Origin of the sequence: Microbacterium sp. BH-3-3-3, assembly GCF_001792815.1 — a bacterium.
In the GTDB taxonomy this organism is placed as follows: domain Bacteria; phylum Actinomycetota; class Actinomycetes; order Actinomycetales; family Microbacteriaceae; genus Microbacterium.
In genome coordinates this window covers 3,131,160-3,187,233 of the sequence record NZ_CP017674.1, presented here as the reverse complement: position 1 = coordinate 3,187,233, position 56,074 = coordinate 3,131,160, and the positions used below count along the sequence as shown (strand labels likewise).

Here is a 56,074-nt window from a genome sequence, read left to right as displayed (position 1 = left end):
TCGATCACGGCGCGCGTGCCGATGCCGGCGAAGTCCTGCCGCACCGTCGTCAACGGCGGCCACAGGTGCGCCGATTCGGGAACGTCGTCGAAACCGACCACCGAGATGTCCTCGGGCACCGAGCGACCTATGGCGCGAACGGCATGCATGAACCCCAGGGCCATATGGTCGTTGCCGGCGAAGACCGCGGTGGCATCCTCGGTGCGCAACAGCTCGAGCCCCGCCTCGAAGCCGAACTGCGCGCTCCAGTCCCCCAGCACCGGCGGCCGGGGGGAGAGATCGTGGGCGTCCATCTCGGCGAGGTACCCGCGCATCCGATGGTCGGCCTCGACCCAGTCGCGGGGCCCGGCGATGTGCAGGATGCGGGTGTGCCCCAACTCGATGAGATGACGCACCGCCGCCCGCGCGCCGGCGGTCTGGTGGTTGTGCGACGAGGTCGTGCCCGTCGACGACACGATCTGCACGGGCACCGGGAGCTGCAGCTCGTCGAGGATCGGCAGCACCCGCGTCTGGGGGGCGACGGCGATGAGCCCCTCCACCGACTGCTGCATGAGGTGGTCGATCGAGGCGCGCACGTCGTCGGGCGCGCTGGTGGCGAGGTTGGTCACCGTCAGGCGGTATCCGGCCGCGCGCGCGGCCGACTCCACGGCCTGGATCATGGTCGCGACACCGAACGTCGTGGTGCGCGGACCGAGGACGCCGATCAACCGGGAGCGACTGGTGGCGAGGGCCCGGGCCGCCTGGTTCGGCACGAACTTCAGCTCGGCGATCGCGGAGCGCACCTTCGCGGCCGTCTCGGGTCGCAGCTGCGGGCTGTTGTTGATGACACGCGAGACCGTCTGATAGGACACCCCCGCCAGACGGGCGACGTCGCGGATGCTCGGGGCGCGGCCCGGTGCTTCCGGGATGTCGGTATCGCTCATGGTCCGCCTCGTCGCGGGTCGCGCGCTGTTGCGTGACCGGTCACACGAGACTAACCGACGCGCCCGCCTCCCCCGTCGGCCGAGGTTTCCCCCCGTCCACGGGGCGTCAGGACTCCAGCAGAGCGCGGTAGAACCGGATGCCGCGGAGCCACACGTCCACGCGGATGCGCTCGTTCGGAGCGTGCAGCGCGTCACGCTCCGCGCGGGTGAGGTGGAACGGCGCGAAGCGGTACACGGCGTCGGTAAGACCGGTGTAGAAGCGGCTGTCGCTGGCGCCGAGCTGCAGATAGGGCAGCGCGACCACGTCGTGGCCGAGGGTCGCCGACACCGTCGCCGACAGTCGCCGCCAGGCCTCGCCCCGCCACGGCGACACCGGCGAGGGTTCCCCGCCGTGGCGCAGCTCGATGTCGACGAGCGGGTCGGCAACCGCGCGGCGGAGATGGATCGCCACATCGGCGAGGGTGTCGCCGGTGAGCAGGCGGACGTTGACCCCGGCGCGGGCGACCGTGGCCAGCACGTTGTCGCCCGCCGCTCCCTCGAGACGGGTGACGACGGCGGTGGTGCGCACGAGCGCGTTCGTCTCGGGGCCGACCCGCGCCAGCGCCCTCGTCAGCAGGGGCGCCGTGACACGGCCGTGCCGGAACACCGTGCCCAGCGGGGGCGCGGCGTGGGCCGCCGCCGTCGCGAGCATGGCCCGCACGGGTGGGGCGAGGCGCAGCGGGAACGGGCGGCGACGCAGGCGATCGACGGCCCGGGCGAGACGGGCCGTCGCGGGCATGGCGGGCGGCGTCGAGGCGTGTCCGCCGGCCTCGCGCGTCACGAGGTCGAACGTCGCGACTCCGCGTTCGGCGACGCCGATCATGGCGGTGGGCGCGGCGACGCCGGGGACGGCTCCCTCCACCACCGCTCCCCCCTCGTCGAGCACCAGGGCCGGGCGCACGCCCCGCTCGGCGAGCAGCGTGGCCATGGCCTGGGCCCCCGTGCCGCGGGTCTCTTCGTCGTGACCGAGGGCGAGCCAGATGTCGGTGCGCGGGACGACCCCGTCGGCCAGGGCCTGCTCGACCGCCTCGAAGATGGCGACGAGGGCGCCCTTGTCGTCGATCGCCCCTCGGGCGTGAATCGTCCGGTCAGCGCCCTCGCCCACGATCTCGGCCGAGAACGGTGGATGCCGCCACTGCTGCCCCTCGACGGGGACGACGTCCTGGTGCGCGAGGAGCACCAGGGGCGCGGCGTCGGTCTTTCCCGCCCAGCGGTAGAGCAGCGACCGCCCCGCGACGACCTCGCGCTCGAGTCGGCTGTGGACGAGCGGATAGAGGCGTTCGAGCGCGGCGTGGAACGCGGCGAAGGGCTGGTCGTCGACGTCGACGGGGTCGAACCGCGACACCGTCGCGATGGCCAGGAGCTCGCGGAAGCGCTCGACGGGCGTCATGCGACGAGCCTAGACGGCCGCTCCTGTCGCCGTGCGGCCCGGCGGGCCCCCGGAGGGTTGCGCGCCGATACGGTGGGGTTATGACCGGACTGCACTGGGGCATCCTCGCCACGGGCGGCATTGCGCACGCCTTCACCTCCGACCTGCGTACCGCGGGTCTCCACGTCGCCGCCGTCGGCTCACGCCGCATCGAGAGCGCTCGAGAGTTCGCCGAGACCTACGGCATCCCGAACGCGCACGGCTCGTACGACGACCTCGTCGCCGACCCCACGGTCGACATCGTGTACATCGCCACCCCGCACCCCGGCCACGTCGACACGGCGCTGCTCGCCCTCGACCACGGCAAGCACGTGCTGGTCGAGAAGCCGTTCACGCTCAACGAGGTCGAAGCCGCCGCCATCCGCGACAAGGCCGCCGAGAAGGGTCTGCTCGCCATGGAGGCGATGTGGACGCGCTACCTGCCGCACATGGTGCGCATCCGCGAGATCCTCGCCGCGGGAACGCTCGGCGAGATCCGCGTGGTGTCGGCCGATCACACGCAGAAGATCTCCACCGACCCCGCGCACCGCCTCAACGCGCTCGAGCTCGGCGGCGGTGCGCTGCTCGACCTCGGCATCTACCCGATCTCGTTCGCCGTCGACGTGCTCGGCCTTCCCGAGCGCATCACCGCGCTGGCGCGCCTGTCGGATGCCGGGAGCGACGCCGAGGTCGCCACGGTGTTCGCCCACGCCGGCGGCGCGGTGTCGACCACCGTGTCATCGTCACGGGGCGCCGGCACCAACTCGGCGCAGATCGTCGGCACCGAGGCCCGCATCGAGATCGATCGGGTCTGGTACACCCCGACGTCGTTCCGCGTCATCACACCCGACAACGCGGTGGCCGAGCAGTTCACGAGCGAGGTCGAGGGACGCGGCATGCAGTATCAGGCCCTCGCGGCCGAGCGTCTGATCGCCGCGGGCGCCACGTCGAGCGACGTGCAGCCGATCGATGAGACCGTGGCGATCATGGGCGTGCTCGACGAGGTGCGCCGGCAGATCGGCGTCGTTTACCCCGGGGAGCGCTGAGCACGCCTCACGGTCCCGGCACGCGCGGGGCGGCACACGCGGGCGGCACGCCGGCAGGGGTGTCGACTACCCATGGACCGCGGGGACGGGTCAGACTGGACGGTATGCCCGATACGCAGACCGCCCGCGTCGCCGTCTACCTCGACTTCGACAACATCGTGATGTCCTGGTACGACAGAGTGCACGGGCGCAACGCCTACTCCCGTGATCGGCAGAAGATCGCCGAGAACCCCATGGATCCCGAGATCGCCGAGCGTCTCACCAAGGCGACGATAGACGTTGGCGCGGTCATCGACTACGCGGCCTCGTTCGGCACCCTCGTGCTCACGCGCGCCTACGCCGACTGGTCGGCGCCCGTGAACGCCGAGTACCGCTCGCAGCTGGTCGCGCGCGCGGTCGACCTCGTGCAGCTGTTCCCCGCCGCGGCGTACGCCAAGAACGGCGCCGACATCCGTCTCGCGGTGGATGCCGTGGAGGACATGTTCCGCCTGCCCGACCTGACCCACGTCGTCATCGTCGCCGGTGACAGCGACTACGTTCCCCTCGCCCAGCGCTGCAAGCGGCTCGGACGCTACGTCGTCGGCGTCGGCGTGGCGGGGTCGACCGCGAAGTCGCTCGCGGCCGCCTGCGATCGCTTCGACGCCTACGACTCGCTGCCCGGCATTCCGAAGCTGGCCGAGACGAAGAAGGACAAGGATGCCGCTCCCTCGCGGCCGCGCACCCGGAGTCGTTCGAAGGATCCCGCGGTCGACCTGCTCGAGCGCGCCATGCAGCTCGAAGCCGAGCGCGCGGACGGCGAGTGGCTGCACGCGTCGGCGGTGAAGGACCTCATGAAGCGTCTCGACCCCTCGTTCAGCGAGAAGGCCCTCGGGTTCCGCAGCTTCTCGGACTTCTTGAAGGCGCAGACCGCCCACGTCGAGGTCGACGAGGAGTCGAACGTCGTGCAGGTGAAGGCCGTCACGCGGAGCTGACCCGGGCGACGGGGGATCCCGTCGGCCGAGGTTCCGGAGGCGGGGATTCCCGCGACCGGGACCCCGTCGACGGGAAGCCCGGCGACGGGGATCGCGGCGACGGCGCGCCCGATGCGCCGACGCCGGGCTCCGCGCGCGGGGGCCTCAGCGCCTCTCGGCGCCCGGGGCGACGTGGGCGAGCACGCGGTCCCAGACCGACGTCAGCGTCACGTGGCCGTTGACCGATCCGATCTCGTCGTCGGGCACGATCTGCATCTCGGCCGACCGCATCCGCTCGACGTACCACTCGGCATCGCCGGTCGCCGCGGGACCGTCGCCGCCGACGATCACGAGCGCCTCCGCGTCGAGATGGTCGAGCAGGGGCGTGCGCAGATCGCGGCTGAGCGGGTCGGACGGGCTCTCGACCCCCACGATCGCCAGGCGATCGACGACGGGACCCATCGCCGCGGCCAGGTAGATCGCGATCGCTCCCGCCGACCGCTCCCCCACCAGGCCGACGGGGACTCCCGGGGCCTCGCGCTCGACAAGCTCACGCAGGGCGTCGACGGTGAGCGCGGCGGGGGTCTGCCCGCCGAACACCGGCGGGTCTTCCAATTCGGGGGCGTCGAGACCGACCGCGATGATGCGCACGTCGTAGCCCGAGGTCACCCGAGAGTCGGGGTCGGTCGTGGACACATCGCCGGTGCGCAGCACGAACACCGCGCGCGGAGCTCCGGGAGTGCCGAAGCTGCGGTAGCCGAGCTCACCGTCGAGCCAGGGGGCCAGACTCATCGAGGGGTCCTTTCGTCGTGCTGTCGTGTCGTCCCCGGCGGGGAGAAATCATCGGGGCGGTCGGCTCGTCCGTCAGCCGGCCGTTGGTCGAGCGTCGTCGGTCGAGCCGTCACTCGGCGGTCGCGTCACCGTCACTGCTGCCCGAGCCCACGCCGTCACTACCGCCCGCGCCCGCGGGGAGCATCGCCCGCAGGGTGTCGATCGTGTCGGCGTCGACCGCCGTCTTGTCGGGACGGTATGCCTTCACCCGGGCGAAGCGCAGCGCCACGCCGCCCGGATACCGCACCGATCGCTGCACCCCGTCGATCGCGATCTCGACGACCGTATCGGCGACGACCCGGATGCCGCCCGGCACCGCTCCCGTCTCGCGCTCGGCGAAGTGCGCGGTCTGCCACCGCAGGGTCTCGTCGGTCAGGCCCTTGAAGGTCTTGCCGACCATGACGAAACCGCCGGGTTCGCCGAAACGACCCTCGGGATCGCGCGCCCCCAGGTGCAGGTTCGAGAACCACTCCGCGCGACGCCCCGAACCGCGTTCGACGCCCAGCACGACCAGGTCGAACGTGTGCACGGGTTTGACCTTGAGCCAGCTCTTGCCGCGTCGACCCGCGGAATAGCTCGCGTCGAGGCCTTTCACCATCACGCCCTCGTGCCCCGCGTCGAGAGCGGCGCGGGCGAAGGCGTCTGCTGCGTCGGCGTCGTCGGTCAGCAGGGCGGGGATACGGTAGGCGCCGGCCACGCGCTCCAGCTCGTCGAGGCGGGCCTCGAGGGGGTCGTCGATCAAGTCGCGCCCGTCGACGTGCAGGATGTCGAAGAACCAGGGGCGCAGGGCGATCTCCCGTGCCGTCTCGGCCCCGAAACGCGCCATCGTGTCTTGGAACGGACGCGGGGCACCGTCGTCGTCGAGCGACAGCGTCTCGCCGTCGAGGATCACGTCGTCGACCGGCAGCGCGCGCGCGACCTCGACGATCTCGGGCACGCGGTGCGTGACGTCGGCGAGCGTGCGCGTGTAGACCGTGACCTCGTCGCCGTGTCGGTGCACCTGCACCCGCGCACCGTCGAGCTTGTACTCCACCGAGGCGCGACCGGCCGTCTGCAGCGCCTCGGCCACGGTCGCCGCGGTCGAGGCGAGCATGGGCTGCACGCCGCGACCGACGACGAGGCCCACGGCGCTGAGATCGTCGACCGACCCGGTGAGCGCGACGCGAGCCGTCTCGCCGAGATCGCCCGACAGCATGGCCGCCCGACGCACGAGCGCGCCGTCGCGGTCACCGGCCCGGGCGATGGCATCCACGAGCACGCCCTCGAGCGCGCCGGTGCGCAGCTCGCCCGTCATGATGCGGATGAGCAGGTGCCACTCGTTCGCGGTGGCCCGCGAGGCGAGATCGTCGAGCAGCCCCGTGCGGACCGCCGCCGACCCCGCTCCCCCGACCTCGACCAGGCGCGAGAAGGCGTCGTCGACGTCGCCGACGGTGAGCGTCGAGGTGTCGGCGTGCTCGCCGCCGCGTGCCGAGAGCGTGCGCCACCCGACGCCCAGGCGACCCTGGCGCGGAGACGCGGTCAGCAGCCCCACGGCGGGCTCGATCTCGTCGGGGGCGAGCGCGCGCAGCACCGCGGCGAGCGCGTCGACCTTGGCCAGGCGGGATCGGGTACCCGTGACCGTCGTGAGGGCCGTGTCGATATCGCCGAGGAGCATGTCGGCATCCTGGCATCCCCCTCCGACATCGCCCGTCGGCTTGCGCGGGCGGGGCGGTCGTGGCATCGGGGGTGACCGGGGCGCCAGGTCGCACGGCTGCGTCGTGAGCCCGGCCGATCGTGCCGCCCCCCGCACGCCCGCCCTGGTGAGCGAGCCCCGCGACACCGCTCATCACACGTCGCCTCGGCTCGCAACCCCCGACTCGATGTCGGAGGTTCGGGGTGTGCTGGACGCCTCCCCCAGGAATGAGGCCCCGTGAACGCTCCCGCCACCCTCGAACAGTCCGCCCGCACCGCCCGCGACGTCTTCGGCTGGGACGACCTGCTGCCGGGCCAGGCCGAGGCGATCGACGCGGTCGTGAGCGGCCGCGACACCCTGGTGGTCTTCCCCACCGGTGCCGGCAAGTCGGCCGTGTACCAGATCGCCGGGTGCGAGCTCGGCGGGGTCACGGTCGTCATCTCGCCCCTGCTGGCCCTCCAGCGCGACCAGATCGACTCCATCGACGCGGCTCCCGACGCCCCCGCCGCCGTCGCCCTGAACTCCCGGGCCGGTGCCGCCGCGCGCGCCACGGCGTGGGCGGCCATCGAGGGCGACGAGGCGGTCTACGCCTTCCTGGCCCCCGAGCAGCTCGCGAACCCCGAGGTGTTCGACCGCCTCGCGAACGCCGACGTGCGGCTCATCGTCGTCGACGAAGCGCACTGCGTCTCGGCATGGGGGCACGACTTCCGCCCCGACTACGCGCGGATCGGCGACGTCGTCGACGCACTCGGCCACCCTCCCGTGCTGGCGTTGACGGCCACGGCATCCGCCCCCGTCCGTGACGACATCGTCGCCAGCCTGCGCATGCGCGAGCCGCACCTCGAGGTGCGGGGCATGGACCGCCCCGAGATCCACATGGCCGTGCGGCGACACGAGCACGACGCCGACAAGCGTCGCGCCGTCCTCGCCGACGTGCAGGATGCCGGCGGCCCTGCGCTGCTGTACGTGGCGACCCGCAAGGGAACCGAGACCTACGCCGACGAGCTGGGCGCACTGGGTCTGCGGGCGGCGGCCTACCACGGGGCCATGGCGCAGAAGCGGCGCGACGAGGTGCACACGGCGTGGAGCGCGGGCGAGCTCGACGTGGTCGTGGCGACCTCGGCGTTCGGCATGGGCGTCGACAAGAGCGACGTGCGCCTGGTCGTGCACGCCGACGTCACCGAGTCGCTCGACTCCTACGCGCAAGAGATCGGCCGGGCGGCGCGCGACGGTCAGCCGGCGCGGGCGATCCTGCACTACCGCGCCGAGGACTTCTCGCTCCGGTCGTTCTTCGCGGGCGGCCACACCAAGCGCGCCGACATCGCGGGCGTCTGGGACGTGCTGCAGCGCGCCGACAGGCCGATGCGCGCGAAGGACATCGCCGACGAGGGCGGTCGTTCCGTGCGCGCCATCGGCCGGGTGCTGAACCACCTGGTCGCGTGCGATCTGGCCGTATCGGGGGCCGAGGGCGTCTCGATCCTGGCGAAGGTCTCGGCCGGTGACGCGGTGAGCGCCGTGCGTGAGCGCGACGAGGCCGAGGAGCGCATCCGCGCGTCGCGCATCGAGATCATGCGCGGCTACGCCGAGACGGTCCACTGCCGACGCCGGGCCCTGCTCGAGTACTTCGGCGTCGAGACCCCGAGCCACTGCGGATCGTGCGACCGCTGCGACACCGGAGCCGCCGCGCCGATCGACGAACCGGCCGCCGCGGCCGACACCGACGGCATCCGCATCGACTCCACGGTCGAACACGGCGAGTTCGGCGTGGGCACGGTCATGGCGATCGAAGACGACCGCCTGACGGTGTTCTTCGCCGATCACGGCTACAAGGTTCTCGCTCGCGCGGCGTTCGAGCGCGGCATCCTCGAACTCGGCGAGGCGGCGTAGTCGCGGCGGGTCCTTCTTCGCGGCCGGACCGCGCGCAGGATCGACCGCGTCGGTGACACCCGCCCTGGGTGCAGCGCAGGGGTCACCGCGGCGAGGACAGGCTCCGGGCGCGGCGCGGGGTCATCGAGCCCGCGTCGACCACCACGCCCACGCCACGAGCGGTACCTGCAGGAACAGCCGCGCGAAGCGGGCACGGTCGGTGTTCAGACCCGGCGCCGAGCGCCCGGTGCGCCACTGGTGCACGTTCCCCGGGAACACGGCGACGAAGAACGCGGCGATCGCGGCTCCGATGCGGCCGCGCTCGCGCGGCAGGGCGACCAGTGCGGTGCCGAGCAGCACTTCGACGGCGCCGGATGCCACGACGATGGCGTCCTTGTCGAGGTGCAGCAGGCGGGTGGCCCACCCCGGGACGACGATGCGATAGCCCCGGCGCCCCCACGTCACGTGGCTGACGCCGGCGCCGACGAGCAGCAGAGCCAGGCCGCCGCGGGCGACGGAGCGGATGGTGAGACCTCGACGTCGTGCCATCGGGTCAGTCTGCCATCCGTGCCGGGGCGCGGGGTCGCCGCGCGGATCGCGACTCAGCTCAGGTCGCGCAGGTCGGTCAGCGAGCGAGACGCGAAGGCGATCTCGTCGAACACCGCCGTCGCGCCGGGCCCCATCGGCGCCTGCGCGAGAAAGCCCACCGCGACCGCCGTCGACTCGGCACCCAGGCGGAAAACCCGCACGAAGTGCCACGACACCCCGTCGAGCGAGAAGTGGAAGACGAAGGCCGGGCCGGTGCGCGCGACACGCAGCCACACCGCGTCGGTCGTGAAGACCGGCCCGTTCGCATCGTCGGAGAACCCGTCGGTCACGACGCTGACGACCATGGCCTCCCCCTGCGGGGAGTACTCGTTGCAGAGCTTCGCCCACCGGTCGGGATCGGACCAGAGCGCGAGTGCTCCCGCGTCGAAGGTCGAACGCGCGCCGACCACGCGCACACGCGCCGAGAGGACGAAGTCGGTCTCCGGTGCGGCGAAGGCGAGCGCCGTCGCGCCGTGCTGGGCCGCACCGCCCGCCGAGTCGTTGGTCCAATCGACGCCACCGGCCGACCGCAGGGTCAGCGCGCGCGCGGTCTCGTCGTACTCGGCGTCGCCGTCGACGCCGGTCCAGTGCAGGGCGGGGAGGCCGGGGAGAGAGATGGTCACGACGGCACCCTATCGGTGCGGTCGCTCGGCGTCGCCGACGCGCCGCCGCGGCGGGGTCGCGTGCCGAGGTCGGCCGCCGCGCGCCACAACCACTCGACCGGACCGGCCGAGAACCGCCGAAGCCACAGGTGCGCCGCGGCCGCGACGACCGCGGTGATCACGAGGAAGGCCGCCACCGTCACCGGCACGCGCCAGGGCGCGAGGGTGGACGCGAGCCCGAAGCCCCAGCCGTAGAAGAGCGCCCCGCCGAGGAGGTTCTGCAGCAGGTAGGCGCTGAGCGCGACCCGGCCGATCTCGGTGGCGCGGCGGGCGAACCACCCGCCGGTGCCCCGACGCACGCAGAGCTCGACCACGAGCCCCAGGATGCCGAGAGCCACGACCGGGGCGACCACGTACCGCTCGAGCAGCAGCCCGGCGGAGGTCGCCGACAGCGCGAGGACGAGGTCGACGGGAGCCGCGCAGAGCCCGACGATCATGAGTCGGCGGCGCAGTCGAGCGCCCTCGGCCGCGAACACCCCCGCCCGCAGAAGTGCGGCGCCGGCGAGGAACATCGCCAGCGAGAGGAAGCCGATCAGCACGGGTTCGGCGCGGAAGACCGCCGCGTTGTCGAGGCGGAACGCGGCGAGACCCAGGAACGATGCGTCGGCGTAGGGGCTGGGCTCGGACGGCAGCGGGAGGTCGGCATCCGCCCCGGGAAGAACGGTCAGCACCAGGACGAGGAGCGACATGACCGCGAGGTGGATGCCGCCGAAGACGACGATGAGGGCTCGTTGGGCCCGCGGGCGCGTCAGGAGCAGGAACGACACGACCGCGGCGGTGACGGCGTACCCCATCAGCACGTCGAACTCGGCGATGAGGACGTAGTTCACGACGCCGTCGACGAAGAGCAGGGCGGCGCGCCACAGATAGCGCCCGGGCCACCGTCGCTGCTGCCGCACAGCCGAGCGGTGCTGGATCGCGAGTCCGACCCCGAAGGTCAGCGAGAGCAGGGCGAGGAACTTGCCCTGCGCCAACGCCATGAGGGCCAGCTGCGTCGTCGCCGCCGCGGAGGATTCGCTCGACAGCACCGGCGCACTGAGCATGCCGAGCAGGCCCCAGGGGTGCGAGAAGACCCAGACGTTGGTGGCGAGCGTGCCGACGATGGCGATTCCACGCACGACGTCGAGGGCGGCGAGACGGCCCCGATCCGGCAATACGTTCGTATTGTTCACGGCTTCACCGTAGCCTACGACGGTGGATGAATCAGCCCCCTCTTCTGCGCGCGGAGGAAAAGACGCCATCGCCGAGGCGGTGCTGCGCGTGCTCTCGACGGGCGGGGCCGACGACCTGAGCGTGCGCAAGGTCGCCGCCGAGGCGGGCGTCTCGGTCGGGGCGGTGCAGCACCACTTCCCCACGCGCGCCGCGCTGATCATCGGGGCGATGGATGCCGTGAACGCCCTGTTCCGCGCGCGTATCCGCTCCGCACTGGCCGAGGCGGCCACCGCGCGGGAACGCCTCTCCACCGTGTGCGAGGAGCTGGCCTGCCTCGGCGACGCCGGTCCGCGCGACGCCATCGTCTGGACGGCCTTCGCCTCGCGCGCCGGAACGGACCCCCGGGTGCGCGACATCCACGTGCAGGGCTGGCGAGCGGCCGAGGGTTTCGTCGAGACCCTGTTGACGGAGGCCTACCCCGACGCCGGCATCACGCCCGACGACGCCGCACTCCTGCTCGCCACCCTCGACGGCATCGCCGTCGCGAGGGGCGCGGAGGGCGATGCCCGCATGGCGCGCGACCGCGCGCGGCGGATCATCGCCGCCGTACTGGCCCCGTTCGCCGACCGGCGGTGACGGCCGCCCCTGTCGCCGAGACGCCCGTCGCCGTACGCCGCGCGCACCCGACGCCGCCGCTCCGGGCCGTTCAGCTCAGAGAGGAAGCCTCGGTACCGAGGCCAGCAGTCGGGCCGTGTAGGGATGCTGAGGGCGCGAGAGCACCCCGGCCGTCTCGCCCACCTCGACGATCCGGCCGCCCTCGAGCACGGCGATCCGCGCGCACAGGGCCGACACGATCGTGAGGTCGTGCGAGACGAGCAGCATGCCGATGCCGCGCTCGCGGGCGAGCGAGCGGAGCAGGTCGATCACCTGCATGCGCACGCTCGTGTCGAGGGCGCTGACGGGCTCGTCGGCCAGCAGCAACCGCGGCGACGGGGCGAGCGCGCGGGCGATGGCGATCCGCTGCCGCTGGCCGCCCGAGAACGCGTCGGGGTAGCGCTCGGCCGCGTCGGCGGGCAGGCCCACGTCGGCGAGCAGGCCCGCCACCCGGGCGCGCCGGTCGCCGTCGATGCCGAGCGATCGCAGCGGTTCGGCGATGGCGTCGCCGACCTTCATGCGCGGGTCGAGCGATGAGAACGGATCTTGGTAGATCGGTTGCACGGCCAGGCGGAAGGACCGCAGCGCCACGCGGCGAGCAGGCAGCGGCGCGCCCTCGAAGTGGACGGTGCCTCTCGTGGGCGCGCGGAGTCCGAGCGCGAGCTGCAGCAGCGACGATTTGCCGGCTCCCGACTCCCCCACCAGGCCGACGCTCTCGCCGGGGGCGATCGCCAGCGACACGTCTGTCAGCACGGGGCGGTCGGCCCGGTACGCGAAGTCGACGTGATCGAGCGACAGGATCGGGACCGTCATCGCGTCTCCTTCGGCAGCAGATCGTCGAGGGCGCGGGATGCGGCGACGAGCTCGCGCGTGTAGGGCTCGACCGGCGCCGAGACGAGCGTCGCGGTGTCGGCGACCTCGATCTGTCGCCCGCCCTTCATCACGAGCACCCGGTCGGTCATCCTGGTGACCACGGGGAGGTCGTGGCTGATGAACAACAGCGCCATGCCGCGTTCGGTGACCTCGCGCTGCAGCAGATCGAGGACGCCGGCCTGCACCGTCACGTCGAGGGCGGTCGTCGGCTCGTCGGCGATGAGCAGGTCGGGAGAGCCCGCCAGGGCGAGGGCGATCGCGACGCGCTGGCGCTGGCCGCCCGAGATCTCGTGGATGTACGACCGCGCGACGCGCTCGGGCTCGGCGAGCTTCACGTCGGCGAGCGCGTCGAGGACGGCGCGCTTCAGCTCATCGCCGCGCAGTCCCCGGTGCCGGCGCAGGGGCCAGGCGAGCTGTCCGCCCACGCGCATGAGCGGATCGAGCGAGGCCAACGGCTCCTGGAACACCGCGCCGAGGACCGTGCCCCGGACGCCGTCGAGCGTGCGCTGCGATGCCGCCACGGCATCCACGACGCCCTCCGACGAGCGGACGCGAACCGCTCCGCGGGCACGGAGCGGATGGGCGAGCAGGCCCAGCGCGGCGAGGGCGGTGAGCGACTTGCCCGACCCGGACTCGCCGATGATGCCGACCCGCTCGCCCGGGGCGACCGAGAGCGAGACGGATTCGACGAGGGCGCGGTCGTCGAGATCGACGCCGAGGTCATCGAACTCGAGCAGGGGCGCGGTCATCGGATGCTCCTCGAGGCGGGGTCGGCGACGTCGCGCACGCCGTCGGCGAGCAGGTTGATGCCGATGATCGTGGCGACGAGCAGGATGCCGGGGAGCAGCGCCGCCGTCGGAGCGATCGTCACGGTGCTCTGGGCCTCCTGCAGCATGCGGCCCCAGGACGCGTTCGGCGGCGGCGAGCCCAGGCCGAGGTACGACAGGGACGCCTCGGCGATCACGGCGCCGCCGAACTGGAGGGCCAGCGGCACGATCAGCGTCGGCCAGACGTTCGGAAGCACGTGCCGCCAGACGATGCCGAAGGTGCCGGTGCCGGACGTGCGGGCGGCCGTGACGAAATCCCGCCCGAGCACCCGAACGGCCGTGACGCGGGTCAGCCGCGCGATCACGGCGGATCCGGCGAGGCCGATCGCGAGGATCGCCGACTCCACCGACGCTCCGCGCCACGCGACGATGAGCATGGCCAGCAGCAGCGTGGGGAAGGCGATCGCGATGTCGAGAAGGCTCGAGATCGCGTCGTCGATCACGCGACCTGTCACCGCGGCGACGAGGCCGACGACGATACCGACGACCGCGGCGATCACGACGGACCCGACGCCCACGAGCATCGCCAGGCGCGCCCCGATCATCAGCTGAGAGAAGAGGTCGCGACCGAGCCGGTCGGTGCCCGCCCAGTGCTCCGCGCCCGGTGGGAGCAGACGGCCACCGCCGGTGTCTTCGGGGGCGAACGGCGTCCAGAACGACGAGACGATCGCGATGATCGCGATCGCGCCGAACAAGACCGCGCCGATGGTCAGGTTCAGCGAGCGGCGACGCCGGGGGGCGGGGCGCTGCGCCACGATGACGACGGGGGGAACGGCGCTCATGCGACGGCCTTCGCCCGGCGGTTGCCCGACAGCGTCCCCCGCAGGCGCGGGTCGATGAGACGTTGAGCGACGTCGGCGACGAAGCCGAGCAGCAGCACGAGGGCGGTCGAGAACAGGATCACTCCCTGCACGCTGGGGAAGTCCTGCTCGCGAATGGCGACGAGGAGCATGTCCCCGAGTCCGGGGAGGGCGAACACGCGCTCGATGATGACCGCGCCGACGAACGTCGTCGACAGTTGGATGGCGAGGATCGAGATCACCGGCACGACCCCGTTGCGGATGCCGTGTCGCCACAGCGCCGTCGAGAAGCTCTGCCCCGTGGCCCGGGCGGCGCGCAGGTACTGCTGGCCGAGCACGTCGAGCGTCGCGCTGCGCACGTAGCGGGCCAGGTCGCTGCCGGCGACGATGGCGATGGTCAGCACGGGGAGGGTCAGGGCGAACAGAGCGGCGCCCGGATCCTCCCAGTCGCGACGGGGGAAGCCACCGGCGGGGAACAACCGCCAGTTCAGCGAGAGCACGCCCACGAGCAGGATGCCGACCCAGAAGACCGGCACGGCTCCGCCCAGCTGCGACAACGCCGAGAACGTGGTGCCGTACCAGGTGCGCGACTTCCACGCCGCGAGGAACCCGACCGGCACCGCGATGATGACCGACAGCGCGAACGACAGCAGCGTCAACGGCAGGGTGACGTTCAGCCGGCGGAGGATCTCGTCTCCCACCGACAGTCGGTTGGTGAAGCTCTGCCCCAGATCGAGTGTCGCGAGCTGGCCGACGTAGTCGACGAACTGCACCCAGATCGGCCGGTCGACGCCCAACCGGGCTGCCGCCGCCTGGATCTCGGCATCCGTCGCCCCCACCGAGATGAGAGCGAAGACGGGATTGCCGAGCACGCGCAGCACGACGAACAGGATCACCACGGCCAGCGCGAACGCCAGCAGCAGCAATCCTGTCCGTCGAATCAGATATCGCCCGATGATCAGGCCTTCTGGATGCCGTAGACGTAGAACAGCGAGTTCAGGCCGTTCTCGGGCACGCCCGTCACGCCGGGCGCGGCCACGCGCAGCTGCGGGTTGAGGTACAGCCAGACGCTCGCGGCGTCGTCGGAGATCTGCTGGTTGACCTGACGGATGAGCGCGGTCTGCTCCTCGACGCTGCCGGCCGCCTCGGACTCCGCCAGCCACCGCTGCACATCGGCGTTGTCGTAGCCCCAGTAGAAGTCGGGGTTGCCGTAGAAGTTGATGTCGCGGTCGTTGACGTGGCCCTGGAGCGTCGCCTGGAAGTCCTTGTCGGTGTAGACCTGCTGGTACCACTGGTCGTCGGTGATGATCTCGATGTCGACCGTGATGCCGACCTTGGCCAGCTCCGACTTCAGGAACTCGGCGACCGTGGAGTGCACGCCCGAGTCGGGCGTCTTGATCGAGAACGTGAACCCGCCCGCGTACCCCGCCTCGGTGAGCAGCTGCGCGCTGAGGGCCGGGTCATAGGGGTTGTTGTCGGCGAGGTCGATGTACCACGGCTCCGACGGCGGGACCATCGAGCCGATGAGCTGGCCGCGGCCGTCCCAGATGGCATCCAGCAGCTTCTGCCGATCGATCGCCGAGTAGATCGCCTTGCGCACCTTCACGTCGTTGAACGGCTCGACGCGGTCGTTGAAGGCGAGCAGCTCCTTGGTGGTGGAGGTGCCCTCGATGATCTGGAAGCCCGCCGCCTCGAACTCGGCCAGACTGTCGGGGTTGGCCTGGCTCGTGACGAGGTCGACGGCGCCGGTGAGCAGCGCGTTGTTCAGCGCGGTGGGGTCGGCGTAGTACTGGTAGACGACGCCTCCGTTGGCGGGCGCGTCCGCCCAGTAGTCGGGGAACACGTCGAGGCTGATCGAGTCGCCCTTGCGGTAGTCGGCCAGCTCGTAGGGGCCGGTGCCGTCGGCAGTGGCGGTGAGGTCGCCCGCCTCGGAGTTGACGATCCAGACGTAGCCGAGGTTGTAGGTGAAGCTGATCGACGGCTGCTTCAGCGTCACCTCGACCGTCGAATCGTCCACCGCGGTCGCGGTGTCGATGACGCTCAGCTGACGCTTGCGCGCGGCGATGGAGTCGTCGCCGATGAAGCGCTCGAGGCTGTAGACCACGTCGGCGGCGGTGAGGGCCTTGCCCGAGTGGAAGGTGGCGTCGCGCAGCGTGAACGTGTAGGTCAGGCCGTCATCCGACACCGCGGTCTCGGCCGCGAGCAGGGGCTCGACCTCGGCGTCGTCGGTGATCTTGAACAGACCCTCGTAGACATTGCCGGTGAACACCTCGGTGACGCCCGACGACCCGCCGAAGATCTGGTCGAGGTTGGTGGGCTCGTTCTGCGAGCCGACGATGATCTCGGCCTGCGGGTCGGACGCACCGCCCGAGGCGGAGCCGTCGCCCGAGGCGGAACCGCCTCCGGCGGCGCATCCGGCGAGCACGAGCAGTCCGGCGGTGGCGACCGCGATGGCGGCGCCGAGGCGGGTGGAGCGGAAGCGTGAGGACACGTCGATTCCTTCTGGTGGTGAGGGGCGGGGACGCGCCGGGTGCTGTGGGCGCGGGTGGGGCGGGGTGAGGGATGCCAGGGGGCTGGCGGCATCCGGATCGGGTCAGGGGTGGAAGTCGCCCTCGAAGCGCACGCGCTTCTCGCCCGCGCGAACGGGGAACGGCAGACGGTTCTGCGCGGGCGGAAGCGGGCAGTTCATCTGGCTGGAGAAGCCGCACGGCGGGACGATGGCGCGGTTGAAGTCGACGTCGATCTCGACGCTCTCTCCCGCGGCCAGGGGGCGGTCGGATGCCGGGCGGTCGAGGAAGAGGAAACGCCCGGCGCCGTAGCTCTCCACCCCATTGGTCGTGTCGCCGAAGACCAGCTGCAGCTTGGCCGTGCCCGCGTAGGTCGTGTCGAAGGCGGCCAGGCGGAACTCGCGACCATCGACCTCGAAGACCAGATCGCCCGAGACGGGGAGGGCGCGCGTCGCACCGTCATCGCGAATGTGCTCGAACGGAACCACGCGCTCTTCGTCGACGAGCTCGAAACGTCCCCGCAGAACCCACGACGGGTCGTAGTCGTAGGTCTCGATCGCCTCGAACGCCTGGTTGGCGGGGGAATCGCGCCGCCAGATGCGGTACCCCTGCTGCGTCTCGCCCGAGTCGATGTCGGCGCGCTGCAGGCGGGTGAGCAGCGCGTCGTCGGGATGACCCTCGCGGGCGGCGGCGTCGTCGACGGCCGGGGCGCCGGCGGGCGACCAGTGGGTCAGGACGAGAGCGAGCGGCCCCTGCGGGGCGGTGACGGCGGCGTGGCGCGCGGCGATCCACTGGGCGTGGGCGGCCGGAGCCGTGTCGTTCGAGGCGGTGGGGGGCGAGGAGGACATCATCATCAGTCTCACAACGCCGCGCCCGTCGCGAGAAATTCCGTGACGGACTGTTTCCGTCCGAGAGCCCGGAAGGTGCCCCTCCCGCACGGTCCGGTGCGACAGCCGCACTGCGCACCGTGACGGCGGCGCCCGCCGGGAGTACGCGGTGGCACCTGCCCGCCCTTCGGCGCGCCGGATCGCTCAGCCGGGCGCGGGAGCCACGCGCCGGGCGAAGTCGACGTACGCCTCGACGGTGTCTTCCGGCACGATCGCGCGCAGCACGACCTCGTCGGCGGCCGCCGTGTACGCCTCGAGCGCGTCACCCAGCTCGGTGGCATCGCGGATCGTCGTGTCGACGGCATCCACCCCCATCCGTGCGAAGTTGGCCGCGTAGTTCGGGAACGAGGCGTAGCGGGCCGTCTCGGCGTCGAGACGCTCGCGCGCGGCCGAGTCGATCGCCGTGCGCACGTAGACCGCGACGTGCGCGGAGGGAGCGACCGTGTGCAGCGCCTCGGACTGCGCGTGCGCCTCGGTGGGCGGCACCCAGTTCAACAGCACGCCCTCGGCGTGCTCGGCGCCCGTGCGACGCATTCTCGGGCCCAGCGCCCCGACGAGCACCCGTGGCATACCCGCGGCGTGCAGCACCTCGATGGCCCCGCGCACCCGCGCGAGCGCGCCCTGCTTCGCCATTCCCGAGCCGATGCCGAGGGTCAGGCGGTCCAGCGGAAGACCGAGCGATGCCACCGCGGCGGCGATCTCGTCGGCGGGGCGCCGGTCGACGGGAACGACGCCCGTGGCCAGGCGCAGGCGTTCGGTCACGCGGGCCGCGGCCGCGAGGGCGGCGAGGGCATCGCCGTCGGGGGTGTCGTTGATCCAGAGCGTGTCGAAGCCGGCGCTCTCGACCGCAGGCGCGATCTCGGCGATGGCATCGGGGCCCAGCGATCCGGCGAGACCGAGAGAGACGGCACCCCGTGTCACGAGACGCCTCCGGCGTGGGGGACGGCCACCGCGACCTGGCCCACCGCCGAGAAGAACGCCGCCAGGTCGACGTCGTCGGTCGGCAGGAGCACGACGTCGTCGACGCCGGCCGCCTGGAAGCGCGCGACCCCCTCGGCGACCTCGGACACCGAGCCGGCGAGGACCCGGTCGGCGGCATCGACGCGATCGGCGAGCACCGCGGTGGCACGAGCGCGCGCGTCGGGGCCGAAGGCGGTGAGCACGTAGGCCACGACATCGGCCCGACCCTCGCGGCCGGCCTCGGCCCGCCCCTCCTGCACGGTCGCGACCGCGGAGGCGATCTCGGCGACGGTGTGCCTGCTGTCGAGCACCACCCCGTCGGCCACGGCACCCGCGAGCGCCAGCGTCTTAGGCCCCTCGGCCGCGGCGTACACGAGCGGCGCCTGAGCGGGCGGCCAGTCGAGAGCGACGTCGCGCAGCTTCACGTAGCGTCCCTCGGTGCTCACCGTCTCGCCCGCCAGCAGAGACCGCAGGGCCGGCAGGTGCTCCTGCATGAGCGTCAGGGGCGAGGCTGCCTTCGCCCCGACCTGTCGCATCCAGTCCTGCACCCCATGGCCGAAGCCGGGCAGCAGACGCCCGGGGAACATGCGCTCGATCGTGGCGACCTCCATCGCCGACGCGGCGACGTTGCGCAACGGGAGGGGGGCGATCCCGATGCCGATGCGCAGGTGATCGGTGACGGCGAGCGCCGCAGCGGCCGCCGCCCACGCCGACGAGCGGAAGCAGTCCTCCCAGAGCCACAACTCTTCGACCCCCGCGTCTTCGGCCGCGCGCGCGGCGTCACGCAGTCTCTCGGGCGGGTGCGGGTACGGGCTGAAGATCGTGCCGATACGACTCATGCGTCTACTCTGCCGGGCCCCTCCGACATCGGGCGAGGGGGTGGCGCGAGTCGTGCCGATCCGGCTGGGTCCTTCACGGGCCGGGCCATCCGAGGGACCACCATTGCGGCGCACGCACGGACGACGAACGCCCCGGGACCGAGGTCCCGGGGCGTTCGTCCTGTCTTACGCCGCGAGCGCCTGTGCGGCCGCCCCGACCACGAAGGCCGTGGGGGTGGCATCCACCGTCACCGCTCCGCCGTCGACCAGGTCTCCCGACACGAACAGGTCGGCGACGCGATCGTCGACCTCGCGCTGGATGACGCGGCGCAGGGGCCGGGCACCGTACTCGGGCTCGTAGCCCACCTCGGCCAGCCGGTCGACGGCCGCGTCGGTGACGTCGAGCGCGACGCCCCGTGCCGAGAGCCGCCGCGAGGTCGCGTCGAGCAGCAGGCGCACGATCCGGCGCAGCTGCGTCTTCTCGAGCTTGCGGAACAGCACGATGTCGTCGATGCGGTTGAGGAACTCGGGCCGCATGGCCTCGCGGAGCTTTCCCATCACGCGATCGCGCAGATCGTCGTCGGCGAACTCGCGGCCGGTCGTGGTGAAACCGATCGCCCCGGAACGGGATGCCAGCACCTCGGCGCCCAGGTTGGAGGTCATCACGATCACGGTGTTGCGGAAGTCGACCGTGCGCCCCTGGCCGTCGGTGAGACGACCGTCGTCGAGCACCTGCAGCAGCAGGGTGAAGACGTCGGGGTGGGCCTTCTCGATCTCGTCGAACAGCACCACCGAGTAGGGAGCGCGACGCACGCGCTCGGTGAGCTGGCCGGCCTCGTCGTAGCCGACGTATCCGGGAGGGGCACCGATCAGCCGCGACACCGTGTGACGTTCGCCGAACTCGCTCATGTCGAAGCGGATCACGGCGGCGTCGTCGTCGAAGAGCGAGCCCGCCAGCGCCTTCGCCAGTTCGGTCTTCCCGACGCCGGTGGGGCCGAGGAACAGGAACGATCCGACCGGACGGCTCTCATCCCCCATGCCCGTGCGGTTGCGGCGCACGGCCTTGGCGACGGCCGCGACGGCGTCGTCCTGCCCGATGACCCGGGCGTGCAGTTCGTCCTCCAATTGCGATAGGCGGCCGCGCTCGGTGGCCGTCAGGCGAGCGACCGGAATCCCGGTGGACCGGCTGATCACCGCGGCGATCTCGGGCTCGTCGACCACCGCAGCCGATCGCGGCCGGGTGGTGGCCGCGTCGAGCCGCGCCTGCACATCGGCCATCTCGTCTCGCAGACGGGAGGCTTCTTCGTAGTGCTCGGCCGACACGGCGGCGTTCTTGTCGGCCTCGAGGGTCGCGAGTCGGGCGAGCAGATCCGTGGTGTCGACGCGCACGCCCAGCTTCAGCCGCAGGCGGGCGCCCGCCTGGTCGATGAGGTCGATCGCCTTGTCGGGCAGCACGCGGTCGGGCAGGTACCGGTCGCTCAACTCGACGGCGGCCCGGAGGGCGTCGTCGGTGTAGGACACGGCGTGGTGCTGCTCGTAGGCCGCGCGGAGCCCGTGCAGGATCTCCACGGCATCCGGGATCGACGGCTCCCCCACGCGCACGGGCTGCAGGCGACGCTCGAGTGCGGGGTCCTTCTCGATCGTGCGGTACTCGCGCAGGGTGGTGGCGCCGATCAGGTGCACGTCGCCGCGGGCCAGGCGGGGCTTGAGGATGTTGCCGGCATTCATCGACCCGTCGCCGCTGCCGCCCGCACCGACGAGCGTGTGCACCTCGTCGATGAAGACCACGAGCTTGTCGGATGCCGCGATCTCGTCGAGCGTCTGGGTGAGGCGCTCTTCGAAGTCGCCGCGGTACCGCGCTCCGGCGAGCATGGCGGCGAGGTCGATCGAGACCACGCGCGTGTCGCGCAGCTGCTCGGGCACGTCACCGGCGACGATCGCCCGCGCGAGTCCCTCGACGACGGCGGTCTTCCCGACGCCGGCCTCGCCGATGAGCACGGGGTTGTTCTTCGTGCGACGGCTGAGGATCTCGAGGGTCTGCTCGATCTCGTCGGAGCGCCCGATCACGGGGTCGAGTGCGCCCGCGGCCGCGCGCGCCGTGAGATCGGTGCCGAAGCGGTCGAGGTTCGGGGTGACAGATGCCGACTCGGCGGGCGCGTCGACCTCGTCGCCGCCGACGACGGTCTCACGCACGCCCTGGGTCAGGGCTTCGGCGGTGACTCCGGCCTGGGCGAGGATCTGGCCGGCGGGGGCGTCTTGAGCGAGGACGAGGGCGAAGAAGAGGTGGTCGGGGTCGACGTAGGTCGATCCGGCCGCGCGGGCGACCTGGAAGGCGTGGAACAGCGCGCGCTGAACCGAACCCGCGACGACCGCACCGTCGACGTCGGCGGCAGGACCGGCCGCCGGCAGACGGCTCTCGGCCGCGCGGGCGATGGCGGCGGGGTCGGCTCCCAGGCGCGCGACGGCCTCGTTCGCGGGGGATCGTCCCACGAGGACGTGCAGCACGTGCAGAGCGTCGAGCTCGCGCTGGCCGCGGCCGAGCGCGAAGCGGCCGGCGGCCTGCAGGGCGTCCTGGGTGCGGGCGCTGAGGAAGCGGCTCAGATCGATCGAGCGTTCGGCGCGCGCCTGCTCGCCCGCCAGGTAGCGCGCGAGGAACTCATCGAACGACTGGGCGCCGTCGTCTGCGGCGCCGGGGGTGACATTCTCGGGCAATTCCGTCTCCTGATACGTGAGTGCAACGGACTCAAGTTTGATACTTGAGCGTCGACGTATCAAGGTAACGCCGCTGCTCGCGGCGTATTCCCGGTCACAAGCGCAACGTCGGATCGACCTCGTTCCACAGCTCGATCGTCTGCACCAGCCAGAACACGGCGAACAGCGCTACTGAGACGGCCTCCCCCCACAGGATCACCGGAACGGCCGCCGTGTCGACGCCCGCGAGAAGCGCCCCCACGAGAGCCGCCAGCGTCAGAACGATGGCCACGGCGACCGCGCCGTACGCGAGGCGAACACCCCGCCCGCGCGACGAGCGCGGATGCGGGCGCCACGCGGCGAGGGCGGCGACAGCGGCGATGAGGAGGAAGAACCCCACGGCGGCCGCCTCGTGCACGATCACGAAGAACGACGTCGGCGACACCCCCGCCCAGACCGCACCGGCGACCACCAGCGCCGCGACCGTCGCCGCCGTCAGCGTCACCCCGCGACTCGTCGTGCCCTGCACCCGGGCGAGGATCAGTGCGGCGATGACCCCGAGCAGCACGACGGATGCCACGGCCACGGCGTTGTTGACCACGGTCGGCATCACCGCGTCGGGAACGCACGCCGTCGCCCCGGGGCAGCCCGAGCCGGGCCCCGCGACCGCCGTGGGCAGGTAGGCGATCGCGAGGGCGAGGACCGCGGCGACGTCGAGCAGAGCCTGCTCGAGGCTTCGCCCCGACAGCGCCAGCAGCGCGAGGGCGATGGCGCTCAGCGCTCCCACGAACACCGGTCCGGCGGGCGTGTAGTACGCCGAGCTGATCGACGGCAGCGGGTCGCCGCCCGCGATCTCGATCCCGACCGAGAGAGCGAGGAAGACCGTCGCGCCGATCAGCGCCAGGCGCACGTACCGGTACGTGCGCTGCGTGGACGTCGTGCGAAGGCGCATACCGACATCGTGGCAGCGGCTTCCGACATCGTCACCGAGGCGCCCGGGCCCCGGAGAAGCGCGTGAGGACCGGAGGCACCGCGAGGGGCGGGGACGCGCAAGGGTCGCCTGTGATGTCGGGGGGTTCTGCCACACTCGTCGGCATGCGCGAATTCCTCTCCGGCGCCGGGCTCCTGGCCCGCGGCCTCGGTCAGTGGCGCCGCACGCCCGGCGCGATGGCCCTCGGACTCATCCCGGGAACGGTGGTCGGCCTGGTCTTCGCCGCAGCTCTCGTCGCGTGGGGTTTCGCTCTGCCCGGCCTCGTCGTGGGCTGGACGCCGTTCGCCGACGACTGGGTGCCGTTCTGGGCCGACGCGGCCCGCACCGCCCTGGGCCTCGCGTCGTTCGGCGCGGCCCTGCTGCTCGTCGTCGTCTCGTTCACCGCCGTCACCCTGCTGGTCGGCGAGCCGTTCTACGACCGCATCTGGCGCGCCACGGAACGCAGTCACACGGGTCACGTCCCCGACACCGATTACGGATTCTGGCGCGCCGTGGGCGACAGCGTCCGATTGATCTCCCGCGGAATCCTCGCCGCAGCTGCGGCCTGGCTGCTCGGGCTCATCCCCTTCGTCGGCGGCGTCCTGGGCTTCGTCACCGGAGTGGTGCTGACCGGCTGGCTGCTCGCCGACGAGCTCACCTCGCGCGCCCTGTCGGCGCGGGGTCTCGATCGCCGTGCGCGCCGCGACATCCTGCGCGCCCATCGCGCTCGCGCCCTCGGTTTCGGGGTCGCCACGCAGCTGTGTTTTTTGGTGCCCCTCGGTGCCGTCGCGGTCATGCCCGCCGCCGTCGCGGGCAGCACCCTCTGGGCGCACGCCGCTCTCGACGAGACGCCCCGTCGACCCGCCGCGCCGCGTCCCGTCGCGGTCCCGCCGGCCGACCCGGCGCGATAGCCTGGACCGACCGAAGGGATCCTCATGTTCATCGTCTCGCTCATCCTGTTCGTCGGGGGCATGCTGCTCACCGGCCTCTCGTTCTCGCTCGCAGCCCCCGCGCTGTTCTTCGCCCTGGGCATCATCCTGGTCTCGGCGTCGTTGGCTCTCCCCTTCCACTTCGGCACCCGGTAAGCCGCTCGGCGGCACGGCACACGGCAGAGAGCGCGGGCGACGATGTCGACGTACACGGTGGCCGACTACCTGCTCGATCGGCTCGCCGAGTCGGGCGTCCGTCATCTGTTCGGCGTTCCCGGTGACTTCACCCTCGCGTTCCTCGACCATGTCGAGCGGCATCCGCTGATCGAGTGGGTGGGATGCGCGAACGAGCTCGGTGCCGGATACGCCGCCGACGGCTATGCCCGCCTGCACGGTCTCGGTGCCCTCAGCACGACCTTCGGCGTGGGTGAGCTCTCGGCCATCAGCGCGGTGGCGGGCAGCTTCGCCGAGCACGTTCCCGTTCTCCACGTCGTCGGCGCGCCCACCACCGCCGTCCAGGCGGCGGGACGCGCGAGCCACCACTCGCTCGGCGACGGCGACTTCGGCCACTTCGCCCGCATGACCGCCGAGGTCACCGCGGCGCACGAGGTGCTGTCGGCGACCGAAGCCACGACCCAGATCGACCGTGTGCTCGCCGAGGTGCGCCATCGGCGACTGCCGGGCTATCTGCTCATCCCCGCCGATGTGAGCGAGGCTCCGGCTTCTCCCCCGGCCGCCGCGCTCCCCGCCCCCGACGTCGTCACCGACCCCGCCGTGCTGACCCGGTTCCGCGATGCGCTGGGCGCCCGCCTCGAGGTGGCCGACTCGGTCTCGGTTCTCGCCGACATCCTCGTCGCGCGCCTGTCGGCCGAACCGTCCCTGCACCGCGTGCTCGCGCAGGGCGTGCCGCACGCCTCGCTGCTGTGGGGGCGCCGAGTCGTCGACGAGTCGGCTCCGGCCTACCTGGGGTCGTACCTCGGCGCAGCCAGTGCCCCCGCCGTGCGCGACGGGATCGAGACCGCCGATCTGCTCGTCATGGCGGGTGTGCAGTTCACCGACCTCACCAGCGGGTTCTTCTCGCAGCGCATCGATCCGGCACGCACGGTCGAGATCCGCGGCGAGCACACGCGCGTCGGAGACGATGACTTCCGCCCGCTCGCGATGCGCGACGCGCTCGACGCCGTCGCCGACGCCCTCGCCGCACAGGGCGATCGCTTCCGCGCCCCCGCGGTCGACGTGGTGCCGGCCGCACCCGAGCCCCTCGACCCCGCGGCCACGCTGAGCCAAACGGCGCTGTGGCGCGAGATCGCCGGTTTCCTGCGCGACGGCGACACCGTGCTCGCCGACCAGGGCACGTCGTTCTACGGCATGGCCGGCGAACGCCTCCCTCACGGCGTGGTCTTCGGCGGCCAGCCGCTGTGGGCGGCCATCGGCTTCACCCTTCCCGCGATCCTCGGCGCGGCCCTCGCCCGCCCCGAACGACGTCCCGTGCTGCTCATCGGCGACGGCGCCGCTCAGCTCACGGTCGGCGAGCTCGGCACGCTCGTGCGCCAGGGCATCCCCGCCGTGATCGTGGTCGTCGACAACGCCGGGTACACCGTCGAACGGGTGATCCACGGGCTGCACGAGCGGTACAACGACATCGCCACGTGGGACTGGACGGCCCTCCTCGCCGCCATGGACCCCACCGGCACGAGTGTCGGCGTCCGCGTCGACACCGTCGGCGCGCTGACCGAGGCCCTGGCAACCGCCCGCTCGGCGACGGGGCTGACACTTGTGCAGGCCGTGGTGCCGTCCGACGACGTGCCGCCCGTGCTCGCCGACCTGGCCTCCGCCGCGGCGGCGGCCAACCGCCGCGCCTGAGCCCAGGAGCAGCGGGTACCGTGGCACGGTGCCCTTCTCCTTCGAAACCCTCCGCCGCTGGCCCGATCTCGAAGGGCCCGAGCTGTACGCCGCCGACGCGGCCGATCGACTGATCCTCGACGAATCGGCTGAGGCCCGCGCCGCCGCCGCTGACGACCAGCTCGTGGTGATCGGCGACGACTACGGCGCGCTCACGCTCGCCGCGGCCGACGCCGGTGCCCGTGGCATCCGCGTGCACCAGGACGGCGTCATCGGCGAGAAGGCCCTGGCGGCGAACGCCGAGACCGCGGGCCTGTCCGACACGTTCGTCTCGCGGGACCGGGATGCCGCCCTGCTCGCCGACGCGCGCGTCGTGCTGCTGCGCCTCCCCCGCTCGCTGCGCGAGCTCCGTGACATCGCCGGGCTGATCGCGCTGCACGCGCACCCCGACGTCGTCGTGTTCGCGGGCGGCCGCCTCAAGCACATGACGGTCACCATGAACGAGGTGCTGCGCGAGTACTTCGACCGGGTCGACGTCTCTCACGCCCGACAGAAGTCCCGTGTGCTCCTCGCCCGCGGCCCCCACGACGGCGCCGAGCCCCAGCCAGAGCGCGCCACGGTCGACGGTCTCGAGATCCGCGCGTTCGGCGGTGCCTTCGCCGGCGCCTCGATCGACATCGGCACCCGCCTGCTGCTGGCGCACCTGCCGGCGCCGAGCGGCGACGACGCCATCGACCTGGCCTGCGGCACCGGCGCGGTCGCCGCAGCCCTCGCCGTCCGGCATCCCTCCCTTCGCGTGATCGCGAGCGACCAGTCGGCGATCGCCGTCGCCTCGGCGCGGGCGACGGCCGACGCGAACGGCGTCGCCGACCGCATCGAGGTCGTGCGCGACGACCTTCTGCGCTCGCAGCCTGAGGCCTCCGCCTCGTTCATCGCGCTGAACCCGCCGTTCCACGTGGGCGCCGCCATCCACGAGGGAATCGCCCCCCGCATGTTCTCGGACGCGGCCCGGGTGCTGCGCTCCGGCGGCGAGCTGTGGACGGTGTGGAACTCGGCCCTGCAGTACCGACCGGCGTTGACCCGACTGGTGGGCCCCACGCGTCAGGTCGCCCGCGATCGCAAGTTCACAGTGACGGTGTCCACGAAACCGTGAGTGCGCCGCCGCCGCGAACGGCGGAGGGCCTCAGGCCCGGGAAGGAGCCGTCATGCGTCATCGCCTCGCGTACGCGGTCGCCGTGAGCGTCCTGAGCGCCGCGCTGGCGACCGGCTCCCCCTCCCCGGCCTCTGCCGTGGCGCGCTTCGACCCGCTGAGCGCGAGCGACACGGTCGCCCTGCTGGCGGACTGCTCGCGGGTGACGCCGAACGGCCGCGATTACGCCGAGATGCACGACCTCGACCTCTGCGGCGTGCAGGACACCCCCGAAGACCGGCCACTGCCGACCGAGGCCGTGGGCGGCGAGGAATGCGGATCGCTGACCCTCACGACGAGCGGGCGCGGCGCGGGGCTCGTCGCCGTGGAGTGGAGGGTGGCCTCGCGTACCGGTCCGATCCTGGGGATGGAGCTCGACCTGACGGTCTCGGGACGCGCGGGTGACACCGTGCACCACTTCGCGACCGCGGTCGGCAGCCCGCTCGCGTCGGACGGGGTGGTCGTTCCCGCGGGGGTCGGCAACGCCCGGGTCACGTTGTCGGGAACGGTCGAGACCTTCACCACGACCTGCACGGTCGCCTCGGCGAGCGCCCGCACGTTCGTCCGCTGAGTGCGGGAGCCGCAGGAGGAGTCGTCGACGGGCGACCGAGCGTCGCACGACCCCGCGCACGCGACGAGTGTCAGCCCTTACCGCCCGGGGGGCCCACGACCAGCAGCACCACGAACACCACGGCGACCACGGCGATCAGCACCGCCGCCAGCACCCAGGGTCGACGCAGGAAGAAGCGCAGCAGCCGGTCGATCGGCCGGCGATCCCGCGGGTCGTCGCCCGCGTCGCGACGCCAGGCTCCGCGCAGGCGGCCGCTGCGCTGCAGCCAGATCTCGGTGGGGATCGTCGCGTAGGGGATGACGGCGCTCACGACCGCGACCGCTGCGGGCCCGAGGCCCCAACGCTGGTTCAGGGCGACGAGCACCGCGGTCGCGCCGTAGGCGAGGAACACGAAACCGTGGATGCCGCCCCCGATCGACACCGCGATGGGCAGATCGGCCGTGGCACGCAGGATCAGTCCCGCGATCAGCAGTGTCCACGAGATCGCCTCGGCGATCGCGAGCGTGCGAAACAGGGTCAGGGGCGTGCGGAACACGTCTCTCCTCGTTCGGGTCGGGGCCTCCCACCCTACGGACTGCGCGGCGGCGATGCCCGCCGACCGTTCGACGTCGAACGACGACGAGGACTCACTCGATGGGCTGGTCCTCGCCGTCCAGTGAGGGATCCGACTTCTCCCCCTCGGCGGCGGTCGAGGTGTCGGGCTCGGGGCCGGGTTCGATCGGGGGCTTCTCGCGTTCGGCATCCATTCCTCCACACCATCAGAAAGTGAGAGGGATGCCACACCCTTGACGCCGTCCCCGGATCGCCGGTCGCGCGGCGCGTAGGCTGAAGCAATGGCGGAATCCCGGGGGCGCGTGTGGACCGGAGTCATCCGGGTGGGACCGCGACAGGGCGATCATCGCGTCGCTGTGCGTGCCGTGATCAGCGTCGGCGTCCCGCTGCTCGTGCTCCTGCTGCTCGGTCGCCTCGACCTCAGCGTCTACGCGAGCTTCGGCGCCTTCGCCGCGCTCTACGGCCGCAACGACGTGCCGCGGGTGCGCCTGCGCATGCAGGCGACGGCCGGCGGCATGCTGTTGGCGTCGATGCTGGTGGGCACCGCCGTGTCGTTCCTGTCCACCCCGGCGCTGGGGAGCGTGGCGGTCGTCGCCGTGCTCGCGGCGGCCGTGACGCTGTTCGCCTACCGCAAGCAGTGGCACCCGCCCGGAGCGCTGTTCGCGGTGTTCGCCGCGGGCGCGACCGCGAGCTTCCCCGCCACGGCATCGACGTTCGTCACGGTGCTGGTCGTCGGCGGTGCGAGCGTGCTGTGGAGCCTGCTCGTCTCGGCGGTGTCGGTGGTGGTACGTCGCGGATCGTGGCAGCGTCCCGCCCGCCCGCGCCCGCCGATCGGCGCCGTCGCGTGGGAGATGACCGCCACGGTCGGCGTCGCCGCGCTGCTCGCGGGCATCGCCGGCGCACTGCTGGTCGGCACCCACTGGTACTGGGCCATGGTCGGCGCCGTCGCCGCCGTCGGCGGGGCGCACGTGACCGCGCGCCTCATCCGCGGGGTGCAGCGACTGGTCGGCACACTGCTCGGCGTGCTGATCGCGGCGGGACTGCTCGCCCTGCACCTGCCACCGTGGCTCGTCATCGTGATCGCCGTCGCCCTGCAGGCCGGGGCCGAGCTGTTCGTCGGCCGCAACTACGGCATCGCGATGATCTTCATCACCCCGCTCGCGCTGCTCATGGTGTCGCTCGCGTCGCCGGTGGGCCCCGACCTGCTGCTGCGCGACCGGGTGATCGAGACGATCATCGGCGTCGCGGTGGGAACGATCGTCGCGATCGTGTCGGCGGTGCTCCGCCGCCGTTCCTCGCTAGGGTGACCCCCGACATGAACGACCACCAGGACTCGCCCGCGCGCCGCGCCCTCGGACACGACGCCGCCGAACGCATCAGCGCGGGATGCTACGGCGCCCTCGTCTCGGCATCCACTCTCATCGGTCTCGGCAACGCCGAGCTCAGCGACGTCATCGCCGTGGTGGCGCTCACCAACGTCGTGTACTTCGCCACCCACGTCTTCGCGTACTCGCTGGGCGACGTGTCGTCGAAGCGTCCGTGGCAGATCGTCCGGCACCACCTCGCGGTCGGTGCGCCGATGGTCTCGGTGACCTTCCTGCCGCTGCTGGTGGTCGTCGTGCTGTCCGCCGCGGGGGCCGACCTGCAGACGGCGCTGCTCTGGGGCGTCGGCGTGGCCATGACCTATCTCGTCGTCGTCGCCACCGCCGGAGCGCGGCTGCGCGGCTACCCCGCCGTCGCCGTGGTGCTCACCGCGATCGGATCCGTGGTCATCTCGGGACTGCTGATCGTGGCGAAGCTGCTGTTGCACTGAGGCCGTCCGGCCGCGTCACCCGGATTGTCGGCGGGTCGTGCGAGGGTGGGTTCTCGTGACCCCCGGTTCCTCCCCACCTCTCACCGTCGTCGGCGCCGTCAACGTCGACCTCACCGCCCGCGTCGAGCGCGCTCCCGCTGCCGGAGAGACGGTCGCCGACGGCGTACTGCAACGCGGCCCCGGCGGCAAGGGCGCCAACCAGGCGGTCGCGGCCGCCCGGCTGGGCGCCGCCGTGCGGCTGATCGGCGCGGTGGGCGACGACGCCGACGGTCGTGGCATCCGGGATCAGCTCACCGCGGTCGGCGTCGACGCATCGGGCGTGCAGACCGCCGAGGCCGCGACCGGCACAGCCCTCATCGTGGTCGACGCGACGGGTGAGAACTCGATCGTCGTGTGCGCCGGCGCCAACGCCGCCATCGACGCGACGACGCTCGGGATCGAGCCGGGCGCCGTGGTGCTGATGCAGCTCGAGGTGTCGGATGCCGTCGTCTCGGCCGCCGCGACCGCCGCCGGCTTCTTCGCCCTCAACGCCGCCCCCGCCCGCCCGCTCCCCGCCGGAGTGCTCGAGCGATGCGACCTCGTGATCGTCAACGAGACCGAGTACGCGCAACTGCCCGAGGTGCACGACGCTCCCCTGCTGTGCGTGACGCTCGGCGCCGACGGCGCACGGCTGTTCCGTCACGGCGAGCTCGTGGCCGCAGCCGCCGGTGTCGCCACGACCGTCCGTAACACCGTCGGCGCGGGCGACGCGTTCTGCGCGGCTCTCGTCGTCGGGCTGCTCCGGGGAGACGCCGAGGCCGACGCCCTGGCGCGCGCCTGCACGGTGGGGTCGGCGGCCGTCGCCGACGAGGCCTCGCAGCCGGCGCTCGGCCCCCTCGACACGTACGGAGCGTCCGCATGACCCGCCGCCCGATCCTCGTCGACTGCGACACCGGCATCGACGACGCCCTCGCCCTGGCGTACCTGCTGGCCGAACCGAGCGTCGAGATCGTCGGGGTGACGACGGTCTCCGGCAACACGGATGCCGCCCGCGCCGCCGCCAACACCCTCTCGCTCTTCGAGCTCGCCGGCGAGAACGACATCCCCGTGGCCGTCGGCGCCTACGACTTCCGCGGCCGCGCCTACGCCGGTGGCGCGCCCCACGTGCACGGCGACGACGGGCTCGGCGGCATCGCACTGGCCGCCGCCGCCCGGGCGCACGATGCCCGCGCCGCCGTCGAGCTGATCGACCACGCGGCCACCCGGCATCCCGATCTCACCGTGCTCGCCCTCGGGCCGCTGACGAACCTCGCCGCGTACGCCGAGGCCCCCGGCGTCGCCCGGTTCGACCGTCTCGTCGTCATGGGCGGCGCGTTCGCCCACTCGGGCAACGTCACCGCGTGGGCCGAGGCGAACATCCACAACGACCCCGAAGCGGCCGCCGTCGTTCTCGCGCAGGACTGGGACACCACGCTCGTCCCCCTCGACGTGACGATGACGCAGACCCTGGATGCCACCGACCTCGTGCGCCTCGAAGCGATCCCCGGCGCTCTGCCTCAGGCGTTGGCCGCGATGCTGCCGTTGTACCTCGACTTCTACGCGGGCCGCGTGTTCGCCGACCGTCGCTGCGCGTTACACGACCCGCTCGCCGCGATGGTGGCTGCGGGAGTGCTGCGCGGGGTCAGCGTCACGTCGGGACAGGTCGAGGTACGGCTCGAACGCGGAGAGCGTGGGCGCACGGTGTCGTCGCGCGGTTCGTCGACGCAGCGGTGGGTGCGCGGCATGGAGGGGTCCGCGGTCGAGGTACTGCTGGAACGGCTGGAATCGCGGGAGTGGCCGGGCTGAGGCTGCGGCCGTCGGTTCAGGAGCGGTGCAAGCGGCGCTTCAACCAGGCCGTCATGCGACCGGTGTGACGGTCGGTGAACTCGTTCGCGAGCTGGAAGGCCTCGTCGCCGATGTTCGCGCCGGCGTTGATGGCCTCGATCGACCGCAGTGCGCGTTGTTCCTGCTCGTCGTCGTGGGCCATGGTGTCCAGCGTACGAGCGTCGGGAGGTCGGGGCGTCGGTCGTTGCGGTGAGAACGACGAAGCCCGCCTCGCGAGACGCGGGGCGGGCTTCGTGGTGATGCGGGGTGTGCCGGGACTCAGAAGTCCCAGTCGTCGTCTTCCGTCGCCTCGGCCTTGCCGATGACGTACGACGAACCCGACCCAGAGAAGAAGTCGTGGTTCTCGTCGGCGTTGGGCGAGAGGGCCGACAGGATCGCCGGGTTCACGTTCGTCACCGACGACGGGAACATGGCCTCGTAGCCGAGGTTCATCAGCGCCTTGTTGGCGTTGTAGTGCAGGAACTTCTTCACGTCTTCGCTGAGTCCGACCGAGTCGTACAGGCTCTGCGTGTACTGCACCTCGTTGTCGTAGAGCTCGTACATGAGCGAGAAGGTGTAGTCCTTGAGGTCCTGACGACGTGCCTCATCGACCGTCTCGAGTCCGCGCTGGAACTTGTAGCCGATGTAATACCCGTGCACGGCCTCGTCGCGGATGATGAGGCGGATCAGGTCGGCCGTGTTCGTGAGCTTCGCCCGGCTCGACCAGTGCATCGGCAGGTAGAAGCCCGAGTAGAACAGGAACGACTCGAGCAGGGTCGAGGCGACCTTGCGCTTGAGCGGGTCGTCGCCACGGTAGTAGTCCATGACGATGCGCGCCTTCTTCTGAAGGAACTCGTTCTCGGTCGACCAGCGGAACGCCTCGTCGATCTCTTTCGTCGAGCACAGCGTCGAGAAGATCGACGAGTAGCTCTTGGCGTGCACCGACTCCATGAACGCGATGTTCGTGTAGACGGCTTCCTCGTGCGGGGTGAGCGCATCGGGGATGAGCGAGACCGCGCCGACCGTGCCCTGGATCGTGTCGAGGAGCGTGAGCCCCGTGAACACGCGCATGGTGAGCGTCTGCTCTTCGGGGGTGAGCGTGTTCCACGACTGGATGTCGTTCGACAGCGGCACCTTCTCGGGGAGCCAGAAGTTGTTCACCAGACGGTTCCAGACCTCGAGGTCCTTGTCGTCTTGGATGCGGTTCCAGTTGATGGCCTGCACGTGGTTCAGCAGCTGCAGCTTTTCAGCCATGGCGTTCCTGCGTCCTCTATCGGTGGATGGTCAGCGGCTCAGAGCATGCACGAGACGCACTCGGTCATGTCGGTGCCCTCGAGCGCCAGCTGACGCAGACGGATGTAGTAGATGGTCTTGATGCCCTTGCGCCACGCGTAGATCTGGGCCTTGTTGATGTCGCGGGTGGTGACGGTGTCCTTGAAGAACAGCGTCAGCGACAGGCCCTGGTCGACGTGCTGCGTGGCCGCGGCGTACGTGTCGATGACCTTCTCGTAGCCGATCTCGTAGGCGTCCTGGTAGTACTCCAGGTTCTCGTTCGTCATGAACGGAGCCGGGTAGTAGACGCGACCGAGCTTGCCTTCCTTGCGGATCTCGATCTTCGAGGCGATCGGGTGGATCGAGCTCGTGGAGTTGTTGATGTACGAGATCGACCCGGTCGGCGGCACGGCCTGCAGGTTCTGGTTGTAGATGCCGTGGGCCTGCACCGAGGCCTTCAGCTCACGCCAGTCGTCCTGCGTGGGGATCTGCACGCCCGCGAACAGCTCGGTCGCCTTCGCCGTCTGCGGCACCCACACCTGGTCGGTGTACTTGTCGAAGAACTCCCCCGACGCGTACGTCGAGTTCTCGAAGCCGTCGAAGGCCGCACCACGCTCGATGGCGAGGCGGTTCGACGCCCGCAGCGCGTGGAACAGCACCGTGTAGAAGTAGATGTTCGTGAAGTCGATGCCCTCTTCGGAGCCGTAGTACACGTGCTCACGAGCGAGGTAACCGTGCAGGTTCATCTGGCCGAGGCCGATGGCGTGCGAGCGGTCGTTGCCGTCTTCGATCGAGCGCACCGAGGCGATGTGGCTCTGCACGCTCACGGCGGTGAGGGCGCGGATCGCGGTCTCGACCGTGAGGCCCAGGTCGCCGCCGTCCATCGCCAGGGCGATGTTCATCGAGCCCAGGTTGCAGGAGATGTCCTTGCCGATGGTGTCGTACGAGAGGTCTTCGTTGTACGTCGTCGGGGTGTTGACCTGCAGGATCTCGGAGCACAGGTTCGACATGTTGATGCGGCCGGCGATGGGGTTCGCCTTGTTCACCGTGTCTTCGAACATGATGTACGGGTAGCCCGACTCGAACTGGATCTCGGCGAGGGTCTGGAAGAACTCGCGCGCGTTGATCTTCGTCTTCTTGATGCGCGGGTCGTCGACCATCTCGCGGTACTTGTCGGTGACCGAGATGTCGCCGAACGGCTTGCCGTAGACCTTCTCGACGTCGTACGGCGAGAAGAGGTACATGTCTTCGCCGTTCTTGGCGAGCTCGAACGTGATGTCGGGGATGACGACACCCAGCGAGAGCGTCTTGATACGGATCTTCTCGTCGGCGTTCTCACGCTTGGTGTCGAGGAAGCGCAGGATGTCGGGGTGGTGGGCGTTGAGGTACACCGCACCGGCACCCTGGCGGGCGCCGAGCTGGTTGGCGTAGCTGAAGCTGTCTTCGAGGAGCTTCATCACGGGGATGATGCCCGAGGACTGGTTCTCGATCTGCTTGATCGGCGCACCCGACTCGCGGATGTTCGACAGCAGCAGGGCCACGCCGCCGCCGCGCTTCGACAGCTGCAGGGCGGAGTTGATGCCGCGGGCGATCGACTCCATGTTGTCTTCGATGCGCAGCAGGAAGCACGAGACGAGTTCGCCACGCTGCGCCTTGCCGGCGTTGAGGAACGTGGGGGTGGCGGGCTGGAAGCGTCCCGAGATGATCTCGTCGACCAACTGCACCGCGAGACGCGGGTCGCCGTCGGCGAGGGCGAGGGCGGTCATGACGACGCGGTCCTCGAAGCGCTCGAGGTAGCGCTTTCCGTCGAAGGTCTTGAGCGTGTAGCTCGTGTAGTACTTGAACGCGCCGAGGAAGGTCTCGAAGCGGAACTTGGCGCCGTAGGCGCGGTCGTTGAGCTCCTGGATGAAGTCCATCGAGTACTTCGCGAGCACGGTCGGCTCGTAGTACTCCTTCTCGACGAGGTAGTCGAGGCGCTCCTTGAGCGAGTGGAAGAACACGGTGTTCTGGTTGACGTGCTGCAGGAAGTACTCGCGCGCCGCCCGCTTGTCGGCGTCGAACTGGATGTTGCCGTCGGCGTCGTACAGGTTCAGCATCGCGTTCAGGGCGTGGTAATCCAGCCCCTCGAAACGCGCCTCGGTCTTGAATTCCGCCTTGAAGTGCACGTCGGTCAGTTCAGCTTCCACCATCGTTCCAATCCCTGGGTGACGCGCTCGACGTCGTCTGGCGTGCCGAATACTTCCAGCCGGTACAGGTGCGGCACGGTGCACTTGCGGCTGATGATGTCGCCGGCGAGGCAGAATGCGTCGCCGAAGTTCGTGTTCCCCGCGGAGATGACGCCGCGGATGTTGCGTCGGTTCCGCTCCTCGTTGAGGAAGCGGATGACCTGCTTGGGGACCGCGCCCTTCTCGACGCCCCGACCGGCACCCCCGCCGTAGGTGGGAGTGACCAGCACGAAGGGTTCGTCGACGTGGAGGGGCGGATCGATCGGTCGCATCGGAATGCGCACGGCCCGCTTGCCGAGCTTCTCGATGAAACGTGCGGTGTTGCCCGACACGCTCGAGAAGTAGACCAGCAGCGGAGCCTCGGTCGCCGACAGGACAGCGCTCATGACGGGAGTCGTCGAGGCTGTCGAGGGATCAAGCGAGGCGCGAGGCGAGCTCATCGATCTTGTCGGGACGGAAGCCCGACCAGTGGTCCTCGTCGGTGATGACGACGGGGGCCTGCAGGTAGCCGAGCGACTTGACCTGCTCGAGTGCCGACGGGTCTTCCGACAGGTCGAGCACGTTGTATTCGATGCCCTTCGAGTCGAGCGCACGGTAGGTCGCGGTGCACTGGACGCAGGACGGCTTGGTGTAGACCGTGATCGCCATGTTGTCTCTCTCTCCCCTGGAAATTCTTCGTCCGAGCAAGCAGGGCTAGCCGGGACCTCAATACTACATATGGGGACCGACATCGGAAGTCACCACAAGGGGTAGTAGTTACATCCGTGTGATTTTCCACCGTCTCTCCCCATGTACAACACAGGTTGTCCACGATTTCATCCACAGATCCCACTCCTCTCCGAAGCCGTTCGACCGGCGCGATTCCGCGGTTGTTGACAGCGGCGCGCCGACTTGTCCACAGATCGGACGCTAGCGAGGGGTTCCGACATTGCACAGGTCGGCCGATCCACCCTCCGGCGTGTCGCGGGCGTGTCGCCCGGTGGGCCCTTCCCCCTCGTCGCCCGGGGTCGGAACACCTCCGTTCCCCGATGTCGGAGGGGGGAGATAGCGTTGTGCGGTGGCCGGCTACCGCGAACTCCTCCAGACCCCCGGCGTGGGTCGCATCATCGCCGCACAGTTGACGGCGCGTTTCCCCAACGGCATGACGAGCCTCGCCGTTCTGCTGCACATCGAGCACGTCACCGGCTCCTATGGGGCCGCGGGCCTGGTCCTCGCCGCGACCAGCATCGGGCAGGCCGTCGCCGGTCCCGTCACGAGCCGCTGGATGGGCATCTGGGGCATGCGCCGGGTGCTCTCGGTGACGCTCCTCGTGTGCGCCGCCGCCATCGCCACGCTCGCCCTGATCGAGATGCCCCTGCCCCTCTACATGGTCCTGGGCCTGGTCGCCGGCCTGTCGACTCCGCCGGTGCAGTCGGCCGTCCGCACCATCTACCCCAAGATGGTCCCGTCGAAGCAGCTCACTCCCCTGTACTCGCTCGACGCCTCCCTGCAAGAGATCATCTGGGTGCTCGCGCCCGTGCTCATCACCCTCGTGGCGACCCAGGTCGGCACCGTCCCCGGTCTGCTGCTCGTCGTCGTCATCCTGCTCGGTGGCGGTGCTTGGTTCATCCTCAGCCCCGAGGTCGGGCGCGTGCGCATTCCGCGCAGCCGCCGCGGCCTCGGCCGGGTGCTCGGCAAGCCGCCCGTCGTTCTCGCGACGGCGACGGGGTTCCTGCTCATCGGCGCCTGCGCCGCGGTCGAGGCGGGTGTCGTGGCGACGTTCGACCACGGCGGCCTCGAGGCGGGACTCATCCTCGCCGTCTTCGCCGTCGGCAGCCTCGCGGGCGGGCTCTCGTTCGGCCACATCCCCATCGGTCCCTGGGCCATGGCCCGTCGCTTCGCGATCGTCGCGCTCGGACTCTCGCTCACCGTCTTCTCGCTCAACGCGTGGTGGATCGGCGCGACGCTCCTCGTCGCCGGCGCGGGCATCGCCCCGGCGCTCGCGGTGATGTTCGCGATGACCTCGGCGAGCGTGCGGTTCAGCGAGACCGCCGAGGCGTACGGCTGGATCAGCACGGGGCAGCTCATCGGAGCCGCCGCGGGCTCGGCCGTGGCCGGCTTCCTCGTCGACGGCATCGGCCCGCAGGGGGCCTACGTCGCCGCGGCCGCGTTCGCCGTCGCCGGGTTCATCGTCGCGGCGGTGTTCGTGCGCGGCTTCCCCGACCTGCGCCACCGCGACTCGAGCCCCATTCCCGACACCGAGCCCGTAGAGACCATCACCTGAGCCCGGATGCCGCATCCCCGGCATCCGTCCCCCCCCTCACCGGCGCACGTTCACCCTGCCCGCGCGGGCCACGCATCCGGCGCGGGCTCCCCGGCCGGTGCGGTCTCCCCGGCCGAGGCAGGCTCCTGGACACGCGGTGAGTCCTCGGCCTGCGCAGGTCCCCAGCCTGGGCTGACCCGACAGCCGGGGCAGCCCACCGCCGAGCAGCCCCACCGCCGGGGCAACCCCCACGCCCGGTGCGGACTCCGCCTCCGTCGTGGGACGAAGGGAGGGCGAGGGACGAAGGGAGGGCGAGACACCGGCATCCCGCCCTCCGCTCGTCCCTCACCCTCCGCTCGCCCCACACGCAGCCGCCCGCACCCAACCGCAAGCATGCCGCTCGCCCCGCACGCAGCCGCCCGTACCCGGACACCCACACGCGAACGCCCCCGCGTAGACGTCGCTACGCCGACGTCACTGCGTCCGCCGCAGCAGCTCCAACACGGCGAGCGCGTACGCGTCGGCCGGCTCGGGGTGGTCGAAGACGAGCGAGGCGCCCGCGACCGAGATCTCGACCTCGTAGGTGTCCGACAGCCGGCGCAGCGACCGGAAGGTCGCGCGAAGCAACTCGCGCAGCTGCGACTCCGACGGCAGCCACAGCGCTTCCTCGGTGGCGACGGAGTCCAGAGCCCACTCCGTCGTGCCGTTGAAGGCGAGGATGCGCCCGGTCGGATAGTCGCGGGGTTCGACGGTCATCTCGCTGACCGTGAAGACGTCGGCCTCGAACTCGGGCTCGTCGAGCTGGAAACGGTCGCCGGAGCGGGGATGCCACACCAATCCCGCCTCGCGCAGGGCCAGGGCCATCTCGGTCGAGATCATGGCATCCATTCTGGGGGCCGTCGCGCGATGCCGGGCCGAAGCGTGCACGCGGACGCGATCGATTCCCCCTGACGCCATGCGTCTCCGCGCGCTCCGGCGAGCGCGAGCGACGAGCAGAATGGATGCCATGACCTCCCCCGTCACCCTGCCCCGCCTGTCGTGGGGCGATCCCCGCGGACCGCGGGTGCTGCTCGCGCACGGTCTCGGCTCCGACGGCGCCCTGATGTGGCGGTACGCCTCGGCGCTGGCCGACGCGGGATGGCACGCCGTGGCCGTCGATCTGCGCGGACACGGTGACGCCCCGCGCACCCTCGACTACCGCATCGACGCGTACGCGGCCGACCTGTCGGGCACGGTGCCTGCGGGCGGGGGCGCGTGGGACGCGGTGGTCGGGCATTCCCTCGGCGGGGCGGCCGCTACGGTCGCCGCCGCGAACGACCGTTCGTGGACGCGTCGACTCGTGCTCGTGGACCCCGCGATCCGATTGTCCGACGACGACCGCGCGATCGTCAGAGCGAGTCAGGAGCAATCGTTCGCCGACCCGAGCGAAGAGGCCGTGCGCGCGGCGCATCCCACCTGGCACCCGATCGACGTGGAGCTGAAGGCGCGGGCGACGCGGCGCGCGAGCCGGTGGGCCGTCGAGCAGACGAGCACGCAGAACGACATCTGGGACGTACGGGCGCAGGCCGCCGCCCTCGTGGTGCCGACGCGCATCATCGGCGCCGACCCCGCCGTGCACTCGATCTTCACCGGCGACCTGGCCGCCGAGGTCCTGCAGAACCCCGTCATCACCCTCGAGGTCGTCGCGGGGGCGGGGCACTCGCCGCACCGCGATCGCCCCGAGGCCGCGATCGCCGCCCTTCTCGCCGCGCTGGCGTGACACCCCCGGCGACGACGGCCGGAGCGGCGTCGGATCGTGCTGCAGCTTTCGGCACCCGCTGCCACCCCGCCCGCGATGTCGGCGCACCCGAGCAGAATGGATGCCATGACCCCGTTCGATCCGGCGCAGTACCTGCCCGATGACCTCCTCGCGCGCATCCGCGAGCGGGCCGTGGTGCACGACCGCGACAACACCTTTCCGCACGACGACCTCGACGAGCTGCGCGCGGCCGGGTATCTCGGCATCCTGGTGCCGGCGGAGCTCGGCGGCGCGGGACTGACCCTGGCCGAGGCGTCGGTGCTGCAGCAGCGCCTGGCGGGGGCCGCCCCGGCGACCGCGCTCGCGATCAACATGCACCTGGTGTGGACCGGGGTGGCGAAGGTGCTGCGCGATCGTGGGATCGACGACCTCGAGTTCGTCCAGCGCGGGGCCGCCGCGGGCGAGGTGTTCGCCTTCGGCATCAGCGAGGCCGGCAACGACCTGGTGCTCTTCGGCAGCGACACCGACGCCGTCCCCGACGGTGACGGTGGGTACGCCTTCACCGGTACGAAGATCTTCACCTCGCTCTCGCCGGTGTGGACCCATCTGGGCGTCCACGGGCTCGACACCACGTCGCCCGACGCGCCGAAGATGGTGTTCGCCTTCCTCGACCGTGACGAGGCCGTCGTCACCCGCGACGACTGGGACACCCTCGGTATGCGCGGAACGCAGAGTCGCACCACCGACCTGCGCCACGCCCGCGCATCGGCCGACCGCGTCGTGCGGCGCATCGATCCCGGACCGCAGCCCGACGCCCTCGTCTTCGGCATCTTCGCCGTCTTCGAGATCCTGCTCGCATCGGTCTACACGGGCATCGCCCGGCGCGCGCTCGACCTCGCGGTCGAGGCGGCGACGTCGAAGCGGTCGAAGAAGACGGGCACGACGTACGCGAACGACCCCGACATCCGTCGACGCGTCGCCGGAATGGCGATCGCCTACGAGGCGCTGCCCCCGCAGCTCGCCGCCCTGAGCGCCGACGTCGACGCGGTGGTCGACCACGGCGCCCGGTGGTTCTCACTGCTGGCCGGCGTCAAGCACCGCGCCGTCACCATGGCCAAGTCGGTCGTCGACGATGCGGTCCTCGTCGCCGGCGGATCGGCGTACTTCTCGCGCACCGAGCTGAGCCGCCTCTACCGAGACGTCCTCGCCGGCATGTTCCATCCCTCCGATCCCGAATCGGCGCACTCCACCGCCGCCTCGGCCTGGCTCGGGCCGGTGACCGCGTGATGGCCCGCACCCCGTCGACCCTGCTCAGCCCGGCCGACCAGGAACGCCGCCGCGCGCTACGCGTGATGAAGGGCGTCGCCCTCGGCGCGCTGCTGGGCATGGCGGTCATCTTCGCGATCTCGTTCTCGCTGCAGCGCGAGATCGAGTGGATGCAGTACGTCCGCGCCGCGGCCGAGGGCGGAATGGTCGGTGCACTGGCCGACTGGTTCGCCGTCACGGCGCTGTTCCGGCATCCGCTGGGCCTTCCCATCCCCCACACCGCGATCATCCCCCGACGCAAAGACGAGATCGGCAAGCAGCTCGGCGAGTTCGTCGAGACCAACTTCCTCGAGGGCGACGTCGTGCGCACGAAGCTCGAGTCCACGCCGCTCGCCGCCCGCGCGGGAGCCTGGCTCGCCGAGCCCGCGCACGCCGACCGCCTCGCCGCCGAGGGCGCGACGCTCGCGACCAGCGTGCTCGCGGCACTGAGCGACGACGACGTTCAGACGCTCATCGAAGACCTCGCCCGCGAGCACCTGCTCTCGCCCGACTGGGGCCCCTCGATCGGCGGGTGGCTCGAACGCGTCGTCGGGTCGGGCGCCCACCACGGCGCCGTCGACCTCGCTCTCGACAACATCGCCGTGTGGCTCGGCAACAACCGCGAGGTCTTCGACGGCCTCGTCTCGCGCCGCATGCCGGCGTGGGTGCCGAGCATGGCCACGCGACTCGTCGACGACACCGTCTACCGCGAGGCCGTGCAGTTCGTCGACGCCGTGCGCGCCGACCCGCGGCACCAGGCTCGCGGGGCGATCGACGGCTACCTCCGCCGCCTCGCCGACAACCTGCAGCACGACCCCGCCACCATGGTGCGCCTCGAAGAAGCCAAGGCCTCGGTGTTCGACAGCCCGCGCGTGCGTCAACTCGCCGCCGATGCCTGGAACACCGCGAAGAGCGGACTGCTGCGCGCCCTCGCCGACCCCGAGAGCGCCCTGCGCCGCCGGGCCTCGGCCGCCCTCGCCGAGGTCGGGAGCCGCCTGCAGCACGACGAGACCCTGCAGAAACGGGTCGACGGGTGGGTGACCGACGCCGCCGTGTTCGTCGTCGGACGCTACCGGCACGACATCGCCTCGATCATCACCGACACCGTCGAACGGTGGGACGCCGAAGAGACGACCGAGAAGATCGAGCTCATGGTCGGTCGCGACCTGCAGTACATCCGCTTGAACGGCACGATCGTCGGCGCCCTCGCGGGCCTCGCGATCTTCACGATCGCGCACTTCGCATGGGGCTCGTGAGCGTCTCGTGTCGTCGCCCGGCAGCCCGGCGTGAGGCTCCGGCGGCGGGGCGGAGAGGGCTCTCGACTCGAGGCGGCCCGGCGCGAAGGTCCGGGAGCGGGGCCGCGACGGCCGTCCTCCGGCGGCGCGGCGCACAGCTCCGACGATCGTGCCGTGACGGCCATCGCGTCGCACCGCCCGTCGGGGCCACCGGGTGGGTAGCCTGGGGCGCGTGAGCGACGGTTCGGGGCTCGAGCTCCTCTTCACCTACGGGACGCTGCAGCTGCCCGACGTGCAGCTCGACACGTTCGGCCGCCTGGTCGGCGGTGACGCCGACACGCTGCCCGGGTACCGCCTCGAATGGACCGACATCGACGACGAGCGCGTGGCGCAGCTCTCGGGCCTCGACAAGCACCCGATCCTGCGGCAGACGGGCGACGCGCACGACCGCGTGTTCGGTCGCGTCCTGACGTTGACCGCCGAGGAGCTCGACGCGGCCGACGAGTACGAGGTGTCGCTGTACCGCCGTGCCTCGGTCAGCCTGGCGAGCGGCCTCCGAGCATGGGTGTACGTGGCCGCATGAGCGCTCCGTCCCTGGGTTCGCTGCGGTCGCGCGTCGGTGACGCGTCCGTGCGCGCCGGCCGCACCGCGGGGCGACGACGCTCCCCCGCCTCACACCCCGGCGCCGCCAGCGCCGACACCGACCACGCCCGCACCGTGCGGCTCGCCGCGCCGTGCACCCTCGAACTCCTGCCCGGATTGGCGGAAAGACGATGATCCAACTCATCCTCGCGCGACACGCGAAATCAGACTGGGCCGACGAGGGCCTCGACGATCATGACCGCCCGCTCAACGACCGGGGACGCCGAGATGCGCCGGTCATGGCGCGCCGCGTGGTGCGTCAGGGCGTGCGCCCCGAGGTGCTGCTGTCGAGCACGGCGCTGCGCGCCCGCCAGACCGCCGAGGCCTTCGGCCGGGCGTTCGAGGTCGACGTCGTCGAGCAGGCCGACCTGTACCTCGCCGACCCCGACCATCTGCTGGCCGCCGCGCGCGCCGCCGGCGTCGACGAGGTCATGGTGGTGGCCCACGACCCGGGCATGAGCGCGCTGGTGTCGCGCCTGGCTGATCGCGACGAGCGCATGGTCACGTGCGCCGTGGCCGTGTTCACCTGGCACGAAGGAACCTGGGACGACGTGGATGCCACCCCGCCCGACGAGTTCGAGCTGCTGACGCCCTGAGAGCCGCGGTCGGCCGCACCCGCGTACCCACCCGCCCTTCGCGCGGGGCACCTGCCGTCGTATCGGTCAGGCGCGATCTGATTCGATCCGCGCGAGGGCGGCCCCCGCGACGGCACCCGAGAGCACGAGGTCGGTGACGGCCTCGATCTCAGGGGAGACGAACCGGTCGGGCCCGGGGCCCGCGACCCGCGTGCGCACGAGGTCGCGCACGGCGCCGGTGGCGGCCGCGGGCGCGAGCGGGGCGCGGAGGTCGAGGGCACGGCATCCGGTCATCACCTCGATGGCGAGCACACGGGCGAGCCCGTCGACGGCGCGACGGAGCTTGCGGGCACCGGCCCAGCCCATCGACACGTGGTCCTCCTGCATCGCGCTCGAGGGGATCGAATCGACCGACGCCGGCACGGCCAGGCGCTTGAGCTCCGAGACGATGCCCGCGGCGGCGTACTGCGCGATCATCAGGCCGCTGTCGACGCCCACCTCGTCGGCGAGGAACGGCGGCAGACCGTTGCTGCGGGCCACGTCGAGCGCGCGGTCGGTGCGTCGCTCCGACATGGATGCCACGTCGGCGACCGCGATGGCGAGGAAGTCCAGCACGTGGGCCACCGGGGCGCCGTGGAAGTTGCCGTTCGACTCGACGCGCCCATCGACGGTGACGACCGGGTTGTCGACGGCCGAGAGCAGCTCGCGGTCGGCGACGGCCGCCGCGTGCGCCACCGTGTCGCGGGCGGCGCCGTGCACCTGGGGGGCGCAGCGCAGCGAGTAGGCGTCCTGCACGCGCGTGCACTGCGGGCCCCGGTGGCTCGCGACGATCGGCGAGCCGGCGAGGAACGCCCGCAGGTTCGCCGCCGACGCGGCCTGACCGAGCTGGGGACGAAGAGCCATCAGGTCGGCGGCGAAGACGGCGTCGGTGCCCAACTGCGACTCGATCGAGATCGCGGCCGACACGTCGGCGGTCGTCAACAGCATGTCGATGTCGTGCAGGGCGAGCAGCAGCATGCCCAGCATGCCGTCGGTGCCGTTGATGAGGGCGAGCCCCTCTTTCTCGCGCAGGGCGAGCGGGGCGATGCCGGCGGCGGCGAGCGCCTCGGCGGCCGTCGTGGCGCGTCCTTCGCCGTCGCGCACCTCGCCCTCGCCCATGACCGCGAGCGCCACGTGCGACAGCGGGGCCAGGTCTCCCGAGCAGCCGAGCGAGCCGTACTCGCGCACCACCGGGGTGATGCCGGCGTTCAGCAGCGCCGCGTACGTCTCGACCACTGCGGGACGCACGCCCGTGCGCCCTGTCGCGAGGGTCTGCAGGCGCAGCAGCATCAGGGCGCGCACGACCTCGCGCTCGACCTCGGCGCCGGTGCCGGCGGCGTGCGAGCGGATGAGGCTGGCCTGCAGCTGCGCGCGCCGGTCCTCGGCGATGAACGTCGTCGCGAGGGCGCCGAAGCCCGTCGAGATGCCGTAGTGCGGCTGCGGGTCGTCGGCGAGTGCCTCGATGAGTGAGCGGGTGTCGGCGACCCGGCGCAACGCCTCGGCGGCCACCTCGACGCGGGCGTCGTGGCGGGCGACGGCGACGACGTCGCGGGGGGCGAGGGGGGTGGATCCGACGGTGACGCTTGAGTTCATGCCCTGATTCCATCGCGACGAGGGCCCCGTGTGGCGGGGATCTGGCATCCTGTGTCTGTCATGCCAGACGTTCCCGCCCCGCAGGTTCCCGCCGCCGACCAGACGCTGCGGATCCTCTCGCTGCTCGCGCGCCAGCCCGGGCCGGTCGCCGCGCAGACGATCGCGACCACGCTCGGCATCCCCCGATCGAGCACGTACCACCTGCTCGCCACCCTCGAGCAGCACGGGTACGTGGTGCACCTGCCCGGCGACCGGCGCTGGGGGCTCGGCACCGCGGCCTTCGAACTCGGCGGCGGCTACGCCCGGCAGCAGCCGCTCGCCCGCCTCGGGCGCCCGCTGCTCGCCGCCCTGTCGGACCGCGTCGGCGAGAGCGCACACCTTGCCGTGCTCACCGGGCGCGACGTGCTGTACATCGTCGAGGAGCGCGCCCCGCGCCGCCCCGCGCTGGTGACCGACGTCGGGGTGCGCCTGCCCGCGCACCTCACCGCGACGGGACGCGCGATGCTCGCAGCCCTCCCGCGCGAGCAGGTGAGGGCGTCGTTCCCGGATGCCACGGCCCTCACGCAGCGGCATGGTCTCGGTCCCGCGACTCCGCGCGCGCTGCGCGAGATGCTGCGCGACGTGCGCGCCGCCGGGTTCGCGAGCGAAGACGGCGAGGTCACCCCCGGGTTCCGTTCGGTGGCCGCGGCCGTGCGGGATCACACCGGGTGGCCCGCCGCTGCCGTGGCGCTCACCTGGCCGGCCGAGGGCGTGGAGCGCGACGCCGCCGCCCTCGCCGAGGCGGCCTCGGCGACGGCCGCGGAGCTGGCCCGCCGGATCGGCCGCCCCGGCTGAGGCCCGCCGCCCCGCCTCCCGGCCCGGCCCGCGCGAGTCCGGCCCCCGCGAGCTCAGTCTCCGCCCGCCGCCCCGCCCCGCACGACGCAAACCCTTGTTGAGTGTCCAAGACACGCCGCATCCAACCCCTCCCGTGCGGCATGTCTCGGACACTCAACGGGCTCGTGTCCGCAGCGGTCACGCCGCAGCGCGGGCGAAGCGAGGCACGCCGCCGCGCGCCGTCCCGCCCGCCCGGCCGACGCAAGCCCCGTCGAGTGTCCAAGACACGCCGCACCTCGCCCCTCTCGAACGGCGTGTCCCGGACACTCAACGGTCTCGGCGTCCGCGCCGCCGCGGGCCGGGCGTCCGCGCCCGTCACGCCACAGTCCGCCGAAGCGCGCCCCGCCCACCGCCCCGCCTCGCCCGCCTCAAACCCTGCCGAGTGTCCAAGACACGCCGCACCCAGCCCTCCCGAACGGCGTGTCTCGGACACTCAACGGTCTGAGCGTCTGCGCCGCCGCGGGCCGGGCCGCCGCACCGCCGCGGACCGGGCGGACTCGCCCGCACCACCGCAGCCCGGGCACCCGCGCCGCGGAACCCGCCCCGCGTCTCAGCGAACGACGAGCCGCGGCTCCACCAGCACGTGCGCGGCGCCGGCGACGGCCGCGCGGGGGGCGACGATGGTGCCGTTCTCGCCCATGAGCAGGTCGAGGGCTCCGGATGCCACCCGCTCGGGGAGCTGCTCGACGCTCGACATCCCGAGAGCCTCGACCGCCGGGGTGTTGTCGAAGCCGACGATGACGAGATCGTCGCGCCCGGCGACGCTGGCGGCGAGATGGGCGCCGATCGCCAGGGAGTCGCTCGCGCAGACGATCGCGCCGATGCCGGGGGTGTCCGCCAGCCCCGCGGCGACGGTGTCGCGGGCTGCGGCGACGTTCTCTTCGACCGTCCAGCGCACCGGCTGGCGCCCGGCGTCGGCGACGGCCTCGCGCCAGCCTCGCTCGCGTTCGTCGCCGGTGCCCGACCCGCGGGGCCAGCCGAGGAACGCCACCGGTCCCGCTCCGCGCTCGAGGGCGTGTCGCGTGGCGGCGCGGGTGCCCGCCGCGCCGTCGACGTCGACCCACAGGTGCGCGGGGGCTTCGACGTCGTCTTCTCCCCAGGGGCGACCGAACGAGACGAAGGGGAGGTTCCGCGCCGTCAGCCACCCGGTGCGGGGGTCGCCGTGGAACGTTCCGGTCACCACGACGGCGTCGACCTCGCCACCTTCGAGCAGGTCGCCGAGGCGCGCGATCTCTTCTTCCGGGGTGCGCGCGGCGTAGAGCAGGACGCGCATGTCGCGCTCTCCCGCCCGTTCGGTGAGGGCGTGCACGAAACGGTCGAGCACGACGCCCGAGATCCCCCCGGCATAGGGATCGAGGTGGATGCCGATGGTCGAGCTGCGGCGCGTGCGCAGACGCCGGGCCGCGGCGTGCGGCCGGTAGCCGAGCTCGGCGATCGCGGCCTCGACGCGCAGCCGCGTCGACTCGCGCACGATGTCGGGGGTGTTCACGACGTTCGAGACGGTCTGGCGCGAGACGCCCGCGACACGGGCGACGTCGTCGACGGTGGGCGCCTTCGCCATGCGACCCCCTCGCTCGTCCATTCGGGCGGACCGACGCCGTCCAGACCGTCAGCCTAAGCCGCGCGACAACCGCTTGACAGACGCCGCTCCCCCTCCTTACCGTAGTCGCACCACAGTTTGAACGTTCAAACTCTGGCCCTCCGAGCACCGCGGAGGGGTCGCATGCCTCATCGAAGGAGAGAGACACATGACACGGCACACTCCCATCCGCCGCGCGCGCACCTGGCTCGGCGCCGGCGCCCTGCTGGCCACCGGCGCCCTCGCGCTGACCGCCTGCGGCTCGGGCTTTTCCGACACACCCGGCGAGAACCAGGCGTCCGGCAGCGGAAAGCTCAGCCTGCTCATCGGCTCCTCGGGCGACGCCGAGACGAAGGCCGTCACCGATGCCGTCGCCGCCTGGAGCGAGCAGTCCGGCGTCGAGGCCGAGGTGCAGACCGCGAACGACCTGCCCCAGCAGCTGTCGCAGGGCTTCGCCGCCGGTTCCCCGCCCGACCTCTTCTACCTCGCGCCCGAGGCCCTCGCGGGCTACGCCGCCAACGGATCGATCGCGGCCTACGGCGACGACCTGGCCAACAAAGACGACTTCTACCCCTCGCTGGTCGACAACTTCACCGTCGACGGCACCTTCTACTGCGCACCCAAGGACTTCTCGACGCTCGCGCTGATCATCAACGCCGATCTGTGGTCGGCCGCCGGACTCACGGATGCCGACATCCCCACGACGTGGGACGAATTGGCATCCGTCGCGCAGCGCCTCACGGTCGACGGCCGCGTCGGACTCGCGTTCGGCGCCGAGTACCAGCGCGTCGGCGCCTTCATGGCGCAAGCGGGCGGCGGCCTCGTCACCGACGGGCAGGCCACGGCCGACAGCCCCGAGAACGTCGAGGCATTGACCTACGTGAAGACGCACCTGAACGACGGCACCTTCGCGTTCGCGTCCGACGTGGGCGCGGGCTGGGGCGGCGAGGCGCTCGGCACCCAGAAGGCCGCGATGGTCATCGAGGGCAACTGGATCACCGGCGCGATGTCGGCCGACTACCCCGACGTGAACTACACCGTCGCCGAGCTTCCCGCCGGCCCCGGCGGCAAGGGCACCCTCCAGTTCACCAACTGCTGGGGCATGGCCGCCGACGGCGGCAACCAGGAGCAGGCCCGCTCGCTCGTGGAGTACCTCACCGGCACCGACCAGCAGCTGGCGTTCTCGCAGGCCTTCGGCCCGATGCCCTCGATCCAGTCCGCCGCCGACGCGTGGACGAGCGCGAACCCGACGCTGACGGCGTTCCTCGCCGGCGCCGAGTACGCCCAGTTCCCGCCGAACATGGCGGGCGCAGCCGACGTCATCACCGACTTCAACGCCCAGCTCGAGTCGCTGAAGACCGGCGACCCGCAGGCGCTGCTGCAGACGGCGCAGTCCAACCTCGAGGCCATCGTCAAGTAATCGCGCCCACGAAACGCGAAACCCTCATGAGTGCTCTCACCACCGCGTCCCGCCGCGCCGGGTCCCCCTCCTCGGGGATCCGGCGCGGCGAGGCCGCCGCCGGCTGGCTGTTCACCGCCCCCGTGCTGATCATCCTCGGCGTCTTCCTGCTCGTCCCCGTGCTGATGGCGCTGTGGGTGAGCTTCTCGGACTGGACCGGGCGCGGCAGCCCCTTCTCGTCGAACGTGAACTTCGTCGGCGTCGACAACTACGCCGCCGTCACCACCGGCGGGGGTTTGGCCGAACGCGACTTCGGAACGGCCCTGCGCAACAACGGCTGGTACGTGCTGCTGGTCGTGCCCCTGCAGACCGCGCTCTCGCTCTTCCTCGCCGTGTTGGTCAACCGCGCGGTCCTGCGCGGTCGCGGGCTGTTCCGCACCGCCTTCTACTTCCCCTCGGTCACGAGCTCGGTGGCCATCACCGTGCTGTGGCTGTTCCTCTTCTCGGCCTCGGGCGCCGTCAACGAGGTGCTGTCGTGGCTCGGCATCAACGGTCCCAACTGGTTCAGCGACCCGTCGGGTGTCGTGCACAACCTTCTCGGCGCCGTCGGCATCACGAGTGGCCCCGCCTTCCTCACCGGCAACACCCTGCTCGGGGTGTCGTGGTGGGACTGGCTCGCGGGTCCCTCGGTGGCGATGTCGGCGTTCATCGTCATGGCCGTGTTCACGACCTCGGGAACCTTCATGCTCCTGTTCATCGCGGGTCTGCAGAACATCGGCGGCGACGTGCAGGAGGCCGCCATGATGGACGGCGCGACCGGATGGCAGCGGTTCTGGCGCGTCACCCTCCCCCAGCTCAAGCCCGTGCTGTTCACGGTGCTGACCCTGGGCCTCATCGGCACGTGGCAGGTGTTCGACCAGATCTACACCGGCACGCAGGGAGGCCCGGGCAAGACGACGCTGACGCCCGCGTACCTCAGCTACTCGTCGGCCTTCCTGTCGCAGCAGTGGGGCCAGGGAGCCGCGATCGCCTTCGTGCTGTTCGTCATCATCGTCGCGCTGACGATCCTGCAGCGCTTCGTGCTGCGCGACCGTCCCGTCTCGCGGCGCCGCATCCGGCAGTACGAGGTACGCACCGGCACGAAGGGAGGCACGCGATGACCGCCACGGCATCCCCCGCGACCACCGTCCTCGCGGAGCAGCGGATCGAGGGGCCCCGGCGTCCCCGCCGGCACCGCCTGTCGGGCAAGGCCCTGCGCTGGCAGATCGGCCTCTACGTCCTGCTCATCGTGCTCGCCGTCATCTACATCTATCCGTTCCTGGTGCAGGTGGCGACCTCGTTCAAGACGGATGCCGCGGCGGCGGCCGATCCGATCTCGCTCGCGCCGCAGCCCTTCACGTGGACGGCATACGAGCGCCTGTTCCTGAACTCCGACTTCCCCGTGTGGTTCGGCAACTCCGCGATCGTGACCGTCTTCGTCACCCTGGGCCGCGTGTTCTTCAACTCCCTCGCCGGCTACGCGCTCGCCCGCCTGCAGTTCCGCGGACGCGGTCTCGTGTTCGCCGGACTCGTCGGGGTCATGGCGGTGCCCACGGTGGTGCTGCTGATCCCGAAGTTCCTCGTGATCAATCAACTCGGCATCTACGACTCGTACGCCGGCATGATCCTCCCGCTCCTCGTGGATGCCGCGGGCGTGTTCATCATGAAGAACTTCTTCGAGTCGATCCCCCCGTCCGTCGAGGAGCAGGCGCGCGTCGACGGCGCCGGCACCTTCCGCATCTTCTGGTCGGTCGTGCTGCCCATGGCGCGCCCCGCGCTCATCACGATCGTCATCCTGTCGTTCCAGGGATCGTGGAACGAGCTGAGCCATTTCGTCGTCTCGACCCAGTCCCCCGAGCTGACCACCCTCACCAAGGGCGTCGCCGCCCTCGCGAGCGGTCAGCTCAGCCAGGGCAGCCAGTTCCCCCTCAAACTCGCGGCCGCGGCCATCATGACGATCCCCGTCGCCGTGGTGTTCTTCGTCTTCCAGCGCCGCATCATGAACGCCAGTGAAGGAGCCGTCAAAGAATGACCACCGCCCCCACCACCTCGCCCGCCTCGCGCGTGTCCGGGACGACGGCCACCCCGACTCCTGTGCAGCCCCTGTTGAACGACGCCGTCATCGCGCTCCGCGCTCCCACGCAGGTGTGGTCCGATTCGACCGGCGACATGGGCTCCGCCGCCGTGCACGGGGTCTACCACGGTGATGTGCGGCACGTGCGGTCGCTGACCGCGAGCTGCGACGACTCCCCCGTCGAGTGGATCTCGACGGCTCCCGACGGCGCGTCGCGCATCGTGTTCGGCGGTCTGCTGCGCGCGCTCGACGACGCGACCCCGGATCCCAAGGTGCGACTGCTGCGCGATCGCCGGGTGTCCGACGGGCACCTCAGCGAAACCTGGACCCTGCGCTCGCGCGTCGATCACCCCGTCGTGACGACCCTGCACCTCGCGCTCCGTCCCGAGTTCGCGCAACTGCACGAGGTGAAGTCGGGCCACGCGCACCCCCGCCCCGCCGACATCGAGCTCGCCGGTGATCGCGCGCTCGTCGACGCCGGCCCGCAGGGACTCGAGCTGATCGCGCCGGGGGCATGTGTGGCATCCGGGGCCGGCGAGCTCACCGCCCGCTGGGACGTCGAGATCCCCGCTCTCGGGTCGGTCGAGGTCGCGTGGACCCTCACCCTGCGCGACGACACCCTCGTCGTCGGCTCGGCCGCGGCGCCCGCGCGGTGGAACGCCGCCGCCGTCGCGCAGACGACCACCGACCCGCGGCTCGGTCGGTGGCTGCACACCGCGCTCGACGATCTCGACTCCCTGCGGCTCGTGCTGCCCGAGCACCCCGACGACGAGTTCTACGCCGCCGGAGCGCCGTGGTTCTTCACGCTCTTCGGCCGCGATTCGATCTGGGCCGCGCGTCTGACTCTGCCGCTGGACCGCGCGATCGCGGAGTCCACGCTGCGCGTGCTCGCGCGGCTGCAGGGCGCCGACGACGACGCGTCGACCGCGCAGGAGCCGGGCAAGATCCTGCACGAGCTGCGCGCCTCGGCGCTTGAGATGCCCGGCGAGGGCATCGTGCTGCCGCCGAAGTACTACGGCAGCGTCGACTCCACGCCCCTGTGGATCTGCCTTCTCGCCGACACCTGGCGCGCCGGCATGCCCGACGCCGAGGTGCGGGAGCTGCTCCCGACGCTGCGCGCCGCGCTCGGCTGGATCCGCGACAGCGGCGACAGCGACGGCGACGGCTTCCTCGACTACATCGATCGCCTGGGTACGGGCCTGTCGAACCAGGGGTGGAAGGACTCCGGCGACTCGATCCAGTGGCGCGACGGGCGACTCGCCGAGGGGCCGATCGCGCTCTGCGAGGTGCAGGCCTATGCCTACGAGGCGGCTCTCGCCGGTGCCGACCTGCTCGACACGCTCGGGAGCGAGTCGGATGCCACCGAGGCGGCGTTCTGGCGCGGATGGGCGGCCGATCTGAAGGCGCGGTTCGCCGAAAGCTACTGGGTCCAGACTCCCGAGGGCCGGTACCCCGCCGTCGCGCTCGACCGCGACAAGAAGCCCGTCGACACCCTCACCAGCAACATCGGGCATCTGCTGGGGACCGGCATCCTCTCACCCGACGATGAGGCGCACGTCGCGGGGCTGCTCCGCGGCGAGAGCATGTCGAGCGGGTACGGCATCCGCACGATGTCGACCGCGGCCGCGGGCTACTGGCCGCTGTCGTACCACGGGGGCAGCGTGTGGGTGCACGACACCGCGATCGCCGCCCACGGCATGCTGCGCGCCGGGCTCCGCGCCGACGCGCGGGCGGTCGTCGAGGGGCTGCTCGACGCGGCCGAGGGCTTCGCCTACCGCGTGCCCGAGCTGCACTCCGGCGACCCGCGCACCCATTCGTCGGTGCCGACGCCGTACCCCGCGGCGTGCCGCCCCCAGGCCTGGTCGGCCGCCGCCGCGGTGGTGTGCCTGACCGCGCTCACGACCTCGCCCGGAGCGTAGCCGCCGGGCGGCGGCGGCCTCCCCCGACCGCCGTCGTCCGGCCTTTCGACACGTCGCGCGACCCGATGTTCTCAGGCGACCCGCGTCACCGTGCCGCCGGTGAGTCGAACCAGCTCGTCGAACGTCAGGGGGAACACCGTGTGCGGGGTGCCGCCCGCCGCCCAGATCTCGGCGAACTCCGCGAGCGCCTCATCGACGATCGTCGTCAGCGGGGCCGGGTGCCCGGTGGGGGCGACGCCCCCGATGGGCTGCCCCGTGGCCGCGAGCACCTGATCGGGCGTCGCCCGGCGGATGCTCCCGCGCCCGAGCCGCTCCGCCAGCGCCGACGTGTCCACGCGGTGCGCGCCGCTCGTCATCACCAGCAGCGGCTCGTCGTCGCTCCAGAACACGAGGCTGTTGGCGATCGCCCCCACCTCGATGTCGAGCGCCGCCGCCGCGAGCGCGGCTGTGGAGGCGGCATCCGGAAGCACGATGATCGCCCCCTCGATGCCCGCGGCCTCGAGCGAGGCGGCGACGAGACGGCTGCGAGCGGGAAGGGCGTGGTTCATGGCGTCAGCCTAGGTGTTCCCCCTCGCTCCCTCGCGAGAGCACACGGTCCGCGCGAGGTCGCACCTCCTCGCGGGTCCTCGCGCCGATCGTGGGCTCTCGGCATCCGCTGCGCGCCGCACTCGCGCAGGCCGCACTCGCGCACGCCGCGGCCCCGGGTCACAATGGAGGGGGATGCCGCAACGCCGCGGCACCCGCTGAGCACCGCCCACAAGGCGGTCGACGACAAGGAACGCGATGACCCACGCCCTCCCCCTGCCCGATTTCACGCACGAACGCGTGGAGGTGATCACGGGGCGGCGGAGCGGTCTGCTCGTCGCCGTCGCCCTCCACTCCTCGGTTCTCGGCTCCGCCCTCGGCGGCGCGCGACTGTGGACCTACCCGTCGTGGACCGACGCGGTCGGTGACGCGCTGCGCCTGTCGGCCGCCATGACGCTGAAGAACGCGGCCGCCGGTCTCGACGCCGGCGGGGGTAAGTCGGTGATCGGCCTTCCCGAGGGGACGGTGCTCGACACCGACCGGCGCCGTGCCGCCTTCCTCGACCTGGGTGACGCCGTCGAGAGCTTCGACGGGCTGTACCGCACCGCCGAGGACGTGGGATCCACGACCGAAGACATGCTCACCGTCAGCGAGCGCACCGCGCACGTGGTGGGTCTCCCCGACTCCGTCGGAGGCTCCGGCGAACCCGCCGGCCCCACGAGCTCGGGTGTCTACGCCTCGCTCATCGCCACCCTGGAGCGTGCGGTGGGCGCCGGCGACGTCGCGGGACGCCGCATCACGATCGCCGGCCTCGGCCAGGTCGGCGGCCGACTGGCCCAACGCCTGGCGTCGGAGCACGCCGCCCTGACCGTCACCGACGTCGATCCCGCCAAGCGCGCCCGGGCAGCCGAGCTCGGTGCCGCCTGGGTCGAGCCGGGCGAGGCGCACCTGGTTCCGGCCGACGTGTTCGTGCCGGCCGGCATCGGTGGAGTGCTCACCGACGACGTCATCGACGCGCTCGACGCGCGCGCGGTGTGCGGTCCGGCGAACAACCCGCTGGCCGAGCGCGCGGGGGCGGAGCGGTTGTCCCGCCGCGGGATCCTCTACGCCCCCGACTTCGTCGTGAACGCGGGCGGCGTGATCTACCTCGACCTCGTGGCCAAGCGACGCGGCACCCTCGACGAGATCATGGGGCGCGTCGCCGGCATCGGCGACACCCTCCGCCGCGTCTTCGACGAGGCCGAGACCCGCGGGGTGACCCCTCTGGCCGCCGCCGAGGGTCTGGCCGCCGAACGACTTTCCGTCGGAGCGGGCGCCGTCACCCCCGTGTGAACGAAAAAGAATCCGGATGCCGCGGTCTCGCGGCATCCGGATTCTTTTCGGAAAAGGTCAGTGCGCGGCGTCGTAGGCCTCGAGAATTGTCGTCGAGATGCGCCCGCGCGCATTGATGTCGTGGCCGTTCTTTGCGGCCCAGGTGCGCACGTCGACGAGATCCCGTGACGATGTCGCCCGTCCGCGGGTAACACGGCGGCCACTCGGCGACGGCGACCCGACGGAACGACCCGCGGCGATGAAAGGCGCAAAAGCGTCACGGAGGGTCTGTGCGTTCTCAGCGGAAAGGTCGAGTTCGTAAGCCCGGCCGTCGAGGGAGAAACGAACCGTGTCCCCGTCGTCGAGAACCGTGCCGTCGAGATCGTCGATCAACTGGGTGATCTGCTTTTTAGCCATGCCGTCATCCTAAGTCGGGATTCCCGGGTGATCCGGTGTCTGCTATTGCAGATTCACCCGCCGAATCATCCGCTTTCATCGGGTCGATGAAGTGAGCGGACCACCCTCGACGGCCACGATGCGATGGTCGTCGTCGTGCGTCAGCTCGGTACCGAGGAATTGCGCATCCTGCGGCAACTGCAACGTGAATCGGGCAAACGCGGCCACGCGCAGACGGGCCGAATCCAGCTGCACCTCGAGAACGTGGCCGCCGACGAGCCGGTCGTCGCTGAGGAAATGCAGGTGCAGACCCGCCACCGTGATGCCCTGATAGATGCGGGGCATCCAGAAGCCCACGAGCGAGCCGGCGCGGTCCACGGTCACGGTCTCGATCTGCTCCGCCGCCACCTCGGCGAGCGGCCGGAAGGGCGCCTCCTGCCGCCGCGTGACGCGCGTCTTCACGCGGGAGACGACTCCGTCGAGGCGAACGACGTGGAACAGGTTGCGGCTCGCGAGCCGTGCGTCGACCGCGTCGCCGATCCCGTCGAGATCGAGGCCCTCGACCTCCGCGGTCGCCGCGTCCGCCAGGGTGCAGACGTCGACGAACGGCAGCACCTCACTGTCGTCCATCAGCCGGGGCGGGCCGTCGGTCGTGCACTCGAAGAGCTGTCCGTCGAGAACGACGACCTCACCGCCGAGGCCTTCGCAGCAGCCGATCCCGGTGTCGCCGAGAAGGCGCACGTCGGGAACGGCGATGCCCGACGAATAGACGCCGCCCAGAAGCGCATCGAGAACGGCGAATTGCGTGACCGACGTCGACGCGATCGGCGCCGTCCTCGAGGCGGATCCGGCCGAGGTCAATTCAGGAATGGGCTTCCGTGTAGGCGTCGAGAACCGTCGCGGGAACACGGCCGCGGTCGCTCACGGTGTGTCCGTTCGCGCGCGCCCATTCACGAACGGCACCGAGATCGACGTCGTTCGCGCGGCGGGCCGGACGCGTGCGACGCGTGGTCGACGCGCCTCGCGATGCCGAACGCGCGGCGTCGACGAAAGGAGCGATCGCCGAATAGAACTTGTCGGCATTGCGGTCGGAGAGGTCGATTTCGTACGTACGACCTTCGAGAGAGAAAGTGATCTGCTTTCCCTGTCCTTCTTCGAGGACGGAACCGTCGAGATCGTCGACGAGGTGCGTGATGTGCTTGAGAGCCATAATACGAAAAACTTTACACCC

Annotated in this window: 56 protein-coding genes (2 of these 56 only partly in view); 26 read left to right on the top strand and 30 right to left on the bottom strand. The window is 71.5% G+C overall.

Annotated features, from left to right (window positions below; translation table 11 throughout):
- Together BJP65_RS14710 and BJP65_RS14705 are read right to left on the bottom strand one after the other, a co-directional pair.
- A protein-coding gene (locus BJP65_RS14710) for a LacI family DNA-binding transcriptional regulator (protein WP_070409621.1) crosses the window boundary here: on the bottom strand, positions 1-923 show its 5' portion. 103 nt of this gene lie to the left of the window's left edge; the window shows 923 of its 1,026 coding nt (coding positions 1-923); it begins with the start codon at positions 921-923; its stop codon lies off the left edge, out of view.
- A gap of 106 nt (positions 924-1,029) precedes the next feature.
- On the bottom strand, positions 1,030-2,352 hold the full coding sequence (locus tag BJP65_RS14705; RefSeq protein WP_070409620.1) for a M20/M25/M40 family metallo-hydrolase: 1,323 nt from the start codon (positions 2,350-2,352) through the stop codon (positions 1,030-1,032).
- A gap of 80 nt (positions 2,353-2,432) precedes the next feature.
- On the opposite strand from BJP65_RS14705, the gene BJP65_RS14700 reads away from it, so the two are divergent.
- On the top strand, positions 2,433-3,416 hold the full coding sequence (locus tag BJP65_RS14700) for a Gfo/Idh/MocA family protein (protein WP_070409619.1): 984 nt from the start codon (positions 2,433-2,435) through the stop codon (positions 3,414-3,416).
- Positions 3,417-3,520: 104 nt separating this feature from the next.
- Positions 3,521-4,387, top strand: coding sequence for an NYN domain-containing protein (locus BJP65_RS14695; RefSeq protein ID WP_055839786.1), 867 nt, complete (start codon positions 3,521-3,523; stop codon positions 4,385-4,387).
- A 144-nt stretch (positions 4,388-4,531) separates the two neighbouring features.
- On the opposite strand, the gene BJP65_RS14690 is transcribed toward BJP65_RS14695, so the two are convergent.
- Positions 4,532-5,158, bottom strand: a complete 627-nt coding sequence (locus BJP65_RS14690; protein ID WP_070409618.1) for a hypothetical protein — start codon at positions 5,156-5,158, stop codon at positions 4,532-4,534.
- 109 nt (positions 5,159-5,267) lie between these two features.
- A complete protein-coding gene (locus BJP65_RS14685; RefSeq protein WP_070409617.1) occupies positions 5,268-6,851 on the bottom strand; it encodes an ATP-dependent DNA ligase in 1,584 nt (527 codons plus the stop codon).
- 255 nt (positions 6,852-7,106) lie between these two features.
- Between BJP65_RS14685 and BJP65_RS14680 the strand changes: the two genes are divergently transcribed.
- Positions 7,107-8,756 (top strand): ATP-dependent DNA helicase RecQ, encoded by a 1,650-nt coding sequence (locus BJP65_RS14680; protein ID WP_070409616.1) that lies wholly within the window; start codon positions 7,107-7,109, stop codon positions 8,754-8,756.
- Positions 8,757-8,876: 120 nt separating this feature from the next.
- Here BJP65_RS14680 and BJP65_RS14675 read toward each other — a convergent pair whose 3' ends face one another.
- The 3 genes from BJP65_RS14675 to BJP65_RS14665 are packed head-to-tail and all read right to left on the bottom strand — an operon-like array spanning position 8,877 to position 11,157.
- Positions 8,877-9,284 (bottom strand): hypothetical protein, encoded by a 408-nt coding sequence (locus BJP65_RS14675; protein ID WP_055839799.1) that lies wholly within the window; start codon positions 9,282-9,284, stop codon positions 8,877-8,879.
- A gap of 53 nt (positions 9,285-9,337) precedes the next feature.
- Positions 9,338-9,946, bottom strand: coding sequence for a DUF1349 domain-containing protein (locus tag BJP65_RS14670; RefSeq protein ID WP_070409615.1), 609 nt, complete (start codon positions 9,944-9,946; stop codon positions 9,338-9,340).
- Entirely contained in the window at positions 9,943-11,157 is a 1,215-nt protein-coding gene (locus BJP65_RS14665) for a DUF418 domain-containing protein (protein WP_258027490.1), read from the bottom strand. The genes BJP65_RS14670 and BJP65_RS14665 overlap by 4 nt, the downstream gene beginning before the upstream one ends.
- A gap of 22 nt (positions 11,158-11,179) precedes the next feature.
- Here BJP65_RS14665 and BJP65_RS14660 point away from each other — a divergent pair, with 22 nt between their 5' ends.
- Positions 11,180-11,773, top strand: coding sequence for a TetR/AcrR family transcriptional regulator (locus tag BJP65_RS14660; protein WP_083285882.1), 594 nt, complete (start codon positions 11,180-11,182; stop codon positions 11,771-11,773).
- Positions 11,774-11,848: 75 nt separating this feature from the next.
- On the opposite strand, the gene BJP65_RS14655 is transcribed toward BJP65_RS14660, so the two are convergent.
- The 10 genes from BJP65_RS14655 to BJP65_RS14610 form a co-directional block, all read right to left on the bottom strand.
- Positions 11,849-12,604 carry an ABC transporter ATP-binding protein gene (locus tag BJP65_RS14655; protein WP_070409613.1) on the bottom strand — a complete coding sequence of 252 codons (756 nt, stop codon included), beginning with the start codon at positions 12,602-12,604 and terminating at the stop codon, positions 11,849-11,851.
- Positions 12,601-13,413, bottom strand: a complete 813-nt coding sequence (locus tag BJP65_RS14650; RefSeq protein WP_070409612.1) for an ABC transporter ATP-binding protein — start codon at positions 13,411-13,413, stop codon at positions 12,601-12,603. The genes BJP65_RS14655 and BJP65_RS14650 overlap by 4 nt, the downstream gene beginning before the upstream one ends.
- Positions 13,410-14,273: an ABC transporter permease gene (locus BJP65_RS14645; RefSeq protein ID WP_070409611.1), complete on the bottom strand. Its 864-nt coding sequence runs from the start codon at positions 14,271-14,273 to the stop codon at positions 13,410-13,412. The genes BJP65_RS14650 and BJP65_RS14645 overlap by 4 nt, the downstream gene beginning before the upstream one ends.
- Positions 14,270-15,217, bottom strand: coding sequence for an ABC transporter permease (locus tag BJP65_RS14640; RefSeq protein WP_249405443.1), 948 nt, complete (start codon positions 15,215-15,217; stop codon positions 14,270-14,272). The genes BJP65_RS14645 and BJP65_RS14640 overlap by 4 nt, the downstream gene beginning before the upstream one ends.
- A 32-nt stretch (positions 15,218-15,249) precedes the next feature.
- Positions 15,250-16,782 (bottom strand): ABC transporter substrate-binding protein, encoded by a 1,533-nt coding sequence (locus BJP65_RS14635; protein ID WP_070409610.1) that lies wholly within the window; start codon positions 16,780-16,782, stop codon positions 15,250-15,252.
- 102 nt (positions 16,783-16,884) lie between these two features.
- Positions 16,885-17,646 (bottom strand): DUF1684 domain-containing protein, encoded by a 762-nt coding sequence (locus tag BJP65_RS14630; RefSeq protein WP_070410043.1) that lies wholly within the window; start codon positions 17,644-17,646, stop codon positions 16,885-16,887.
- 183 nt (positions 17,647-17,829) lie between these two features.
- A complete protein-coding gene (locus tag BJP65_RS14625; protein WP_070409609.1) occupies positions 17,830-18,606 on the bottom strand; it encodes an LLM class flavin-dependent oxidoreductase in 777 nt (258 codons plus the stop codon).
- Positions 18,603-19,484, bottom strand: a complete 882-nt coding sequence (locus BJP65_RS14620) for an LLM class flavin-dependent oxidoreductase (protein WP_070409608.1) — start codon at positions 19,482-19,484, stop codon at positions 18,603-18,605. Before BJP65_RS14620 ends, BJP65_RS14625 begins: the two co-directional genes overlap by 4 nt.
- 165 nt (positions 19,485-19,649) lie before the next feature.
- Positions 19,650-22,175 (bottom strand): ATP-dependent Clp protease ATP-binding subunit, encoded by a 2,526-nt coding sequence (locus BJP65_RS14615; RefSeq protein WP_070409607.1) that lies wholly within the window; start codon positions 22,173-22,175, stop codon positions 19,650-19,652.
- Positions 22,176-22,269: 94 nt separating this feature from the next.
- Positions 22,270-23,106 (bottom strand): hypothetical protein, encoded by an 837-nt coding sequence (locus tag BJP65_RS14610; protein ID WP_070409606.1) that lies wholly within the window; start codon positions 23,104-23,106, stop codon positions 22,270-22,272.
- Between the two features lie 143 nt (positions 23,107-23,249).
- On the opposite strand from BJP65_RS14610, the gene BJP65_RS14605 reads away from it, so the two are divergent.
- The 5 genes from BJP65_RS14605 to BJP65_RS14590 are packed head-to-tail and all read left to right on the top strand — an operon-like array spanning position 23,250 to position 27,655.
- Complete coding sequence (locus tag BJP65_RS14605) at positions 23,250-24,035, top strand: EI24 domain-containing protein (RefSeq protein WP_070410042.1); 786 nt, start codon at positions 23,250-23,252, stop codon at positions 24,033-24,035.
- A 24-nt stretch (positions 24,036-24,059) separates the two neighbouring features.
- Entirely contained in the window at positions 24,060-24,209 is a 150-nt protein-coding gene (locus BJP65_RS16695) for a hypothetical protein (RefSeq protein WP_013585971.1), read from the top strand.
- Between the two features lie 42 nt (positions 24,210-24,251).
- Positions 24,252-25,916 carry an alpha-keto acid decarboxylase family protein gene (locus BJP65_RS14600; RefSeq protein ID WP_070409605.1) on the top strand — a complete coding sequence of 555 codons (1,665 nt, stop codon included), beginning with the start codon at positions 24,252-24,254 and terminating at the stop codon, positions 25,914-25,916.
- Between the two features lie 28 nt (positions 25,917-25,944).
- Complete coding sequence (locus tag BJP65_RS14595) at positions 25,945-27,048, top strand: class I SAM-dependent methyltransferase (RefSeq protein WP_070409604.1); 1,104 nt, start codon at positions 25,945-25,947, stop codon at positions 27,046-27,048.
- A 52-nt stretch (positions 27,049-27,100) separates the two neighbouring features.
- Positions 27,101-27,655, top strand: coding sequence for a hypothetical protein (locus BJP65_RS14590; protein WP_070409603.1), 555 nt, complete (start codon positions 27,101-27,103; stop codon positions 27,653-27,655).
- A gap of 70 nt (positions 27,656-27,725) precedes the next feature.
- Here the strand turns inward: BJP65_RS14590 and BJP65_RS14585 are convergent, their stop codons facing one another.
- On the bottom strand, positions 27,726-28,190 hold the full coding sequence (locus BJP65_RS14585; protein ID WP_055839837.1) for a DUF3817 domain-containing protein: 465 nt from the start codon (positions 28,188-28,190) through the stop codon (positions 27,726-27,728).
- Positions 28,191-28,488: 298 nt separating this feature from the next.
- Here BJP65_RS14585 and BJP65_RS14580 point away from each other — a divergent pair, with 298 nt between their 5' ends.
- The 4 genes from BJP65_RS14580 to BJP65_RS14565 are packed head-to-tail and all read left to right on the top strand — an operon-like array spanning position 28,489 to position 31,844.
- Complete coding sequence (locus BJP65_RS14580; protein WP_055839840.1) at positions 28,489-29,514, top strand: FUSC family protein; 1,026 nt, start codon at positions 28,489-28,491, stop codon at positions 29,512-29,514.
- Positions 29,515-29,522: 8 nt separating this feature from the next.
- Positions 29,523-30,020, top strand: coding sequence for a hypothetical protein (locus BJP65_RS14575; RefSeq protein ID WP_156784915.1), 498 nt, complete (start codon positions 29,523-29,525; stop codon positions 30,018-30,020).
- A gap of 55 nt (positions 30,021-30,075) precedes the next feature.
- Positions 30,076-30,921, top strand: a complete 846-nt coding sequence (locus BJP65_RS14570; RefSeq protein ID WP_258027489.1) for a PfkB family carbohydrate kinase — start codon at positions 30,076-30,078, stop codon at positions 30,919-30,921.
- A complete protein-coding gene (locus tag BJP65_RS14565) occupies positions 30,918-31,844 on the top strand; it encodes a nucleoside hydrolase (RefSeq protein WP_070409600.1) in 927 nt (308 codons plus the stop codon). Before BJP65_RS14570 ends, BJP65_RS14565 begins: the two co-directional genes overlap by 4 nt.
- 16 nt (positions 31,845-31,860) lie before the next feature.
- On the opposite strand, the gene BJP65_RS16690 is transcribed toward BJP65_RS14565, so the two are convergent.
- The 5 genes from BJP65_RS16690 to nrdH form a co-directional block, all read right to left on the bottom strand.
- On the bottom strand, positions 31,861-32,025 hold the full coding sequence (locus BJP65_RS16690; RefSeq protein WP_156459490.1) for a hypothetical protein: 165 nt from the start codon (positions 32,023-32,025) through the stop codon (positions 31,861-31,863).
- 116 nt (positions 32,026-32,141) lie between these two features.
- Positions 32,142-33,116, bottom strand: coding sequence for a class 1b ribonucleoside-diphosphate reductase subunit beta (gene nrdF / locus BJP65_RS14560; RefSeq protein WP_055838028.1), 975 nt, complete (start codon positions 33,114-33,116; stop codon positions 32,142-32,144).
- Between the two features lie 38 nt (positions 33,117-33,154).
- Positions 33,155-35,323, bottom strand: a complete 2,169-nt coding sequence (gene nrdE / locus BJP65_RS14555) for a class 1b ribonucleoside-diphosphate reductase subunit alpha (RefSeq protein WP_055838031.1) — start codon at positions 35,321-35,323, stop codon at positions 33,155-33,157.
- Entirely contained in the window at positions 35,305-35,745 is a 441-nt protein-coding gene (gene nrdI / locus BJP65_RS14550) for a class Ib ribonucleoside-diphosphate reductase assembly flavoprotein NrdI (RefSeq protein ID WP_055838034.1), read from the bottom strand. Before nrdI ends, nrdE begins: the two co-directional genes overlap by 19 nt.
- 28 nt (positions 35,746-35,773) lie before the next feature.
- On the bottom strand, positions 35,774-36,007 hold the full coding sequence (nrdH, locus tag BJP65_RS14545) for a glutaredoxin-like protein NrdH (protein WP_055838040.1): 234 nt from the start codon (positions 36,005-36,007) through the stop codon (positions 35,774-35,776).
- A gap of 409 nt (positions 36,008-36,416) precedes the next feature.
- Here nrdH and BJP65_RS14540 point away from each other — a divergent pair, with 409 nt between their 5' ends.
- Positions 36,417-37,622 carry an MFS transporter gene (locus BJP65_RS14540; protein ID WP_055838043.1) on the top strand — a complete coding sequence of 402 codons (1,206 nt, stop codon included), beginning with the start codon at positions 36,417-36,419 and terminating at the stop codon, positions 37,620-37,622.
- 453 nt (positions 37,623-38,075) lie between these two features.
- Here the strand turns inward: BJP65_RS14540 and BJP65_RS14535 are convergent, their stop codons facing one another.
- Complete coding sequence (locus BJP65_RS14535) at positions 38,076-38,480, bottom strand: hypothetical protein (RefSeq protein ID WP_055838046.1); 405 nt, start codon at positions 38,478-38,480, stop codon at positions 38,076-38,078.
- Between the two features lie 127 nt (positions 38,481-38,607).
- Between BJP65_RS14535 and BJP65_RS14530 the strand changes: the two genes are divergently transcribed.
- The 6 genes from BJP65_RS14530 to BJP65_RS14510 all read left to right on the top strand — a co-directional run bounded on the left by BJP65_RS14530 (position 38,608) and on the right by BJP65_RS14510 (position 43,117).
- Entirely contained in the window at positions 38,608-39,360 is a 753-nt protein-coding gene (locus tag BJP65_RS14530; RefSeq protein ID WP_070410041.1) for an alpha/beta fold hydrolase, read from the top strand.
- Positions 39,361-39,465: 105 nt separating this feature from the next.
- Positions 39,466-40,626, top strand: a complete 1,161-nt coding sequence (locus BJP65_RS14525; protein ID WP_070409599.1) for an acyl-CoA dehydrogenase family protein — start codon at positions 39,466-39,468, stop codon at positions 40,624-40,626.
- Positions 40,626-41,900: a DUF445 domain-containing protein gene (locus BJP65_RS14520; RefSeq protein ID WP_070409598.1), complete on the top strand. Its 1,275-nt coding sequence runs from the start codon at positions 40,626-40,628 to the stop codon at positions 41,898-41,900. Before BJP65_RS14525 ends, BJP65_RS14520 begins: the two co-directional genes overlap by 1 nt.
- Positions 41,901-42,111: 211 nt before the next feature.
- The gene (locus BJP65_RS14515; RefSeq protein WP_156784914.1) at positions 42,112-42,462 is read left to right on the top strand and encodes a gamma-glutamylcyclotransferase family protein; all 351 of its coding nucleotides are present in this window, start codon (positions 42,112-42,114) and stop codon (positions 42,460-42,462) included.
- Positions 42,459-42,656, top strand: a complete 198-nt coding sequence (locus BJP65_RS16685; protein WP_156458783.1) for a hypothetical protein — start codon at positions 42,459-42,461, stop codon at positions 42,654-42,656. Before BJP65_RS14515 ends, BJP65_RS16685 begins: the two co-directional genes overlap by 4 nt.
- Positions 42,653-43,117 carry a histidine phosphatase family protein gene (locus BJP65_RS14510; RefSeq protein WP_070409597.1) on the top strand — a complete coding sequence of 155 codons (465 nt, stop codon included), beginning with the start codon at positions 42,653-42,655 and terminating at the stop codon, positions 43,115-43,117. The genes BJP65_RS16685 and BJP65_RS14510 overlap by 4 nt, the downstream gene beginning before the upstream one ends.
- A gap of 66 nt (positions 43,118-43,183) precedes the next feature.
- Here BJP65_RS14510 and hutH read toward each other — a convergent pair whose 3' ends face one another.
- On the bottom strand, positions 43,184-44,728 hold the full coding sequence (gene hutH, locus BJP65_RS14505; RefSeq protein WP_070409596.1) for a histidine ammonia-lyase: 1,545 nt from the start codon (positions 44,726-44,728) through the stop codon (positions 43,184-43,186).
- A 60-nt stretch (positions 44,729-44,788) separates the two neighbouring features.
- Between hutH and BJP65_RS14500 the strand changes: the two genes are divergently transcribed.
- The gene (locus tag BJP65_RS14500) at positions 44,789-45,562 is read left to right on the top strand and encodes an IclR family transcriptional regulator (protein ID WP_070409595.1); all 774 of its coding nucleotides are present in this window, start codon (positions 44,789-44,791) and stop codon (positions 45,560-45,562) included.
- 589 nt (positions 45,563-46,151) lie between these two features.
- Here BJP65_RS14500 and BJP65_RS14495 read toward each other — a convergent pair.
- Complete coding sequence (locus BJP65_RS14495; RefSeq protein WP_070409594.1) at positions 46,152-47,162, bottom strand: LacI family DNA-binding transcriptional regulator; 1,011 nt, start codon at positions 47,160-47,162, stop codon at positions 46,152-46,154.
- 187 nt (positions 47,163-47,349) lie between these two features.
- Between BJP65_RS14495 and BJP65_RS14490 the strand changes: the two genes are divergently transcribed.
- Genes BJP65_RS14490 through BJP65_RS14475 form a run of 4 tightly spaced genes read left to right on the top strand, consistent with a single transcriptional unit; the run spans position 47,350 to position 52,611 of the window.
- On the top strand, positions 47,350-48,600 hold the full coding sequence (locus BJP65_RS14490; protein WP_055938000.1) for an extracellular solute-binding protein: 1,251 nt from the start codon (positions 47,350-47,352) through the stop codon (positions 48,598-48,600).
- Positions 48,601-48,626: 26 nt separating this feature from the next.
- Entirely contained in the window at positions 48,627-49,739 is a 1,113-nt protein-coding gene (locus BJP65_RS14485; RefSeq protein ID WP_055838070.1) for a carbohydrate ABC transporter permease, read from the top strand.
- Entirely contained in the window at positions 49,736-50,650 is a 915-nt protein-coding gene (locus tag BJP65_RS14480; RefSeq protein ID WP_070409593.1) for a carbohydrate ABC transporter permease, read from the top strand. Before BJP65_RS14485 ends, BJP65_RS14480 begins: the two co-directional genes overlap by 4 nt.
- Positions 50,647-52,611, top strand: coding sequence for a glycogen debranching N-terminal domain-containing protein (locus BJP65_RS14475; protein ID WP_083285880.1), 1,965 nt, complete (start codon positions 50,647-50,649; stop codon positions 52,609-52,611). The genes BJP65_RS14480 and BJP65_RS14475 overlap by 4 nt, the downstream gene beginning before the upstream one ends.
- Positions 52,612-52,682: 71 nt before the next feature.
- On the opposite strand, the gene BJP65_RS14470 is transcribed toward BJP65_RS14475, so the two are convergent.
- A complete protein-coding gene (locus BJP65_RS14470) occupies positions 52,683-53,159 on the bottom strand; it encodes a YbaK/EbsC family protein (protein WP_070409592.1) in 477 nt (158 codons plus the stop codon).
- A gap of 235 nt (positions 53,160-53,394) precedes the next feature.
- Between BJP65_RS14470 and BJP65_RS14465 the strand changes: the two genes are divergently transcribed.
- Positions 53,395-54,468, top strand: coding sequence for a Glu/Leu/Phe/Val dehydrogenase family protein (locus tag BJP65_RS14465; protein WP_070409591.1), 1,074 nt, complete (start codon positions 53,395-53,397; stop codon positions 54,466-54,468).
- Positions 54,469-54,525: 57 nt separating this feature from the next.
- Here the strand turns inward: BJP65_RS14465 and BJP65_RS14460 are convergent, their stop codons facing one another.
- From BJP65_RS14460 to BJP65_RS14450, 3 genes are all read right to left on the bottom strand, one after another.
- The gene (locus BJP65_RS14460; protein WP_055838082.1) at positions 54,526-54,864 is read right to left on the bottom strand and encodes an Lsr2 family protein; all 339 of its coding nucleotides are present in this window, start codon (positions 54,862-54,864) and stop codon (positions 54,526-54,528) included.
- Between the two features lie 75 nt (positions 54,865-54,939).
- Positions 54,940-55,704, bottom strand: a complete 765-nt coding sequence (locus tag BJP65_RS14455) for an acetolactate decarboxylase (protein WP_055838085.1) — start codon at positions 55,702-55,704, stop codon at positions 54,940-54,942.
- Position 55,705: 1 nt separating this feature from the next.
- A protein-coding gene (locus tag BJP65_RS14450; protein ID WP_308447282.1) for an Lsr2 family protein crosses the window boundary here: on the bottom strand, positions 55,706-56,074 show its 3' portion. 144 nt of this gene lie beyond the right edge of the window; the window shows 369 of its 513 coding nt (coding positions 145-513); its start codon lies beyond the right edge, outside the window; the stop codon is at positions 55,706-55,708.

Coding starts and splice junctions, on each gene's coding strand:
- BJP65_RS14675 (WP_055839799.1), bottom strand. CDS start 9,284: ATGGCACGACGTCGAGGTCTCACCATCCGCTCCGTCGCCCGCGGCGGC.
- BJP65_RS14600 (WP_070409605.1), top strand. CDS start 24,252: ATGTCGACGTACACGGTGGCCGACTACCTGCTCGATCGGCTCGCCGAG.
- BJP65_RS14520 (WP_070409598.1), top strand. CDS start 40,626: ATGGCCCGCACCCCGTCGACCCTGCTCAGCCCGGCCGACCAGGAACGC.
- BJP65_RS16690 (WP_156459490.1), bottom strand. CDS start 32,025: ATGGCCCACGACGACGAGCAGGAACAACGCGCACTGCGGTCGATCGAG.
- BJP65_RS14610 (WP_070409606.1), bottom strand. CDS start 23,106: ATGCGCCTTCGCACGACGTCCACGCAGCGCACGTACCGGTACGTGCGC.
- BJP65_RS14690 (WP_070409618.1), bottom strand. CDS start 5,158: ATGAGTCTGGCCCCCTGGCTCGACGGTGAGCTCGGCTACCGCAGCTTC.
- BJP65_RS14510 (WP_070409597.1), top strand. CDS start 42,653: ATGATCCAACTCATCCTCGCGCGACACGCGAAATCAGACTGGGCCGAC.
- BJP65_RS14605 (WP_070410042.1), top strand. CDS start 23,250: ATGCGCGAATTCCTCTCCGGCGCCGGGCTCCTGGCCCGCGGCCTCGGT.
- nrdE (WP_055838031.1), bottom strand. CDS start 35,323: ATGGTGGAAGCTGAACTGACCGACGTGCACTTCAAGGCGGAATTCAAG.
- BJP65_RS14565 (WP_070409600.1), top strand. CDS start 30,918: ATGACCCGCCGCCCGATCCTCGTCGACTGCGACACCGGCATCGACGAC.
- BJP65_RS14655 (WP_070409613.1), bottom strand. CDS start 12,604: ATGACGGTCCCGATCCTGTCGCTCGATCACGTCGACTTCGCGTACCGG.
- BJP65_RS14490 (WP_055938000.1), top strand. CDS start 47,350: ATGACACGGCACACTCCCATCCGCCGCGCGCGCACCTGGCTCGGCGCC.
- BJP65_RS14705 (WP_070409620.1), bottom strand. CDS start 2,352: ATGACGCCCGTCGAGCGCTTCCGCGAGCTCCTGGCCATCGCGACGGTG.
- nrdF (WP_055838028.1), bottom strand. CDS start 33,116: ATGGCTGAAAAGCTGCAGCTGCTGAACCACGTGCAGGCCATCAACTGG.
- BJP65_RS14590 (WP_070409603.1), top strand. CDS start 27,101: ATGCGTCATCGCCTCGCGTACGCGGTCGCCGTGAGCGTCCTGAGCGCC.
- BJP65_RS14485 (WP_055838070.1), top strand. CDS start 48,627: ATGAGTGCTCTCACCACCGCGTCCCGCCGCGCCGGGTCCCCCTCCTCG.
- BJP65_RS14470 (WP_070409592.1), bottom strand. CDS start 53,159: ATGAACCACGCCCTTCCCGCTCGCAGCCGTCTCGTCGCCGCCTCGCTC.
- BJP65_RS14475 (WP_083285880.1), top strand. CDS start 50,647: ATGACCACCGCCCCCACCACCTCGCCCGCCTCGCGCGTGTCCGGGACG.
- BJP65_RS14465 (WP_070409591.1), top strand. CDS start 53,395: ATGACCCACGCCCTCCCCCTGCCCGATTTCACGCACGAACGCGTGGAG.
- BJP65_RS14500 (WP_070409595.1), top strand. CDS start 44,789: ATGCCAGACGTTCCCGCCCCGCAGGTTCCCGCCGCCGACCAGACGCTG.
- BJP65_RS14495 (WP_070409594.1), bottom strand. CDS start 47,162: ATGGCGAAGGCGCCCACCGTCGACGACGTCGCCCGTGTCGCGGGCGTC.
- BJP65_RS16695 (WP_013585971.1), top strand. CDS start 24,060: ATGTTCATCGTCTCGCTCATCCTGTTCGTCGGGGGCATGCTGCTCACC.
- BJP65_RS14630 (WP_070410043.1), bottom strand. CDS start 17,646: ATGTCCTCCTCGCCCCCCACCGCCTCGAACGACACGGCTCCGGCCGCC.
- BJP65_RS14575 (WP_156784915.1), top strand. CDS start 29,523: ATGAACGACCACCAGGACTCGCCCGCGCGCCGCGCCCTCGGACACGAC.
- nrdH (WP_055838040.1), bottom strand. CDS start 36,007: ATGGCGATCACGGTCTACACCAAGCCGTCCTGCGTCCAGTGCACCGCG.
- BJP65_RS14620 (WP_070409608.1), bottom strand. CDS start 19,484: ATGAGTCGTATCGGCACGATCTTCAGCCCGTACCCGCACCCGCCCGAG.
- BJP65_RS14530 (WP_070410041.1), top strand. CDS start 38,608: ATGACCTCCCCCGTCACCCTGCCCCGCCTGTCGTGGGGCGATCCCCGC.
- BJP65_RS14460 (WP_055838082.1), bottom strand. CDS start 54,864: ATGGCTAAAAAGCAGATCACCCAGTTGATCGACGATCTCGACGGCACG.
- BJP65_RS14685 (WP_070409617.1), bottom strand. CDS start 6,851: ATGCTCCTCGGCGATATCGACACGGCCCTCACGACGGTCACGGGTACC.
- hutH (WP_070409596.1), bottom strand. CDS start 44,728: ATGAACTCAAGCGTCACCGTCGGATCCACCCCCCTCGCCCCCCGCGAC.
- BJP65_RS14535 (WP_055838046.1), bottom strand. CDS start 38,480: ATGATCTCGACCGAGATGGCCCTGGCCCTGCGCGAGGCGGGATTGGTG.
- BJP65_RS14480 (WP_070409593.1), top strand. CDS start 49,736: ATGACCGCCACGGCATCCCCCGCGACCACCGTCCTCGCGGAGCAGCGG.
- BJP65_RS14650 (WP_070409612.1), bottom strand. CDS start 13,413: ATGACCGCGCCCCTGCTCGAGTTCGATGACCTCGGCGTCGATCTCGAC.
- BJP65_RS16685 (WP_156458783.1), top strand. CDS start 42,459: ATGAGCGCTCCGTCCCTGGGTTCGCTGCGGTCGCGCGTCGGTGACGCG.
- BJP65_RS14525 (WP_070409599.1), top strand. CDS start 39,466: ATGACCCCGTTCGATCCGGCGCAGTACCTGCCCGATGACCTCCTCGCG.
- nrdI (WP_055838034.1), bottom strand. CDS start 35,745: ATGAGCGCTGTCCTGTCGGCGACCGAGGCTCCGCTGCTGGTCTACTTC.
- BJP65_RS14700 (WP_070409619.1), top strand. CDS start 2,433: ATGACCGGACTGCACTGGGGCATCCTCGCCACGGGCGGCATTGCGCAC.
- BJP65_RS14695 (WP_055839786.1), top strand. CDS start 3,521: ATGCCCGATACGCAGACCGCCCGCGTCGCCGTCTACCTCGACTTCGAC.
- BJP65_RS14645 (WP_070409611.1), bottom strand. CDS start 14,273: ATGAGCGCCGTTCCCCCCGTCGTCATCGTGGCGCAGCGCCCCGCCCCC.
- BJP65_RS14580 (WP_055839840.1), top strand. CDS start 28,489: ATGGCGGAATCCCGGGGGCGCGTGTGGACCGGAGTCATCCGGGTGGGA.